Here is a 56010-nt window from a genome sequence, read left to right as displayed (position 1 = left end):
TTCTGCGGGGTGCGGGGGCTTCGGTGTCCGTGCCGCTGGCCGGGGCGCAGCGGGGGGCGCCGGCCGGGGTGCGGGACTGCGGGGTGGGCCGGGATTCCGGGCTTGTTGTCGGGGGGACGCCGGTCGGGCTTGCCCATGACCATCAGCGGGTCGAACATCACGACGACACCGGCCAGCAGGAGGAAGGCGAGCGGGCCGATCATCAGGGGGGCGAGCAGAGCCGCGGGCGACTCTCCGTCCAGGCTCCCGGACGAGGCGTGGACGTGGACCCTCAGGGCGGCCATGCCCGTGTAGTGCATGCCGCTGACGGCGAGTCCCATGACGAGGCTGGCGCCCACGCTCCACAGGAAGCCACGGACCTGCCCGGCCGCCCAGAGGGCGGCGGTGGCGGCCACCACGGCTATCACGACCGAGGCGGAAACGGTGAAGGTGTTGTACTCCAGCTTCCCGTTGAGGCGCATTCCGGCCATGCCCAGGTAGTGCATGGAGGCGATGCCGAGGCCCGTGATGGTGCCCCCGGTGAACAGTGCCGTCCCGCTCGCCCCCCGGTAGCCGACGATGAAGATCCCGATGCCGACCATGAGGATGGCGACACCCAGGCTTGCGAAGGTCATCCACATGTCGTAGTTGACCGGGGTCTCCTCGACGGTGAACCCCATCATCGCGACGAAGTGCATGGTCCATATCCCGGAGCCGATCGCGGCAGAGCCGAGCGCCAGCCACCCTGGTCGCCACGACCGGGCGACCAGCATCGATCTGGTGGTGCAGCGCAGGCCGAGCGCGCCACCCAGGCAGGCCATGAGGTAGGCCACCAGCGGGGTGACGAGTCCGTAGCTGAATCCGTCGACCGTGCCCTGCATGCGCGGCTGCCCTTCCGCCCTGTTGCGTTCTGGAATTCCCTGCAATGCTCCCCTGCCCCAGAACCGGCCGGCGGTCAGGGTTGTGGCAGAGAGTATGACTGGCTCCTGAAGGGTCGAACGATTTTCCGGCAAAGAAACACGGCCTTGCCCACTTGTGCGGCAGGAGTGTGCGGACTCGGGCAACTCCCTTCAATCTGTGTCCGTGCCGCACCTCTCTTCCGTCGGCCCTCCGCTGTCACTCGTGCCCCGTCCGCACGCTCGGAACCCGCGGGCCTGGCATTGTCAGTGGTGGGTCGTACGGTGGGGCGCATGGACAGCCATGGGCGGGACGGGCGGCAGGACCCGGAGAACCGGCGGCGGGTCGTGTGGGCGGTTGTCGGCACCGACATCGGCCCGCTGCTGCTGGCCGCGACACACGAGGGCCTGGTGAACGTGGCGTTCCATGCCACGGAGCCGGTGCGCGAGAAGACTGTCGAGCGGCTCGCTTCGCGGCTGGGCGCGGAACCCGTGGAGGCGCCGGAGGCTCCGCTCCTGGCCGAGGCGATACGCCAGTTCGCGGCGTACTTCGCGGGCGAGCGGCACGATTTCGAGCTGCCGCTCGACTGGTCCCTGATCTCCGGTTTCCACCGGCAGGTGCTGCGCGAACTCGCGTCGGGTGTCCCGTACGGCGCGGTTGTCGGGTACGGCGACCTGGCCGGCCGGGTCGGCCAGCCGGGCGCGGCCCAGGCGGTGGGCGCGGCGATGGGCGCCAATCCCCTGCCGGTCGTGGTGCCGTGCCATCGGGTCGTGGAGAGCGACGGCGGCCTCGGCGGGTTCGGGGGCGGTCTGGAGACCAAGCGGAAGCTGCTCGCACTCGAAGGGGTGCTGCCCGAGCCGCTGTTCTGAGGGGTTTGATCCGCGGGACCCGAGGGTTTCATCAGTTGGGAAGGTCCATCAGCACGAGGGGGCAGCCCGGTACGGAATGAGATTCCGTACCGGGAGCTGTGCGCAAGTAGGGGGAACCACCTCAGTGACCACGTTCTTCGCCCGCGTGGGCGGGGCGCCATGACCGCCGTCGAGCGGCACGTCGGTGTGCCTGTGACAGGTGACCAGCAGGCAGTGCTGCGGCGTCGGATCTCCGGCGTGCTGGTCGCGAGCCAGATTCTCGGCGGGCTCGGGGTGGCCACCGGCGTCGCGCTCGCTTCCGTACTGGCTCAGCGGATCAGCGGCACCGAGTCACTGTCCGGGCTCGCGCCCACCGCGATGGTGACGGGCACAGCGGTGGCCTCAATGCCCCTGGCGGCGCTGATGACCGCGCGCGGGCGGCGCCCCGGGCTGGTTCTGGGCTATCTCGTCGGTGCCCTGGGGGCGGGCGTCGTTGTGGTCGCGGCGGTCATCGACAGCTTTCCGCTGCTGTTGTGCGGCATGGCCGGCTTCGGTGCGGCCTCGTCGGCGAACCTGGGGGCGCGGTTCGCTGCGGCCGATCTCGCGGAGCCGGACCGGCGGGCCCGCGCCATCTCGAACGTCGTGTGGGCGGCCACCATAGGAGCGGTCCTTGGGCCGAACATCGCCGCGCCCGCGGGGCGCAGTGTGTCCGGACTCGGGATACCCGCGACCGCGGGCCCCTTCCTGTGGGCGTCCGGGATCTTCCTGGTCGCGGCGGTGACGGTGGCCGTCCTGCTGCGCCCCGATCCGCTGCTCACGGCCCGTGCACTCGCCCCGGTGGAGGAGCGGTCGGCCGAAGGCCGGTCCCTGCGCGCGGGCTTCGCCGCCGTCGCAGCCTCACCGCGTGCCCGGCTCGCGCTCGTGGCGGTGGCCGTGTGCCACACGGCCATGGTCTCGGTCATGTCGATGACCCCGGTCGCGCTCGGGCACCACGGCGCGAGCATCGATCTCATCGGGCTGGTCATCAGTGGTCACATCGCGGGCATGTACGCGTTCTCGCCACTCATGGGGCGGCTGTCCGACCGGTTCGGGCGGCTGTCCGGCATCGGACTCGCCGTGGGACTGCTGGCCTGCGCCGCTCTCCTCGCGGGCACCGCCGGCGGCAGTCACGGCCGTACCGCGGCGGGGCTCTTCGTCCTGGGGCTGGGCTGGTCGGCCGGGCTGGTGTCCGGGTCCGCCCTGCTCACGGACTCCGTGCCCGAGGCCGCGCGCGCTGCCGCACAAGGGCTGTCCGACCTCGTCATGAACACCTCGGCAGGCCTCGGCGGGGCAGCCGCCGGGCTCGCGATGGCCCAGGCCGGCTACGGGTGGCTCAATCTGGGCGCCGCGTGCCTGCTGATACCCGTGGGCGCGCTGGCCTTGTTCACACGCAGAGACCTGAAGCAGGTCCGGGGAATAGGCGGCTCGGCCTCGGCTGCCCACAGAACCACCGCTTCACCTCCGGACAGTGCCGGGTGACGACGTACCGCTACGCCGAGTTCGACCAGGGCGCGAGCCGCAAGTACGTCCTCGGTCCGCACGGGGCGCCGGCCTGCGCACGACCGGTCCGGCTCTACTGCGGTCCGGCCCTCGGTCTTCGGAAAGGGGTGTCCGCGCGCGGGCGCCCCCTTTTCTGCGCTCCTGCGCCCTACACGTAGTGCCGCGCCTCGAAGACGTTGCCGTCGGGGTCGCGGAAGTAGAAGCTGCGCCTCGCCATGCCGCGGGCGCCGTAGGAGTCGTACGAGAAGTCCGAGACAGGTACGTCTCGTTCCTCCAGGCGGGTCCGCAGGGCGTCGAAGGAGTCCGGGGACAGGGACAGGCACACGTGGTTGACGGGGTGGCCCGCACTGCCTGCGGACCCGGGCAGCATGTTCATGCGCTCCGCCAGGGAGAGGGGCGCGAGGTCGAAGATGGTTTCGTCGTTGAGGCGTACGGAGGGGAACGACACCGCCCCCGCGGCGAATTCGGTGATCCTCAGGGGCTCCATGCCGACCGCCTTCTCGTAGAAGTCAGCCGCGGAGAGCGGATCGCGTACCCAGAGGACGACATGGTCGAGACGCGTCGAGTTGTCCGTCATGCACCCCAGGCTGGTGGCCTCTTCCACAGGCCGCAAGGGTTTGACCACGCGCGCCGCCCGCCAGAGATGAGGGAAGACCGAACGACAGGAAGCAGGCACGTGATGCTGGTGGTGTCCGAAGAAGTGCGGGAAGCGGTCGACGCGCGTCGACCCGTGGTGGCCCTGGAGTCCACGATCATCGCGCACGGGCTGCCGCGCCCCCGCAATCTGCAGGTGGCGCTGGAACTCGAGGACGTCGTACGGCAGGAGGGCGCCGTCCCCGCCACGATCGCCGTGCTGGACGGGCGGCCTCATGTGGGCCTGGACAAGGAGCAGTTGGAACGGGTTGCGAACGAGGACGGGATCCGCAAGCTGGGTCACCGCGATCTGCCGCTCGCGGTCGCCACCGGGGCGAGCGGAGCGACCACGGTGTCGGCGACCGCGCTGCTGGCAGCCCGTGCCGGCGTACGGGTGTTCGCCACGGGTGGGCTCGGCGGAGTGCACCGGGAATGGACGGTGACCCAGGACGAGTCCGCCGATCTGGGACTGCTGGCACGCACCAGGATCACGGTCGTCTGCGCGGGCGTGAAGTCGATTCTGGATGTGCCGGCCACCCTGCAGCGGCTGGAGACCCTCGGGGTCGCCGTGGCCGGTTTCGGCACGGGCCACTTCCCCGGCTTCTACCTTTCGGATTCCGGGCATCCGGTGGACTGGACGCTCCACACGCCGGAGCAGGTCGCGGACGTGATGCGGGCCCAGGACGCGCTCGATTCCCCGGAGTCGGCGTTCATCGTCGCCAATCCGGTACCCGAGCAGCAGCAACTGGATCCCGGGCTTCACGCGCGCGTGCTTGCCGACGCGCTGCACGCGTGCGAGGAGGAGGGCGTGAGCGGACAGGCCGTGACACCGTTCCTGCTCGACTACCTGGTGCGGCACACCGACGGCGCCTCCCTGAGCGCCAATCTGGCAGCGGTCCGCGGCAACGTACGGCTCGCGGGGCGCATCGCGGCCGCCTGGGCCGGGGTGTGACCGAGCCGGGCGGGGCCCTGCTCGTCGTCGGGGACGTCATCACGGACATCGTCGCCCGGCACCGGGGCCCGCTCGCGTCGGGAACCGACACGACCGCCGAGATCCGGACCCTGCCGGGCGGTGCGGGTGCCAATGTGGCCTGCTGGGCGGCCCATTGGGGTTGCTCGGAGGTGCGGCTGCTCGGACGGGTGGGTACGGACTCGGCCGAGTGGCACGAGCGCGAGCTGACGGCCTGCGGGGTACTGCCCCGCCTCGTCGTCGATCCCGAGGCACCGACCGGGACGGTGATCTGCCTGGTGGACACGGACGCGGCGGCCGAGCGCACGCTCCTGACCCAGAGCGGTGCCTCGCTGCTGCTGGACCCCGCCGACTGGTCTGAGGCGCTGCTCGACGGTGTCGCACGTCTGCATCTCTCGGGCTATCTGCTGTTCTCGGCGCAGAGTCGGGCGTTCGTGGCGGTGGCTCAGGAGTCGGCACGCGCGCGTGGCGTACCAGTGAGCCTGGATCCGGCGTCGGCGGGATTCCTCGTCGAACTGGGCGTCGACCGCTTCCTCGATCTCGTGTCCGGGGTGGATGTGCTGCTGCCGAGCCGCGACGAGGCCTGTCTGCTCACCGGGTTGTCCGACCCGGCGGACGCGGCGGCCAAGCTGAGCCGCCACGTCCCGCTGGTGGTCGCCAAGCAGGGTGCCGAAGGCGCGCTCGTGGCCCGGTCGGGGGCCGTGTGTGCCCGCGTCCCGGCCGTGCCCGCGACACCCCGGGACACGACGGGCGCCGGTGACGCCTTCACCGGCGCCTTCCTCGCCGCTCTGTTGACGGGTGCCGGGCCCTTGGACGCGGCGGCTGAGGGGTGCCGGGCGGGCGCGCGGGCGGTGGAGCGGGTGGGCGGGAGGCCACCGGTTGCCGGTTGAGGGGCCCGTGAGCAGGGCTCTCGGCCACCGTCGCCCTCGGCTACTCCTTGCGTCCCCACGCCGAGATCATCGGTGCCGTCGCCAGGTCCATCCCGCCCGAGGCGACGTTGGCCAGGTGACGGTCGACGTCCTGATCCGAGGCATGGCCCCCGGCGACGAGCCGCTCCCGGATCTGACGGATCGTCGCGGACTCCAGCGCGGCGCAAGCCGGCGAGGTGAGGGGGAAGTACGCGTCGGCCTGTACGTTGCGCAGGCCCGCCTCGCGCAGCAGCCGCGGAAGTCTGCGGCCGTACGCCAGGTCGGCGCCGCTGTCCGCGAGCAGTTGGCGGAAGCTGTGCCGCAGCCGGTTGGCGAGTTGCTGCTCGGGTCCGTGCTCGTCGGGGCAGAGCAGGGGTTGCAGAGCGGGATCGGCGTCCTCGATCAAGAGCCGGCCGCCGTGACGCAGTGACTTGACCATCGAGCGCAACGCCCGTTCCCGGTCCGGCACATGGACGAGGACGAGCCTGGCGTGCACAAGGTCGAACCCCTCCCCCGGCGGCTCGTCGGCGCCGACGTCGTGGACGCGGACCTCGACCGGCGGACGGGCTGCCGCGGCGGCCCACGAGGTGTCCAGGTCGGTCGCGACGACCTTCCCGGTCGGGCCGACCTTCTTCGCCAGCCAGGAGACCACCGAGGTACCGCCGACGCCGACCTCCCAGCAACGCCAGCCGGGTCCGACGCCGAACCCTTCGAAGTGCCGGAAGGTCGTGGGATCGAAGAGGGCGGCAAGGGCGTCGAAGCGTTGTCCCGCCTCGGTCTGCCGGTTGTCGAGGAGATACCCGTCGGTTCGCGTCATGCCGCGATCATCCCAGTCATCCCCTTTGTTCGGCCGGGTCGACGCTCCCGCGCAGCCAAAAGCGAAACGGAACACTCCGTTCCCACAGGCCTCTCCGGCGTTCGCGTGCGGCTGCCAAACTGGCGAGCCAGGCGCATGGTGCGGACAGTGCGGCGCGAGGAGATCCACGCGAGGAGATCCAGATGTCCAGGTCAGGGAATCTGCGAAAGGTCACGGGCTTCGGCAGGGTCGGCGGCCTCCGCAAGGTGGCACGGCCGACACGGCGGCTCCCGCGCGTCGACCTGGGTCACCACGCCCGGTCACCGGGCTGGGCTCCGCGATTCCAGCACATGCCGGAGCTGCGCCGGCAGTCCGGCTACCCGCTGGTCGTCGGTCTGATATCCGTCGCCTGTCCGACGCTGTACCGGAGCTTCCGGCGCAGCGGCCGGCTCTGACGCGGCCTCCCCCGGCACACTCCTCGCCCGGCGCGGACGGCCGGACGAGGGTGCGACACGGAGCGGTGGGATCAGTGGGTGGTGGTCCTGGCGTAGACGCTCTCGGCCCAGGACGCGATCTGGTCGTCAGTGAGGTGCTGGGCCAGATCTGCCTCGCTGATCATGCCGACCAGGCGCTTGTTCTCGATCACCGGTAGCCGACGGATCTGGTGGTCCTTCATCTCTTCGAGCACTTCGCTGACATCGGCGCTCGCTTCGATCCAGCGCGGGGTGCCCTGGGCCATCTCGCCCGCGGTGACCTTCGCCGGATCGTGGCCCATGGCCACACAGCCGACGACGATGTCGCGGTCGGTGAGGATGCCGCAGAGGCGTTCGTTCTCGTCGCTGATGGGCAGGGCGCCCACGTTGAGCTCGCGCATCAGCTGGGCGGCCCGATCGAGGGTCTCGTGGGCGGGAATCCACTGGGCGCCGCGATGCATGATGTCTCCGGCGGTGGTCATGAAGTACCTCCCGGTGCCGGACGGCCGGCGCGGCGCGGAGGGCACCGCTAGTCCCGGCGCCCTACATTCTCGCCGCGCTCCTGGCGATGCGCACCCGGAAGTCCGCGCCTTTCGGGCGCCGCGTCCGGGGCCGGTCCGGGTCAGCCGTTCCATGCCGGGTGACCCGGGTCGTCCGCCCGTACCAGGACGTCGGCCGTGGCGGCGGGGTCCGTCTCGCTCTCGTAGCGCTCGAAGGCGGGCAGGGTCCAGTGCTCGGCGTCGGGGGTACGGCGGCGCAGGGCCGCCGGGGAGAGGAGGACGTGGACGGTCAGGTCGAACGGGAACCAGTGACGCAGCAGGAAGGGGCCGTGCAGCAACAGAAGTCCGCCGGGCGGGAGTTGGACGTAGGGACTGCGGGTGGAGCGGTCGGTGAGCGGGTCGCGGAGGTCGGGCAGGACACGGCCGTCCCCGCCGGGTTCGAGGGGGCCGAAGACCTCGCGCCAGAGGGCGCCGGTGTCGAACCAGCCGTTGTAGTAGGCCTCCACGTCCTCGTGGCCGTACTCCAGCCGCAGGGAGGCGGAGCGCAGGAAACCGGCGGTACCGATGGCGAGGGAGGGCCGACCACGTATGCGCAGTGCCTCGGCCACGCGTTCGGCGAGGTCTGCCGGGCGGGCCGCCGGGGCTCCGTCGAAGGCGATGCGCGGCCATGGGCTCCCGTCGTCCGGCTTCAGGTCGAGCACGCGTTCGACGAGATGGTCGCCGAGCCGGTCCCAGGTGATCGGTTCCAGTCGCACACGGCCCATGATGCCGGGTGGCTGTCCATGGTCAGGAGCGGAGCTCGTGGGTGCGGGTGGGGAAGGCGAGGAGATGAGTGTCGCCCAGGTGTGGGCGTCCAATGAGGCGGGGCCCGGCTGGGGGATTCCTGGCCGCCGGTGGGAATCAAACAGCTGTGACAAGCCGCGCGACTCCCCCGTTACGCGCCGGACTGCTCGTCGTGCAGCCGCTCAGGCGGCGGCACTGTGCCGAGTGCCGGCGGGACCCGTTGACGTTGCTCGTGCTGGAGGAGGGAGCGCCTCGGTGTCTCGACTGTGCCGATCTCGGGCATCTGGTGTTCCTGCCGAGGGGCAACACCGCGTTGACGCGAAGGGCGCGGGAGGAGAGCGGGCTGTCGGCGGTGGTCGTGAGGTTCAACCGGCGGCAGGGTCGGTACGAGCGGCAGGGCGTTCTGGTCGAGGAGGCGGGGCTCGCCCGGGCCGAGGAACGGTGCCTGGCGGACGCCGAAGCGCGGCGGCTGCGTCGGGTGCGGGACTCCCGACGGCGGGCCGCGGAGGATCTGCGGTTCTCGGAGGCGTTCGCGCGGGAGATCCGCCGGCTGCTGCCCGGGTGCCCGGCCCACCGGGCGGCGGCGATCGCCGCACATGCCTCGGTGCGTGCCAGTGGGCGTGTGGGGCGGAGTGCGGCGGGGCGTGCGTTGTCCGAGCGGGCGGTGATCTCGGCCGTTGTGGCGTCGGTACGGCACGTGGACACGGCGTACGACCAGCTGCTGATGAGCGGGGTCACGCGGCACGAGGCCCGGCGGCGGATCGCGGGCGCCGTCGAGTCGAGGCTTCGGGAATGGGGGCCGGAAGCGGGTGCGGAGGTACGGGATGCCCGGGCCGAGCCGGCGCGAGCGTCACCGCGGCCTCCGTGACCTGCTCGCACCCGGTGCCGCCGCCTTCCCCGGATGCTCGCACATGGCGCCGCGTCGTTCGGCCATGGGCGTTGTCAGTGGCAGGGGGTTCACTGGTGGGGACAGTCGCCTGAGCCACCGTCCCGCTCGGCGTGCACGGCCGAGGAGCCGTATCGTGGCCGAAGGAGAGTGCCGCCCCGATGACGCACGGCCCCGTCACACGTAGGCAGGGAAGACGGCAAGGACACGGCCATGGGCGATCCCAAGGGTTTTCTCACCACTCCACGCGAGGACTGGCCCCGCAGGCCCGTCGAGGAGCGGGTCCGTGACTGGGACGAGGTGTTTGTCCCGGGGGCACTGCTGCCCATCGTCAGCAGGCAGGCCGATCGCTGCATGGACTGCGGCATCCCGTTCTGCCACGACGCCTGTCCCCTGGGGAACCTGATCCCCGAGTGGAACGACCTGGTCTCCCGGGGCGACTGGCGAGCGGCGAGCGACCGACTGCACGCCACGAACAACTTCCCCGAGTTCACTGGGCGGTTGTGTCCGGCGCCGTGCGAGGCGGGATGTGTGCTGGCCATCAACCAGCCCGCGGTGACCATCAAGAACGTCGAGGTGGCGATCGCGGACCGGGCCTGGTCCGACGGCTTCGCGCCGCCGAGTCCGCCGGACCGGCTGTCCGGGCGCAGGGTCGCGGTGATCGGGTCGGGACCCACCGGGCTCGCCGCGGCCCAGCAGCTCACCCGGGCCGGGCACACCGTCGCCGTGTACGAGAAGGACGACCGGCTCGGCGGGCTGATGCGGTACGGCATCCCCGAGTTCAAGATGGAGAAGCACCATCTGGAGCGGCGCGTCGAGCAGATGCGGGCCGAGGGAACCAGGTTCCGTACGTCGACCGCCGTCGGACGGGATGTCGGGGCCGCCGAGCTGCGGGCGCGTTACGACGCCGTGGTGCTGGCCGTCGGGGCCACGGCGTGGCGTGATCTGCCACTGCCCGGACGGGAGTTGGCAGGTGTTCATCAGGCGATGGAGTATCTGCCGCTGGCCAACCGGGTGTGCCAGGGAGATGTGGAGGTGTCCCCCCTGTCCGCCGCCGGGAAGCATGTCGTCATCGTCGGCGGCGGTGACACGGGGGCGGACTGTCTGGGCACCGCGGTGCGTGAAGGGGCCGCTTCCGTCACCCAGTTGGACATCTACGCCCAGCCCGGCGCGGAGCGCGACGAGGACTCCGAGCCGTGGCCGACGTACCCGAAGATCTACCGTCTGTCGGCCGCGCACGAGGAAGCCCGGGACCTGGAGTCGGCGCCCGCGGCCGACGCCGACGCACGGCTCTTCGCGGCGTCCACTCTTCACTTCACGGGCGACGCGGGCGGGCACGTGCGTGCGCTGCACCTCGTCGAGGTGGACGCGCGGCGCCGGCCGCTGCCCGGATCCGGTCGGACGATCCCCGCCGACCTGGTGCTGCTCGCCCTCGGCTTCTCCGGGCCCGACCGGGAGGACGGCCTGGTCGACCAGCTCGGGCTCGCTCTCGATCCCCGCGGCACGATCGCCCGCGACGCGGACTTCGCGACGAATGTGCCGGGCGTGTTCGCGGCGGGGGACGCGGCCCGCGGGCAGTCGCTGATCGTGTGGGCGATAGCGGAGGGGCGGGCGGTGGCGGCGGCCGTGGACCGCTGCCTGACGGGCGCTACACAGCTGCCGGCGCCGATAGGGCCGTACGACCGGCCGATGGCCGTGTAGCTGCCCCCACCCTGCCCGACGCGGGTCAGCGCTCGTCCGTGCCCGCCACCTTGCGGGTCGCCAGGGCCACCCGGTTCCAGGTGTTGATCGTGAGGATCAGGGACAGGACCTGGGCGAGCTCCCGCTCGTCGAAGTGAGTCGCGGCCTCGCTGTAGACGTCGTCCGGGACACCGGCGTCGGCGACCAGGGTGACCGCCTCCGTGAGGGCCAGCGCCGCCTGCTCCCTCGGGGTGTAGAAGTGGCGGGCCTCGCGCCACACCGCGACCAGATGCAGCCGGTCCTCGCTCTCGCCCGCCTTGCGCGCGCCGTTGGTGTGCATGTGGAGGCAGTACGCGCAGTGGTTGAGGTGCGAGGCGCGGATCTGGATCAGTTCGACCAGCGCCGGATCGAGACCCTCGCGGGCCGCCGCGTCGAAGCCGACAAGTGCGCGGAAGACCTTGGGAGCCTTCTTCGCGAAGTTCAGGCGGGGGTTCTCGGCGCTCCCCGCGACGTGGGCGGTGGTGGGGTTCGCGGTGTCCGTGTTCGTTGTCATGACCAAGAATCTACGGGCCGAAAAGACCGTATGTAGGGTTCATTTTCATGGCAGAAAAATGGGTCAATTCCGCTGAGCGCGTCGGCGCCGACCTTCATCTGGAACTGGATCTGTCGGGGCCCGGCGGACGGCGGGCAGCGCTGATTCGCGCCCTGCGGGACGCCGTCCGCAGCGGCCGGCTCGCGCCCGGCACCCTGTTGCCGCCGTACCGCTCCCTCGCCGCCGATCTCGGCGTGGCCCGCAACACGGTGGCCGACGCGTACGCCGAACTCGTCGCCGAGGGCTGGCTGAGCGCCCGCCAGGGCTCGGGCACCCGGGTCGCCGATCGCGCCGAACCCGTCGGAGCAGCCGCCCGTGTCCCCGTGAAGGCACCTCCACGCGCGCGTGGGCCACGACACGACCTGCGCCAGGGCAAACCGGACGCGTCGGAGTTCCCGCGTTCCGCCTGGCTGGCCTCGTACCGGCGAGCGCTCCAGCAGGCGCCGAGCGAGGCGTTCGGGCCCGGTGATCCGGCGGGACGCGTCGAACTGCGGAAGGCGCTCGCCGAGTACCTGGCACGCGCGCGTGGCGTACGTACCGAGCCCGCGCGGATCGTCATCTGCTCGGGCTTCGCACACGCTCTGCGGCTCCTCTTCGGCGGAACGAGCGGCGGCGGGGGCACGGACGCCGTACTGCGCGGGCCGTTGGCCGTGGAGGCGTACGGACTCCCCTTCCACCGGGAGCTGCTGGCGGCGGCCGGAGTGCGGACCGTGCCGCTGCCCCTCGACGAGGACGGCGCACAGGTCGGCCCGCTCGGCAGGGAACGAGCCGTACTGCTCACGCCCGCGCACCAGTTCCCGACCGGCGGCCCACTGCACCGCGAGCGCCGCGCGGCCGTGATCGACTGGGCACGCGCGCGTGGCGGTCTGGTTCTGGAGGACGACTACGACGGGGAGTTCCGCTACGACCGCCGGCCCGTCGGCGCCGTACAAGGGCTGGACCCGGAGCGGGTGATCCACCTCGGCTCGGTCAGCAAGAGCCTGTCCCCCGCGCTGCGGCTGGGCTGGATGGTGCTTCCGGAACGGTACGTGGAACCCGTGCTCTCGGTGAAGGGCGAGCGCGAGGGGTGGGCGAGCGCGCTCGACCAGCTGGCGCTCGCGAACTTCCTCCGGTCCGGCTCGTACGACCGTCATGTGCGGCGGATGCGGCAGCGGTACCGGCGCCGCCGGGACCGACTGGTCGCCGCGCTCGCCGCGCATGCGCCGCATGTCGAGGTCACCGGTGTGGCAGCCGGGCTGCACGCGGTGCTGCGGCTGCCGCCCGGGACGGAGCGGTCGACGGTGAAGGCGGCGGCCTGGCGGGGAATCGCCCTCGACGGGCTCGCCGAGTTCCGGCATCCAGAGTTCCACGAACCGGAAAGGCCCCCGGAGAAGAGTGAGAGTTCGATCGCGCCCGACGGACTCGTCGTGGGGTACGCGGCCCCCTCCGAGCATGCCTACGAAGCGGCGTTGGAGGCGCTGTGCCAGGCACTTCCCCCGAGATGAAGTACAGCAGGGCGACGAGGGACAGTGCGACGGGCCGCCCGAAGTCCAGGACCTTCTTCGCGCCCTCGATGATGGCGTCCGGGTCGCGCACATCGGCCTGGAGGTACTCGGTGACGCCCTCCTCCGGTCCGCGCAGCAGGGCCGGCACGATGGGGTCGTTGTCGCAGTAGACGACCCGCGCGTCGGGCGCGATCTCCTGGGCGATCTGGTGGAGGTTCGGCGCGGTCGGGATGCCGGTGCCGACGTCCAGGAACTGCCGGACGCCGCGCCCGGCCAGCCAGCGTGTGGCGCGGTGCATGAAGGCACGGCTCACCTTCGCCATCACCGGCACGCGCGGGTCCAGGGCGAGCATCTGCCGGCCCGTCGCCTCGTCGACCGGGTAGTTGTCCCTGCCGCCCAGATATCAGTCGTACATCCGTGCTGGATGAGACCTGCTGGTGTCGATCTCAGTGGGTTGCTGCCCGGTCATGACGAACTCCGTAAGCCTCTTCGATGTCTGGCATGGCAAGTGATCAACTGAGCGTCAAATTAAGGGCATTGAATGCACACAACGGAATCAGGGGCACACAAACGGCCGGAATCGAACCAAAAGAACCTCAGGAGAGCAGGAAGTCGGCCTCCCCGGCCTTCGCGCCCTCGATGAAGGCGAGCATCTCGGCGGTGGTGTAGATCAGTGCCGGACCGTCGGGGTCGGTGGACTGACGGACGGCGATCCGGCCGTCGGCGAGCTTCATCGCCTCCAGGCAGTTGCCGCCGTTGCCGCCGCTCCACGGCTTGTGCCAGCCCTCGCTGCCCAGCTCACCGGCGGGCATGCCGTTGTAGATACGAGCACTCGCCCGCTCGGTGGCCCGTTCAGTGGTCAGCTCATTGATTCGCTCGTGGCGTATCCGGGCCTTGGACGTCATGCGATCCATGCAGAGATTCAGAGCTCCTTGCGGAGATCCCGGAGGATCTCCTTCGTGCGATGTGCTGCAGCGGACTGAGCCGCCATGCGGTCCATGACCTCCAGGTGGGTTGCCACCTCGGAGCGCGAATCCAGATAGATGGCGCCGGTCAGGTACTCGCTGTAGACCATGTCCGGGAGTTCCGGCATGGCAAAACGGAAAAGCACGAAGGGTCCGTACGTGCCCGGGTGCGGCCCCGAGGAGAAGGGGGCGACCTGGAGTGTCACGTTGGGCAGGTTCGTGGCTTCGAGCAGTCTGTCGATCTGCGCACGCATCACCTCCGGTCCGCCCACCGGGCGGCGCAGGACGGTCTCGTCCATCACGACCCACAGCCGGGGCGCACCCTCACGAGTGAGCAGCCCCTGGCGTTCCATGCGCAGCGCGACATGGCGCTCGATGTCCTCGGGTCTGGTCTGGCCGATGGCGCCCGATTTCAGGACACCAAGGGCGTATTCCTCGGTCTGCAGCAGGCCTGGGACGAAGTGGGGCTCGTACTGGCGAATGAGGCTCGCCGCGCCCTCCAGGCTGACGTGCATGGAGAACCAGCCGGGCAGCACGTCGTGGAACCGCTGCCACCACCCGGGCTGATTGGCCTCCTCGGCCAGCTGGACGAACCCCGCGGCCTCCTCGTCCGAGACGCCGTACGACTTCAGGAGGAGCTGGAGGTACGGGATCTTGAGGGCGACCTCGGCCATCTCCATGCGGCGGACGGTGGCGGGGGCGACCCGGAGGATGCGCGCGGCCTCCTCACGCCGCAGGCCCGCACGCTCCCGCAAGTCCAGCAGGCGCCGGCCGAGGACGACCTGTCCGACCGTCGGCGCGGACCGCGGTTCGCTCACGCTCCACCTCCATCGAGCACCGGCACACTCCGGTGAAGATTCCTGACAGCCCGGCGGCGCCAGCCGGGAATTTTGTTCGAAGATTTATTCGAAAACCTGCCGAAAGTCCCAACTGGCGCCGCTCCGAGTGCTGTTGCGAGCAGTGTGCCACGCCGTTCCACTCCGTCACACCGCACTCTGCAATTTTCAGAGTGACACTTGCCAAGTGTTCACGGCGGGGAGATAGTGGCAAGCGTGATTCCGTCCCCGCCCTTAGGAACAGACGCCGCCGCGGACCGCTCCGGTCACGGGGCCGCAGCCGTGCTGCGCCCCGGTACGGCGGCCGAGCGCCGGTTCCGCTTCGAGCTGGCCGCCCATCCGGGCTCGCCCGCGCAGGCCCGCCGCCTGACGCGCGCCCGGCTCACGGGCTGGTCGGTCTGCGAGGACACCTGCGACACCGCGGCCCTCGTCGTCACCGAGCTGGTCACCAACGCCATCGTGCACACCGCGAGCAGCCACATAGTCTGCGAGCTGCACGACGGCGACGAACTGGTGCGCATAGCCGTGCGTGACGAGGGGTGCGCGCCCGACGTGCCCCATCAGTCGCCGTACCGCCCGGATGACGAGCAGGGAAGGGGACTGCTCCTGGTCGAGGCCATGTGCAGGGCCTGGGGCGCCCAGGAACACGGCCCCGGCCTGCTGGTCTGGGCGGAACTGGCCCGGGCGGCCGACGCGGGCGCCGCCGCACACGACGGCACGGCGGCCCACGGCGACCTCGGCTGGGGTGCGCCGCCGCCCCGCCCCGGCACGGCGGGCGACCCGGAACCGGAGCCCGGCGACGACACACAGGCGCACCACGGGCAGCACGGGCGTCACAGGTTCCAGAGGAACGCCACAACGGGGACGGGGACAGAGGCCGAATGGGTGTAAGGGGCACGTCCACGGGGGGCCGGGTCATCAGCATGGACACGTTGCTGCGCGTGAAGCGCGGTCTACAGGGTCCGCCCCACCGTGGAACCCCCCTGCGCCTTCCGATACCGGACGGCATGACCGCCCCGCTGGGCTGCGACGCGGTGGCGGTGCCCGCCCGCTTCGGCCCCCAGGTGCTGCCCCGGCTGCCACGCCTGGGCTGCGTGTACGCCGACGCGGATAACTGGTGGTGGCTCGTCCCCGCCGACTCCGACTACGCCCTGGAGTGGCCGGCCCCGGCGCACTACGCCACGGGAGCGGTCGTCCTCGACGTTCCGCGCGTCCCGCCGCTCCTGCACCGGCCGCACGACACCCTCCCGTACACCCCGCCGATACCGCTCTACCTCGCCCTGTGCCAGGTGACGGGGACGACTCCCACCTGGTCGAGGCCGATCAGCGCCTGAGCCCGCCCCTGCTCGGGCCAGGGCATCGCCGACGTCACTCGCCTATGCCCCCGCCCCTGACGATCACCAGGAACGCGTCCGTCGCGAGGTCCATGACGACCTCCGCGGCCTGGCCCTCCAGGCGCCGCGCCTGAGCGAACTCCTCCGCCGGCCAGGAACCGCGCGGCCCGCCGGCGGGAAAGCGTTCGAGCACCTTTCGCCCGTTCACCCTGCACCTCCATGTAGCGCTGATCTCATAGAGTTAAACGCTCATCATGGGGAAAAGGCCTCGCCAAGTGACCGTACTGAGACGTTGTTGACACTCATTCACGAGCAGATGTGAGGATGATCTCATCCTGTTACATCCCCTACGCCGTCTTTGCCACCCTCTGTATCAGTCCTCGTACGCGTCGTGATGGCGCACGCGTCCGCTGCCCGTGGGCGCCGTCCCCAGAGGCCCGGCCGCGGTCCCGCAGGAAGCAGCTCACGCCAAACCGCTAGACGACCTCTCCCTCGCTCTCTGACGTCACCAGGAAGTCGCGGGGAAGTTGTCCGTGCGACGAGTGCCAGGGCACCGTCCACCCCATGCGCGCCTTGAACGGCAGGAGCCGGGTGTACGGCGCCCGGGACACGACCGCGAACGAGGCGTCGCGTGCATACAGGTGCGCCAGATGACCGACGCCGTCGAGGAACTCCGAGTAACCGGGGCAGCCCGCATCCCACTCGGGGGCGAACATGAAGTGGTGGACGACGAGCCGGCGGCGGCCCTCGAAGAGGTCCAGCAGCGTCGCCCTGCCGTCGCCGCCCTCGAACACGTACTTGTCGTCGACCTCGACCATGGGCAGCCCGCGCCGTTCGGCACCCAGCGCGTCACGCGCGTGACGACCTTCTCCTTGACCAGCAACGCCTCGCGTTCCGCCCGCCATTCGCCGCGCGAAACGATCCGCGGAAGTGTCATCGCCCCTCCAGGCCCCGTTGTGGAACGGTCCGTTCTCAGGGGTGGACCGGCGGGAAGCGCGGAACTCATCGCCGCTCAGGGCGCCCGCATCCGCAGCCCGGCGCGCTCGCGCCGTTCGCCGAGTTCGTCCAGGAGTTCGGCCAGGTGCTGGGTGTGCCGGCGGGTGAGGCGTCCGGTGTCGTCGCGGTGCACGGCACAGGCCGTCGCCGTGTCGACGAGTCGTTCGAGCGTGGCGGCGACCTCCTCCGTGCCCTCGGTGTGCCGTGCCAGGGCGGGCAGTTCGGCCGCGGAGTGCGCGATGGCCGTACGGGCCTCGGCGAGCGTCCGATAGGCCTCGCGGCGCAGCACCCATCGCGCCTGCCGGTCGTCGGAGCCGCTCATCACATGCTGGAGGTACGCCTGCGCGGCCTCGCCTGCGCGTGCCAGCCGCGCCCGTACGCCCCCGCCGCGCTGCCCGGGCATCGGCAGATGACCGACGACGAGTACGAGGGCACACGCGACCAGGGTTTCGAGGATCCGGCTCCAGGATGCCTGGGGCTCACCGCCCACCATCACCAGGGCGAGCACGAGCACCGTGACGACGGCGGTCTGGGCGGCGAAGTGCCGGGTGGCGACGGGAATCAACGCGCCGCTCACGGCGACGAGCGCGACAAGCCCCTCGGGCCGCGGCAGCACGGCGGCGAACCCGGCGAAGACGACGGCCCCGAGGACGGTCCCGGCCGCCCGGCACAGGACGCGCGAGGCGAGCGGACCGAGGTCGGGCTTGACGAGGAAGACGGCGGTGGCCGGAATCCAGTACCAGTGGGCGTGGTTCATCGCCTGTGCGACGGCCGCGCCGGCCCCGAAGCAGAGCGCGACCCGCAGCCCGTACTCGCGCCCGCCGGAATCGACGGCCGTACGGAGCTGGGCCGCGACGGTACGGCGCCGCGTGTGCAGGTCGTCCGTGTCACCGCCCCGGTCGAACGCGTCGGCGGCGTGCAGCAGCGCGTCATCGAGGGCGCGCAGCCCCGGCGCGGAGCGGGCGGGGGCGGGCAGTGGTCCGGTGTGCGTGTTGGTCCGTACGGCGGCGGCGAGGCGGCGGGGCCCTTCCGCCACGCGCGTGTGGAGGGCGTCCCCTGCCCAGGCGAGGGCGGTCGCGGCCTCGGCGAGGGACAGCGCGGCGGCGTACTGGGTGCGCAGCCGTCGCTCGTCCGCGGAACTGGCGTACTGGCGCAGACGGGGTCCGCCGAGGGCGTCCTGGGCGTGGTCGAGGGCGGCGGTGAGGGCGGCGCGCCGGGTGCCGGCCTCGTCCGTACCGGCGGCGTCGAGGAGTTGGGCGACGGCGTCGTACACGGCGGCGACCGCGGCACGTTCCCCGTCGAACCGGAAGTCACCGGCGCCGGAGCCGGGCGTGGGCAGCGCGAGCCGCAGGACGAGCAGCCAGCCGGCTCCCGCGACGAAGAACAGGGCCCGTTCCCAGCCCGGCTCGGGCAACGGCATCCCGGCTCCGATGGCGGCGGCGACGAGCAGTTGCGTACCGGCGCCGGACGCGACGGGCCCGATGGCGCTGATACCGCCCGCGAGGAGCCCGAGGGCGGTGAGGAGAAGGGTCAGCGGGACGGCTCCGAACTGCTGTCCGGCGTAGGTCCCGACGGCCAGCCCGAGCGCTCCGCCCGACGCGGGCACGCCGAGCCGCCTCACGGAGGAACGCCGGCTGCCCGGCCGGTCGTTGATCCCGGCGAGCATGGCACCGAGTGCGGCGACGACCCCGAGGGAGATGCGGTCCGCCAGCACGCCGGCCAGCAGCAACGGCCCGGCGGCCAGGGCACCCCGGATGACCGCGTTCCAGGGAACGGGCCCGCGTTGGGCGCGCAGCGCGTGGGCGAGCCAGGGCGGCAGGGCGAAACGCGGGCGCGTGCTGCTGGGGCGTGGCACAGGGCTCCTGTCGGGCGAGGGCGGGGCTTGCGATGCCTTCGGGCGACGTCGGCCGGGCTGTGGCCTCCACCGTAGATCGGAGCGATGGAGGAGATGGGACGCGAGTATTTCGGGGAGGTGACGGTCTGCGGGTAACCCGCGTTCTTTATGAACGCAACGGCGGTGAGGCGGTGATGCCGTCCGTCGACGCCCGCACGAGCGGCCCCTCCCTCCTCGTAGGCCGGCGTACGTCGGCTCCTGACCCGGGTACGGCTCGGGCGATTGTCAGTGGTGGGCGCTTCAATAGGAGATGTCGTCACAGAGTGTCACGGCACAGTTACGGGGGGAGGTAGCCGTGGTTTGTCATGCCGGCGATCAGAGCTACGAGGACAGCCAGCGGCATCAGGGCGGTCAGAGCCATGAAGAGGACGGACAGCGGTACGTCTCCCTGGCGGGACTGCGGGCCCGCGGGTGGACCGGCGGGATGGTGCAGCGGCTCCTTGGCACACCGGACCGCCTCAGCGTCAATCCGCGGCTCAGGGCGGCGCCGCAGGTCCGGTTGTACCGCGTCGAGCGGGTCGATGCGGCCGAGCGGACCGACGAGTTCCGGAGGGATGCGGAGTCCTCGGCGCGGCGGTCGGAAGCAGTGCGGAACGCCGTGCGGCGACGGCGGCTGGAGGTCCTGGAGCGGATCAGGACCGAGCCGATCGAGGTACCGCGTCTGGATCCGGGCAAGTTGGCGCTGCGGGCGGTGGAACACCGGGCACGACGGGAGACGGCGGCCAACTGCCCGATCGAGGTGACCGACGGCGATTCCGCACCGGACAACCACATCGGCCGCGCTTCTCTCACCCCTTGGAAGGTCGACTACCTACAGCATCGGATGAGCCACTACGACCAGCTCCTGGACGGTCTGCCGGGAGGTGAGCGGGACTCCGGCCGTGCCGAGGCCGAGAAACTGCTCCACCGGCGGATCTGCGCCGCCATCGCCGAGGCGTATCCACCACTTGAACAGGAGTGCGACAGGCGAACACATGACCAATGACCGGGTCCACCGCCAAGGTGAATCCCCCGGTGAGATGCCTTCCCGAGCCGGACGGGCGCACCACCCGTGTCCATACGCTCCGGCCATGGAAGATGATCTCGCCCTGCGCGTGCACGAACGACTGTCGGCCTGCCCCGGCCTTCGTCCGGTCGGGCCCGCCGAAGGACACCGGTTCGGGCTCTGGGACCTGGCCTCACTCGCCGAAGGCGCCCTCGGCGAGTGCACCGACCCGGACTCGCTCACACCCTCGCACGAGAAGCGGTTACGCATCCGGCTGGGGGCGTCCGGACGGGAGTACGAACACAACGACGATTACTGCAGGAGGTACTGGATCCGGGACCCCTTCAAGGACAGGGAAGGCGGGCGGCCGAGGGGGCCGCTCGGGACCGTCGCCGTCGACACCTGGCCGAGCGGCGTGGGGTCGCTGCGCGTCTCGTCGCTGTACGTCCATCCCGTGGCCCGGCGACGCGGCCTCGCCTCGTCGACGCTGGACACGGTGTACGAGGCGTGCCGCGCCGAGAGCCTCCACGGCTTCCGCCTCGACACGTGCTGGACCTGGCAGCGGAGCGTTCGCTACTACCTCAACCGCGGCCTGTGGGTGACGTCGTGGAAGCACGCGCTCGGACTGGCCCGGCTGTCGTATCTGCCTCGGTACGAAGTCACAGAGAACCAGGGCGAGTTGACGTTCCTGGCGGCGAATCCGGACTTGTGCGCGCCCGGAGTCATGGTCCCCCTGCTCGTCGCCGATGCCGTCGACGGCCGGTTGCGGCTGCGGGAGACCGAGCAGTACGCCCGGGTCCGCGACGAACTGAACGCCGTCCGGTACTACGCGCGGTCGACGCTGGCACTGCACCTCGCTGTGCGCGGACTGCCCTTGGTGAGAGGAAAGGAGCAGTGGGCCGAGGCGGTCGCGGGCCGCTGGTGCGACATCGGCGACCCGGAGGGACTGGCACGGAAGATCGAGGTCTTCGAGGGGGCGGCACGCGAGAAGGGCTGGCGACTGACGGGCCTGTACGGCCGGTCGACGCGCTCACGCCACGACTGACGCCCCAACGGCGACGCCGGAAACCACGGGCGCCCCGGTTTCCGCTGAACCCAGGTGCGTTCGGTACGGCACCTCTGACAGGCTCCGCCCCTGTGACCCTCACTCCCCCCGCCTCGAAAATCACTCTCCGCCGTGCGCTGCCCGACGATGCCGGCGCCGCGGCCGACGTACTGCTGCGGTCCAGAGCCGTCGCCCTGCCGACCGTCGCCTGGCCCCGACGGGACGACGAGGTACGCGACTACTTCCGGGACGTGGTGGTGCCGCACCGCGAGACCTGGGTCGCGGAGGCGGCGTACGGGGGTGAAATCGTCGGCGTGATGGTGCTCGACGGCAACGAGGTGTCCCAGCTGTACCTGCACCCGGAGTGGCGTGGACACGGCATCGGTGACCTCTTCGTCGCCCTCGCGCAAGAACGTGGCCCGAACGGACTGACCCTGTGGACCTTCGAGGTCAACAAGCCCGCCCACCGCTTCTACGAACGTCACGGCTTCGTCGCCGTCGAGCACACGGACGGCAGCGGAAACGAGGAGCGGGAGCCGGATGTGCGGTATGCCTGGCAGCCGTCCCCCTCGTAGAGGCGGCCTCGCAAGCCCGGCCCGGGCTCACGAGTGTGCGTTGCGGGCGAGTTCGAGGGCGCACATGGGCCGCCACTGCCCTGCCGCCGGATTGCCCCGGCAGGTTCCGTCGGACTCGCCGGGCCGTCTGATCCAGAGGCGGACGTCGAGCCGCGGCCGACCGGTGACCGTCGTGGGCGGTGCCCCCGGGCCCGGCGTCGGCGGATGGCACCAGTACGAGCCGGGTGCCGTTGCCGTTGCCGCTGGTGTCCTCGACGTAGCGCTTCCCCGGACTCTGCGGTCACCACCGACCGGCAGCGCGCGGCCCCGCCGAGCCGCCCCCGTTCCCAACTCTCGGGCACCGGCTTCGCACAACTCCGACGTCCGCACTGCTGGTGCTCCATAAGCCCCCAGGGTCGGCGAAGATGGGCCCATGACGAAGACCGAACCGTTCGGAGCGGTGCGCGAGCGGGTTTTGGCGGCCCTGCGGGAGGAGATCATCGCGGGTCGACTCGGCCCCGGCGACCGGCTGGTCGAGCGCGAGCCGGCCGAGCACTCGGCGGCGGCCCGGGCCCCCTTCCGCGCGCCAAACCGGGCCTTGGCCGCCGAGCGCTTCGTCCTCTTCGCGACCCCGCGACGCACGGCCGTACGCCGCCTCACCCCGGCCGACGTGGCCGAACTCTGCAAACCACGCAAGGCGTTGGAGGTCTACGCGTCCGGCCTCACCGCGTCCCGCGCCACCCCGGCGGACCTGGCGGAGCTCCTCGACCGGGCCGCCACGGCGACCGCGGCGGGCGACGCGGAGGCGATCACCGGCAGCAACACCCGCCTCCGCGACCGCATCCCGACCCGTCCGCCAACAACCCGCTGATCTCGGTCATGGAACCGGCCGACGGCCGGCTTCGCCCGCTCACCCGCGGCAACGAAAAGGGGCCCCAAATCCTCACCGAACACCGCGAGTTGCATGAGACGCTCGCATCCGGCAACCCGGCGCGGGCCCGCGCCCACGCCCTGACCCACGTCCCGGCCAACCACCGCTCGACGGTACTGCACCTCTTCGGGACGGAGAGCGAGCTGTGACCGCCCGTACGGTGATCGGCGCCGCCCGCACCCGCCCCTGCACTCTGATCGTCTGCCGTGGCTGCTGTTGCGGCGACCCGCGCAAGTACCCCAGCTACGACCACGACTGGCAGCTGGACCGGCTGCGTGCGGCAGCCTCGGCCTCCGCCGGGCGCCTCGCGGTCCGTACGACGGACTGCCTCGGCCCGTGCGACCAGGCGAACGTCATCGTCGTACAGCCGTCGGGCGAGGGCCGCGGACGCGGCGGCAAGACCGTGTGGATCGGCTGGTCGATGGGCGACGACTGCACCGACGAGATACTCCGCTGGGCGGAGGCGGGCGGCCCTGGCGTCGCCCCTCCCCCACCCACGTTGGAGCTCCAGTTCGTACAGTCCGCCGGCGAACGCACCCGCGCCCGCCGACGGTAGTCGGCTCAGCGGCGGACGGCGTACCGGTCCGTGGCCGCCACCAGCTCGTCCACCATGCCCGGCGCCCCCGCGTTGTGCCCCACCTCGTCGACGACGATCAACTCGCTTCCGGGCCAGGCGTGATGGAGCCGCCACACCGTGCCGAGCAGATTCCCGGGGTCGAGGCTGCCCTGGACGAGGGTGCCGGGAATGCTGTTGAGCCGGTGCGCGTCGCGCAGTACGACGCCTTCCGCGCCCTGGTTCCCCTCACCCAGGAAGTGGTCCTCGCCCCAGTAGTGGGTGACGGTCCGGGCAAAGCCCATGCGGAACACCGGGTCCTCGTAACGCGGTACGGACCGGGGCGGTGCCGGGATCATGGCCGTCTCCCAGTCGGTCCACGCCCGCGCGGCCCGCGCCCGTACCTCGGGGTCGGGCGACTCCAGCAGCCGGTTGTACGCGGCGGCCAGGTTTCCGTCCCGCTCGTCGTCGGGCACCTCGGCGCGGAACTTCTCGAACGCCTCGGGGAACAGATTCCCCAGTCCTCTGGTCAGCAGGGCAACTTCGGCGTCGGAACCGGTCGCGACCGCGGTGAGCACCAGCTCGGACACGACCTCCGGATGCGTCTGCGCGTACCGCAGCCCGAGCACCGACCCCCACGACACCCCCCACACCAGCCACCGCTCGATCCCCAAGTGCCGCCGCAGCAGCTCGCGATCGGCGATGATGTGACCCGTCGTGTTGACGCTCATGTCGGTCTCGTACGCGCTCGCGTGCGGTGTCGAACGCCCGCATCCGCGCTGGTCGAGCAGCACGATCCGGTACGCGGCCGGATCGAAGTACCGCCGGAAATCCGGACTCGCCCCCGACCCCGGCCCGCCGTGCAGCATCACCGCCGGCTTGCCCATCGGGTTGCCGCAGACTTCCCAGTGGACGCGGTTGCCGTCCCCGACATCGATCATGCCGTGGTCGTACGGTTCGATCTTCGGATACAGGCCCATCGGAACAACGTAACGTGCGTGCACCGGTCCGGCCGCACCAGTTTTCCCTGCCCACGAAGTCACTGCAGAGCCCTCACCGCTGATGGGGGAGGTCTGCTGCGGTCGCCGCGTCCCGCAGCACCTCCCGGAGCATCGCGGGCGTGAGGCGGCCGGTGAAGGTGTTGCGCTGGCTGACGTGGAAGCAGCCGAAAAGCCGCATCCCGCCGCCGAGCGTGACCCGCGCCCCGTGCGCGAAGGCGGGGCGCGGACGCGGCACGCTCCAGCCGGCCGCGTCGAGGGCGGGCAGCGTCGCCTGCCAGCCGAACGCCCCGAGCACCACCACGGCCCGCAGTGTCGGCCGGAGCAGCTCCAGTTCGTCCAGCAGCCACGGCCGGCAGGCGTTCCGCTCCTCGGGGGTGGGTTTGTTGGCGGGCGGGGCGCAGTGCACGGGCGAGGTGACGCGTACGCCGTACAGTTCGAGCCCGTCGTCGAGGGCCACCGAAGCGGCCTGCGATGCCAGCCCCACCTCGTGCAGCGCCGCGTACAGCACATCGCCGGACCGGTCTCCGGTGAACATCCGCCCGGTCCGGTTCCCGCCGTGGGCAGCGGGCGCCAGCCCGACGATCAGCAGCCGCGCATCCGCCGGCCCGAACCCCGGCACCGGCCGTCCCCAGTAGTCCCAGTCGGTGAAACCGGCCCGCTTGGTACGGGCGACCTCCTCCCGCCAGGCGACCAGCCGGGGGCAGAGCCGGCATCCGGCGATCCGTTCGTCGAGCCCGGTCAGCCCGGCCGGATCACTGGTGTCCATGAGCCCACGGTAGAACGGTGGACGAGAGCCGCCCTCGGAATCGCCCGGAACCATGCCCGGGAATCGGGACCGGGACCGGAAGAACGCGCTCGGTCCGCGCGACCTCCGGTACTAAAGTCGAGGGCATGGCATCTGGCAGGGCTTCCGAGGACGCGGACACCGAAGGCAGCGCGCACACCGAAGACGGCACCGCACCGGCCTCCCCGGCGGTGGCCTCGGCCGACGCCGCCCGTCCGGCGAGCGGCGAGACCGTCCGCATCGACAGCTGGATCTGGTCCGTGCGTCTCGTGAAGACCCGCTCCATGGGCGCGACCGCCTGCCGCGGCGGCCACGTACGCGTCAACGGCGAGCGAGTGAAGCCCGCGTACGCCGTGCGCGTCGGCGACGAGGTACGCCTCCGGCACGCCGGTAACGAGCGGATCGTCGTGGTGAAGCGCCTGATCCGCAAGCGGGTCGGAGCCCCGGTGGCCATCCAGTGTTACGTCGACAACAGCCCTCCGCCGCCACCCCGCGAGGCCGTCGCCCCGGCCGGCATCCGCGACCGCGGCACCGGCCGTCCGACCAAACGCGACCGCCGCGAGATGGAACGCCTACGAGGCCTCACCGGCCCGACCGGTCCCGACGACACCGCGTAAGGGCCCGCCCTCGTGAGGCCCGCAGGTACGCGACACCGCGTGGCCCCGCGTGTACGGCAGGCACGACGTACGGCCGGGTCCCCCACGACCCGCCGTACACCGACCCCGTCACGCCCGTCGCCGCACCAGCCGCAGCAGCTCCGCGTTGTGCCCTCGGCGGGCCCAGGCTACGAGGGTGAGCGGCACGATGAGGATCAGCGGTGTCGCCGCGTACTGCCCGTCGAAGACAGCGACCTGCACGACGAACGCGCCCACCATCAGGGCACCCAGCGCCATCGCGGCCACCGACTGCAGCACCGGAACCAACAGTGCGACGGCTCCCGCCAGTTCGAGCAGCCCGGTGGTGTACATGCCGGCGCTGCCCCAGCCCATTTCGTCGAAGGACTCGGCGGCCGACGGGTGCGCGATCAGCTTGGGCAGTGCGCTCGCGAACCCGTAGAAGAGGGCGAGTACCACCTGAAGCGCCCGCAGCGCGATCCAGGCGCGCCACCCACGCGCGGAGACGGGCCCGGCGGAAGTGACGGGGGTGGTGGAGCCGGCGGAAGTGAGGGATGTGACGGGAGCGGTGCTCTCGGGCATGGAGGTCCCCTGTGTGAAGCGGTTCGCGTTTCTGTCACAGAGGTGGACCTGCCGCCGGCCCGGAACTCATCGCCGCCCGGCGGGACTTCTCAGACCACGCCAAGCGCCTGGTGCGGCCCGCTGGGAAGCTCCACCTTGACCGTGTCGCCGGGGCACACCTCGCCTCCTTCCGTCACGACGCTCATGATTCCGGCCCTTCGGACGACGTTCCCGGCGTCGTCCCGTCCAGCCACCTGTTTCAGCAGGCCGTCCTGGAAGCGGTCGATCTGCCGGCAGGGATTGCGCAGACCGGTCACCGTCAGCACCGCGTCGTCGCCGATGTGCAGCAGGGTGCCGACCGGAAGCGCGAGCAGATCGACACCCCGGGTCGTGATGTTCTCGCCGAGTTCTCCGGGCGCCACCTCGAACCCCTCCTCACCGACCTCGGCGAAGAGCTCCTCGTGTATGAGGTGGACCTGGCGCAGATTCGGCCGCGTGGGGTCCTGCGCCATGCGCGAGCGATGCTTGACGGTCGTCCCGGCGTGCACGTCCCCCTCCACACCGAGCCCGGTGAGCAGTCTGACGCTGTCCTGGTTCGGCTTGCTGAACGAGTACCCTGCGTTGCTGCTGACCGCCACGACTGTGCCACTCATCCCTCGAAATCCCCTCGCTCGCGCAATCCGGTTCGCTACACGTTTCCCCTACCCACTCACCGCCCTCACCCAGACCCCGTCCTCCGTCAGATACCGTTCCACCCGCAACCCGGCTTCGCCCAGAGCCTCCTCGAACTGCTCCCGTGTCAACGGCCGGGCCAGGAAGGTCTGGGTCCATATCGCGTCCTGAAACTCATACTCCGCGCGCACCGAGTTGACGCCGTCTCCGACCGGCTCCGACGACACCAGCCGGATCGTGAACCCGGCCGGGTCGACCCGCTCACGCGGCACGTTCACGTGGTAGTCGGCGCCTTCTCGCTGGATCAGCACGTGGCCACCCTCCGCGACATGCCGGGCGCAGGTGCGCAGCAGCCCCTGCCGCACCTCGGTGTCCCCGGCGTGCACAAGGAACGACGCGAGCATCACCACGTCGAAGGTCTCGCCCAGGTCGAGGTCCTCGATCGGGCTGCATATCGTGCGCGCTCCCCGGACGCGCTCCAGCATCTCGGCCGACTCGTCCACCGCCGTGACCGTGAAACCGCGCTCCAGGAGCGGGTGGGTCATACGTCCGACGCCGCTGCCGAGCTCCAGGATGTGCGCACCTCCGGGCACCGCCGCGGCGATGATGTCCGGCTCGTCCCCGATCGACAGCCGCGAGTAGAGCTCGACCGCGCAGCCGTCCGGGGTGATCGCACCGGGGCCGGTGCCTTCATACCCTTCACGCATTTCCCGTCTCATGCCCGCACAACGGCCCGTGCCCGCACGGCCGTTCCCGCCCTCAGCCTGTTCACCCGTTCGAGTCAAATCGTCGGCAGGGGGAACCATCCGTGGCCGATGTACCAGTGGCCTCCGGCCCTCAGGTGGTCCCCGACGGCCCGCTCCACCGTGGTCCGCCGGGGCAGCCCGGCCACCGGCAGGTCCGGATTCCCGAACACGAACTGGACCGGTTCGGTGTCGACGGGTTCGCCCGCCTGCTCCGCGATCCGGAAGCGTTCCTGGAAGCGGACGATGTTGGAGTCCGCGCCCAGATACCGCTTCAGCTGCGGATCCAGCAGCCAGGAGTGACAGACCCCGGCCGAGTACCGCTCCCCCGGAAAGCGCCGCGCGAAAAGGTCCAGGGCCAGTGCGAGGGACCGGTCGCAGGCAGCCGGGGACAGCGGCCCGTGAAAGTCGGGTACGTGCAGGCTGAGACACATCGCGTCGGCGCCCGGGGCCGCACCGGTCGCGGCGAGCAGCCCCGCCGTCCGCTCCCCCACACGCGCCCGCTGGAACTGCAGCCGCCCCAGCTGGAACAGTTCGCCGTGAAAGTGCAGCGCGAGCCATCCCGGGGCCTGTACACCGCCCCGGCCGTACCTCCTGCGGTACACCGCCATGTTCCGCCCGAGGTCGGCGAGGGTACGGCGGGTCACCTCGGGCGGGATCCCGAGGGCGTGGTGGTGGGCGCGTACGTACGGAAGCGCCGCGACGAACACGTACACGGCGAAGTACCGGCCCGGCGTCCCCGGCTCCTCTCCCGCCCGTCCGTCCACCTGCCCGGTGAACAGCTCCGCGATCCGTTCGCCGGGCCAGGGCGCCGCCCCGCCGATCCTGCCCATGTCCCGGACCAGTCCCTCGACGCACTCCTCCAGAAGCCGCGTCGCGCCGGGGTCGCGGGTCAGCAGCCGTCGCAGTGCGACCAGTTCGTTGATGTCCTCGTGGGGTACGGCCAGGTCGAGCAGGATCTCGGGAAGGTCGTCGGCATCCGGCAGCACGGTGTGGCTCTCCCCCGTCGTCTCAGCGGCCGGCGGTCCCGGCCCACGGCCTTTGGTGAACGTCCGGAGCGAAGAGTACGTTGCAGGAAGGAGTAGTGGTCCCGATGCGTACAGGCAGTGAGCCGAGAACAGCTCGCAGTGCCCTGCGGGCGCGTCTCTGGCTGAGCGTGTGGGGGCTTGTCTGGGCGATCGCGGGGACGGCGGCGTTCGCGCTGGCCGGGCGCCCCGGGTGGGCGGCTGCCTGCGGCGTTCTGTGGCTGGTCGCCACGGTCGACCTGTCCCTGATCCTCCGGCACATCCGCCAGGGCCCGCACTACCAGCCGGGCGCGGACATCCCGCCGTACCGGCCGCCGAAACAGCACAGCCCCTGATAAGCCGCGCGCGGGTGCGCACCCGTTGTGGACTCGGGCCACAGCCCTCGAACCTTCAGGACTGCGAGTCGAAGCGTGCCGCTTCCAGATAGCGCGGGTTCGGGTCGAGTGCCGCCGCCAGCCGGAAGTGGCGCTTTGCCTGGTCGGGGCGACTCTGACGCTCGTAGGTGCGAGCGAGCGCGTAGTGCGCGAACGCGTTGTCCGGCTCACGCTCCAGGACGATGGTGAACTCCAGCTCGGCGGGACGCAGTTGGGCGGCGGCGAAGAAGGCACGCGCGCGCAGCAGCCGGGCGGCCGTGTTCTCGGGGTGTGCGGCGATCACGGGGTCGAGCAGTTTGACCGCGCCGCGGGGATCACGCGCGGCGAGCAGTCGCTCGGCCGCGCGGAAGTCGATGACATGCGTCTCCGGAGTCCGTCCGGTCCATCCGCTGGTCTCGGGCACGGCAGAGTCCTTCCCTCACTACGGCGGGTCAACGCCCGGACCCGACACCGCTATTCCTGAGACGGCCGCGCTCTGCGTACAAGATCCGCCCATACATTTGTTACGCGCAGTTCCAGCTCCGCCAGAGGTACGTCGTTGTCGATGACGACGTCCGCGATCTCCAGGCGCTCCTCACGGGTGGCCTGAGCCGCCATGCGCGCGCGTGCGTCGTGTTCCGTCATGCCGCGCAGCCGGACCAGCCGGTCGAGCTGGGTCTCCGGGCTCGCGTCGACGACGATCACCAGGTCGTACAGCGACCTGAGGCCGTTCTCCGCGAGCAGCGGTACGTCGTGGATCACGACGGCCTCCTCGGCCGCGGCGGCTTCCAGGGCGCGGGACCGGGCGCCCACCAAGGGGTGCACGATCGAGTTCAGTACGGCGAGCTTCTCCGGGGCGGCGAAGACGATCGAGCCCAGCTTGGGCCGGTCCAGGCCGCCGTCCTCGGCGAGCACCTCCGTACCGAACGCGTCGACCACCGCCGCGAGGCCTTCCGTCCCCGGTGCGACGACCTCGCGCGCGATGCGGTCCGCGTCGATCAGGACGGCGCCCCGCGCGACGAGCAGGCGCGACACCTCGCTCTTACCGGCCCCGATGCCTCCGGTCAGGCCCACTGTCAGCATGCCGGGAAGCTTAGGGCCTGCCACTGACAGCGGCTGCGACAGGGCGCCCGCGAAGGCTCGGCTCGGGGGGGGGCTCAGCCCTCGCCCTCCCGCTCCGCCAGGAACCGTTCGAACTCCTGCCCGATCTCGTCGGCGGACGGGATGTCGACCGGCTCGGCGAGCATGTTGCCCCGGCTGTCGGCGCCCGCGGCCGCGTCGTACTGGTGCTCAAGTCCCTGGACCAGGGCCACGAGGTCCTCGTCGCCCTCCTGGATCTGGCGGTCGATCTCCGTCTGGGTGCGATGGGCGTCCGTGCGCAGCGCGTGCGCGATACCGGGCAGGACCAGGCCGGTGGCCGCCGTGATGGCCTCCAGGACGGTCAGGGCGGCATCCGGGTACGGGGAGCGGGCGATGTAGTGCGGGACGTGCGCGGCGACACCCAGGACGTCTTGGCCGGCCTCCATGAGGCGGTACTCGACGAGCGACTCGGCGCTGCCGGGGACCTGCGCCTCCTCGAACGGGCTGCGGTGGCCCGGCACCAGTTCGTTGCGGTTGCCGTGTGGGGTGAGGCCCACGGGGCGGGTGTGCGGGACGCCCATGGGGATGCCGTGGAAGTTCACGGACAGGCGGACGCCGAGGCGCTCGATAATCTGCTGGACGGCCGCGGCGAAGCGCTCCCACTCGACGTCCGGCTCGGGTCCGGACAGCAGCAGGAAGGGCGCCCCGGTGGCGTCCTGGACGAGCCGCACATCAAGCGTGGGCACCTCGTAGTCGGTCCAGCGGTCGCGCTTGAACGTCAGCAGCGGGCGACGCGCGCGATAGTCCACGAGCCGGTCGTGATCGAAGCGAGCCACCACCTGGTGGGGCAGCGTGTCGAGCAGCCGGTCGACGATCTGGTCTCCGGTCTCGCCCGCGTCGATGTATCCGTCGAAGTGGTAGAGCATGACAAGACCGGCCGATTCCTGTGCCAGCGCCATGTCGACGACGGCCAGGCCCTTCGGCTCCCATGCGTACAAACCCTGCGGATCAAGCACTGTGACCGCTCCTCCTCGTGTTCGTACTGCACAACGTGGCACGGTGCGCGGGCATTCCCGCCGGCACACCGCTCACAGGTACGACTTACCCGTCCGTGACGCGTATGACCGTCAGGTGGACAGCATGCGCGCATGGAGCAACGGCCGATTCCGGCCCGTCAGTTACCCGGGTGTCGGATATCCCCGTATCTCCTGAGGGGTGCGGCGCGGCGCCGGCATGAGGCTCCGCCGCGTGGGCGCGCCGGGGCCACGAACGACGTGCAGTCGAGCGACGACCGGCAGCGCACAAAGCTGAGGGCCCGCACCTCGTAAGGTGCGGGCCCTCAACTATTGGCCAAGCCTCAGCGGCAGTGATCAGCTCTGGCCGCCGGCCAGCTTCTCACGAAGTGCCGCAAGGGCCTCGTCCGACGCCAGGGCGCCGGACGTGTCGTCCGACTCCGAGGAGTACGAGCCGCCGCCACCGGAGGCGGCCGGAGCCGCACCCGCCGGGCTGGTGCCCTCGGCCTCGGCCTGAGCGTCGGCCTCACGGGACTTGATGACCTGAGCCTGGTGCTGCTCGAAGCGCTGCTGCGCCTCGGCGTACTGGTTCTCCCACACCTCGCGCTGGGATTCGAAGCCCTCGAGCCAGTCGTTGGTCTCGGGGTCGAAGCCCTCGGGGTAGATGTAGTTGCCCTGGTCGTCGTACGACGCGGCCATGCCGTACAGCGTCGGGTCGAACTCGACCGAGGCCGGGTCGGAACCGAAGGACTCGTTGGCCTGCTTCAGCGAGAGGCTGATGCGGCGGCGCTCGAGGTCGATGTCGATGACCTTGACGAAGATCTCGTCGTTGACCTGGACGACCTGCTCCGGGATCTCCACGTGGCGCTCGGCCAGCTCGGAGATGTGGACCAGACCCTCGATGCCCTCGTCCACGCGGACGAACGCACCGAACGGAACGAGCTTCGTGACCTTACCCGGGACGACCTGACCGATCTGGTGGGTCCGGGCGAACTGCTGCCACGGGTCTTCCTGCGTCGCCTTCAGCGACAGGGAGACACGCTCGCGGTCCATGTCGACGTCGAGGACCTCGACGGTGACTTCCTGGCCGACCTCGACAACCTCGGAGGGGTGGTCGATGTGCTTCCAGGAGAGCTCGGAGACGTGCACGAGACCGTCGACGCCACCCAGGTCCACGAAGGCACCGAAGTTGACGATCGAGGAGACGACGCCGGAGCGGACCTGACCCTTCTGCAGGGTCGTGAGGAACGTCTGGCGCACCTCGGACTGGGTCTGCTCGAGCCAGGCGCGGCGGGACAGGACCACGTTGTTGCGGTTCTTGTCCAGCTCGATGATCTTCGCCTCGAGCTCCTTGCCCACGTAGGGCTGAAGGTCGCGGACACGACGCATCTCGACGAGGGAGGCCGGCAGGAAGCCACGGAGGCCGATGTCGAGGATGAGACCACCCTTGACAACCTCGATGACGGTACCGGTGACGATGCCGTCCTCTTCCTTGATCTTCTCGATGGTGCCCCAGGCGCGCTCGTACTGGGCGCGCTTCTTCGAGAGGATCAGGCGGCCTTCTTTGTCCTCCTTCTGGAGAACAAGGGCTTCGATCTCGTCGCCGACCTTGACGACCTCGTTCGGGTCGACGTCGTGCTTGATCGAGAGCTCGCGGCTCGGGATGACACCTTCGGTCTTGTAACCGATGTCGAGGAGAACCTCGTCCCGGTCAACCTTGACGATGACGCCATCGACGATGTCACCATCGTTGAAGTACTTGATCGTCTCGTCGATAGCGGCGAGGAATGCTTCCTCGTCACCGATGTCGTTGACCGCAACCTGCGGAGTGGTGGCGGTGATCTCGGTGCTGCTCGTCATGTGGGAAAGGGCTCCGGTACGGACAGAGAGTCGTAGGTACTGCTTACGCCGGGAGCCCGTTTCGCTCTGCAGAAGGCCGGACAGCCAAGGAAGCGCCACATCCAGGACCCGGAGATCCGGTGGCGCCTCGACAACCGAGGGGACATACATACAGATGCGAGCGCAACCTGCTACGTCTGAGGTGCGCAGGCCCGCAGCGCAACTTGTAGCATACGGGGGCAGCCGGGCAGGGTCAATGCGCGAAGGCGCACACCCGGGGCGGATCGCCGCATAACCGGCACAAGACGTGTCCCAGGAGGCCACGAGGGCGCGGTGACGCCCCATTGGTGACGACCGCCGGGACAGGTCGGACGGAAGAGCCCGCAGACTAATACGAGGGAGCCGATCATCCAAGAGCCCGAATCGTCCGAGCCTGAGGCCACGCGGCGTTCCGCCGGAGTCACCGAGAGCTCCCGGGCCAACCGGGGCTGGTGGGACCGGAACGCGGACGACTACCAGAACGAGCACGGCACCTTCCTCGGCGACGACCGGTTCGTCTGGTGCCCCGAGGGCCTCGACGAGGTGGAGGCCGAACTCCTCGGCCCGGCCGAGGACCTCAAGGGCAAGGACGTCCTGGAGATCGGCGCCGGCGCGGCCCAGTGCTCACGCTGGCTGGCCGCCCAGGGCGCCCGACCGGTGGCCCTGGACCTCTCCCACCGTCAGCTCCAGCACGCTCTGCGGATCGGCGGCAGTGTCCCGCTGGTGGAGGCCGACGCCGGTGCCCTGCCCTTCGCGGACGGCTCCTTCGACCTGGTGTGCTCGGCGTACGGGGCCATGCCCTTCGTCGCCGATCCGGTGCTGGTACTGCGCGAGGTGCGGCGGGTGCTGCGCCCGGGCGGGCGCTTCGTCTTCTCGGTGACGCACCCGGTCCGCTGGGCGTTTCCGGACGAGCCCGGCCCGGAGGGCCTGTCCGTCTCGGGTTCGTACTTCGACCGCACGCCGTACGTCGAGCAGGACGACGACGGCAACGCCGTGTACGTCGAGCACCACAGGACGATCGGCGACCGTGTCCGGGACGTCGTGGCGGGCGGCTTCCACCTGAAGGACCTGGTCGAGCCGGAGTGGCCGGCCTGGAACACGTCCGAGTGGGGCGGCTGGTCCCCACTGCGCGGCAACCTCATCCCGGGGACGGCGATCTTCGTGTGCGAGCGCGACTGAGGCAGCCCGCTCCGCCAACGCCCTCCACGCACGCGTGGAGGGCGTTTTCCGTGGACGTACGACACTGGGGGACGTGATCCGTTACGACGCTCTGGACGTCCTGCCCGTACGCGGTGCCCTGCCCGGTCTGACCGACGCCCTGGACGCGCACGGCACCGCCGTCCTCGTGGCTCCGCCCGGTACCGGCAAGACGACGCTGGTGCCGCTGGCACTGGCGGGGCTGCTGGAGGACGGCGGGCCGGCGCGGCGGGTCGTGGTCGCCGAGCCGAGGCGGATCGCCGCGCGGGCGGCGGCGCGGCGGATGGCGTGGCTGCTGGGCGAGCGGGTCGGCGCGAGCGTGGGGTACACCGTGCGCGGGGAGCGGGTGGTCGGTCCACGCACGCGTGTGGAGGTCGTCACGACCGGTGTGCTGCTGCAACGGCTGCAGCGGGACCAGGAGTTGCCGGGCGTCGACGTGGTCGTGCTGGACGAGTGCCACGAACGGCACCTGGACGCGGACACGGCGGCGGCGTTCCTGGTCGACGTACGGGCGGCGTTGCGCCCCGGGTTGCGGCTGGTGGCCGCGTCGGCGACGACCGACGCCGAGGGCTGGGCCGGACTGCTGGGCGGCGCGCCGGTGGTCGAGGCGGCGGGCGTGTCGTATCCGGTGGAGGTGGTGTGGGCGCCGCCGGTACGTCCCGTACGGCCGCCGCACGGTATGCGCGTCGACCCGGCACTGCTGACGCATGTGGCGTCGGTGGTGCGGCGGGCGCTGGTCGAACGTGCGGGTGACGTCCTGTGTTTCCTGCCCGGCGTGGGGGAGATCGCGCGCGTGACGGGCCAGTTGCGGGACCTGGGACCCGCGGTGGAGGTGCTCCAGGTGCACGGGCGGGCGCCGGCGGCTGTGCAGGACGCGGTGCTGTCGGGCGGGACGGGGCGCCGGGTGGTGCTGGCGACCTCGGTTGCGGAGTCGTCGCTGACGGTTCCGGGTGTGCGGGTGGTCGTCGACTCGGGGCTGACCCGGGAGCCGAGGGTGGACCACGCGCGCGGGCTGAGCGCGCTGGCGACGGTACGGGCATCCCAGGCGGCGGGGCGGCAGCGGGCGGGGCGTGCCGGGCGTGAGGCACCGGGGGCGGTGTACCGCTGCTGGGCTGAGGCCGAGGACGCCCGTCTGACGCGCTTTCCGTCCCCCGAGATCAAGGTGGCCGATCTGACGGCGTTCGCCCTTCAGGCGGCCTGCTGGGGCGACCCCGATGCCTCCGGGCTGGCCCTGCTGGACCCGCCGCCGGGCGGTGCGATGGCGGCGGCGCGGACCGTACTGACGGCGATCGGGGCGGTGGACGCCGCCGGGCGGGCCACGGACCGGGGCGTCCGTATGTCCCGTCTCGGCCTGCATCCCAGGCTGGCCCGGGCCCTGTTGGACGCAGCCCCCCAGGTGGGCGCGGCCCGGGCCGCCGAGGTGGTCGCACTGCTGAGCGAGGAGCCGCCGCGGGAGTACGGCGACGACCTCGCGGCGGCCTGGCGTACGGCCCGGCGCGGGAACGACGCGTATGCGGCCCGCTGGCGGACGGAGGCCCGTCGGCTGCGCTCGGCTGCGCCGGACCCCACACCCGCACCCCGCGTCCCCGCCGACGGCTCCGCCCCGGCCGCCGGGGACGACCGCGCCGTCGGGCTCGTCGCCGCGCTCGCCTTTCCCGAGCGGGTCGCCCGGGCTCAGGGGGGCTCCTATCTGATGGTGTCCGGCACCCGGGCCGAGGCCGGTGACGGTTCGGCGCTGCGGGGCGCGCTCTGGATCGCGGTCGCCGTGGCGGACCGGCCGGTCGGGGCCGGGCACGCGCGCGTGCGGCTCGCCGCCACCGTCGACGAGGACATCGCGCGGTCGGCGGCCGACGCCCTGTACGCCACGGGCGAGGAGGTCCACTGGGCCGGCGGGGACGTTGTCGCCCGGCGGGTCGAGCGGCTCGGGGCGGTGGAACTGGCGGTGCGTACGCTGCGCGACCCCGACCCGGTACTCGTACGCGATGCCCTTCTTGAGGGGCTGCGGGAGGACGGGCTCGGCCTGTTGCGGTGGTCCGCGGATGCCGGGACGCTTCGGCAACGGCTCGCCTTTCTTCATCTGCAGCTGGGTGATCCATGGCCCGACGTCTCCGAAAGCGCCCTTCACGCGCGCGTGGACGAGTGGCTGGAGCCCGAGCTGAGCCGGGCGCGACGGCGGGCCGACCTGGGGCGGATCGAGGCCGCGCAGGCGCTCAACCGGCTTCTGCCGTGGGCCTCCGGGGAGGCCGGCCGTCTCGACGGGCTCGCGCCCGAGCGGTTGGCGGTGCCGAGCGGGTCCAGAATCCGGATCGATTACTCCGATCCCGAACGGCCCGTGCTCGCCGTGAAGTTGCAGGAGATGTTCGGGCTGCAGGAGTCGCCCGCCGTGGCCGGTGTGCCCGTTCTCGTGCATCTGCTGTCGCCCGCCGGGCGGCCCGCCGCCGTCACCGCCGACCTCGCCTCCTTCTGGAAGGACGGCTACAAGGGCGTACGCGCCGAGCTGCGCGGGCGGTATCCGAAGCATCCGTGGCCCGAGGACCCGGCGACCGCCGAGCCGACCCGGTACACGAACGCGCGGCTCAGGCGGTGACCGGCTCGGGGACCGAGGCCTCCATGGGTGCGGGGTCGGCCGGCCTGCGGCCGCGCGCCTCCAGGTAGAGGGCGAGGGCCAGCAGGAGCACGCCCAGGAACAGGAAGCCCCAGGGCAGGTAGGACGTCATCAGCAGGACCAGTCCGCGCTGTGACTTGACGAGGTCGACCGTCGACTGGATGTAGTCCTCGCGCATTTTCACGTGCCCGGAGAAGGCCGTCACCTTTTCGCGCCCGCCCAGGAGACTGCCTCCGCGCAGTTCCTCCTGGTGGATCTCCTCGCCGTAGACGGGCGCACCGGTGACCGGCTCCACCCAGAACCTGCGGACCGTGGTGTACCAGCGGGTCGTACCGGTCGCGGCGACCGTCTCGGCCGTGACGCCCTTGACCGGCAGGTCCTTGGGGAAGGGGACCTTCGTCCACGGGATGGTCTGCTCGAAGTAGTAGACCGACACGCCGCGGAAGTCCTGCGTGCCCTTGTAGTGGATCGGGGCAGTCACACGTGCCTGCGCGTCGAAGTACTCGTAGTCCCGCTTCTCCGTCAGGAAGGGCCACTTGAACTCGATGCCCTGCCGTTTCACCGGATCGCCGTCGACCATCTCGCCGGTGGCGTGGACCGGTTCCTGGGTGTGCGCGTCGAAGATGTAGCGCTCGGGGATCTTCGAGACCATCTTCCCGTCGGGCCCCTGGACATAGGAGAGGCCGTCCCAGACGACCACGTCCCGCCCCGCCGTCCTCTCGATCTTCTCCGAGGCCTCGACGTTGCCCTTGAGGGTCTGCACGATGGTGACCTTGGGGACCTTCACGGCTTGGAACGAGTCGTAGTCGAGAAGGGTCGCGTCCTTCGCCTCCAGGACCATGGCCGTGTACTGGTTCGCCGGGACCTTGGCGAGGCGCGGGAAGGCGTACCAGCGCAGCAGCGGGGACAGCGCCGCGAAGAACACGGCGAGGGCGAGCAGGACCAGGCCGGACCTTCGGCGCATCTCGGCCTCCCTCCCTGAGAGGTGCGGCGGCTACGGGTGTGACGGGACCGTGGTCAGCAGCGGCTTCGGGGACGTCGTACCCGTCGGTGCGCCCATGGCTGTGATCGCGAGGACGAAGGCGAGCGCGACGGCGAGACCGGCCGCGGCGGCGATCAGGGCACGCATACGGGGCCTCCCCGGCTGCCGACGATGAGCTGATGGGATGTCAGGTCGGGGCACCGTAGCAACGGGCGTGCGAGATGAGAACAACTCGCACACGCGAAAGCGGCACCCCTCGCCGTGAACGGGGTGCCGCTTTCGTGCGGATGAACGTGTACGACTGAACGTGTACGACGGTTACGCGCTCGGGGAGGCGGAAGCCGACGGGCTGGCGGCCTCCGTCGGAGTCGCCGATTCCGTCGGAGTCGCCGATTCCGTCGGGGTGGGTGCCGCCGTCACCGTCAGCTCGACCGTGAGGGTGGCACCGCCGGTGGTGGTGATGCGGAGCAGGAAGGTGCCGGTGGTGTCGTCCGCGTACAGCTTCGGCAGCTTGAGCAGGCCGTTCGCGTCCGTTTCGAGGCCCGTGAGGGTGCGGACCGTCTTGCTGTCCGCGTCCTTGAAGTAGGGGCCCTTGTCGTTCACGGTCGCGTCGTCGGCCGCTGTGACCAGGGTCGCGGTGGCCGCGACGCCGTCCGCGACGGCGCCGTCGTACGTGGCCTTCAGTTCGACCTGGTCGGCGAACTCGCCGCCCGCCACGCAGGTCAGCGCGGTGGTGCCGGTGCGGGCGAGAGTGTCGGCGGCGCGGGCGGTGACGGTGGCCGAGTAGTCGAGGCCGCCGATCGTACGGCCGACGACGATCGCGCGGACCGTGAAGTCGCCCGTCTTCTCGCCGGCCTTGAGCGTGGGAGCGACGGCGACTCCGGTGCTGTCGGTGGCGACCGTGGCGACGCTCTCACCGCCGGCGAAGGTCGTGTCGGTGTCGCCGACGATCGTGAAGCGGATCCTGACCTTGGCGACCGCCTTGCCGGCCGCGGTCTCCGCGCGCGTGCTGATCTTCTTGGTGAACGCGTCGCCCGCCATCGCGGTGAGCTTGGCGGTACCCGCGTCCTCCAAATGGTGCACCGTGTCGGTGGGTGTGGGTGTGGGTGTGGGTGTCGGCACCGGTGCCGGGGTCGGCACAGTGGGCTTGGCCGGCTTCACCGGGGGCGGGGTGGTGGTCCCCGGCGTGTCGTCCGGACTGGGACTCGGTGTCGGTGTCGTCGCGACCGGCGACGGCGTGGTGCCGGTCCCGGAGTTGGGGTCGCTGCGGCTCTCGGGCAGCGTGCCCGTGCCGTCCGGGACCTCGTGCGTGCCCTTGCGGTAGTACTCCAGCCACGACAGGACGAGGTTCAGATAGTCCGTCGAGTGGTTGTAGCTGAGGATCGCGCGGTTGAGGTCGGCCTGCGTCGACAGGTCCCAGCCGAACCGGCACAGGTAGTGGCCGGCGGCGAGGGCCGCGTCGTAGATGTTGTTGGGGTCTTCCTTGCCGTCGCCGTTGCCGTCGCGGCCCGCCCACGCCCAGGTGGACGGGATGAACTGCATGGGCCCGACGGCCTGGTCGTAGCTGCTGTTGCCGTCGTACGCGCCGTTGTCGGTGTCCCTGATGAGCGCGAAGCCGTTGCCGTCGAGCTGCGGGCCGAGGATCGGGCTGGTCGTGGTGCCGTTCGCGTCGACCCTGCCGCCGCGGGCCTGCCCCGACTCGACCTTGCCGATGGCGGCGAGGAGCTGCCAGGGCAGATTGCAGCCGGGCTTGGCCGTGCCCAGCGCCGTCTCGGCCTTCTTGTAGGCGTCGAGGACGGTCGCGGGTATACCGGCTTCGGCCTCGCCGCGCGAGACCGGCGTGCCTATGGTCGACGACTGCGACGGGCTCGGACTGGGGTTCGGACTGTTCAGCGGCGGAAGGTCCGTGTAATACGGCGAGTTGCCGGTCGCGCTGTCACCGGCCGTGGTCTCCGACGTGGGCTGGGAGTCACTGGCGGCCTGTCTGCCCTGGTCGTCGACCGTCACCCCCGGAGCCTGGGACGCGGACAGAGCCGCGACCGCAGCCGCGGCCACAGCGGTGGTCGCCGCTCCCTTGCGGAGCCTCCTGCCGATGTACGCCGCCATACAGAGAACCCTCCCGTAGGCGACAAGTCGCCCTGTTCTGCCTGCTTTTATCCCGTTTTCGCCGAGACCCGATCAATACCGACCCGCCCCGACCATGACAACCAGCCCTGCAAACCGGCCATTTCGCCCGATTTCACGCCTTCTTTGTGCGTTACACCTTCGGTGCGCTTGCCTGTTCGGCCACGCTCCCCAGCAAGCCGACCCAGGCGACCCTACGACAACTTGTGTTGCGCGGACACCCGTTCGTGCCCGATATTCACCAATTGGCCAACTGTGAATCTGTCGCGTTCCGCGGACCCGGGTGGCCCACACACGGTTTTCACGCGTCCCTTCCACCGCCCCTTCTCTCGCCCGCCGCAGCCTGCGGGCGTCCCGCATACTGGACGCCGGTGATCACCGGGGCGGTTCGCCCTCGCCGATATCCGCTCCAGGGAGCCCACTTGCCGTTCACTCTCAGCCATGCGGCGGCCGTACTGCCCGCCGTACGCGCCGACGGAACCGGCCGCGGCCGACTGGTACCGGCGGCACTCTTCGCCGGCTCCTTCTCCCCCGATCTGACCTACTTCGCGGCGAGCGTCCTGCCCGAGGCGATGGAGTTCGGTGCCGTCACCCACTCCTTCCCGGGCGTCTTCACGATCGACGTGATCGTCGCCTGGGCGCTGGTCGCCCTCTGGCTGTTTCTGCGCGAGCCGCTGGTGGCCCTGCTGCCACGCGCCCGGCAGAGCCGAACGGCGGCCCTGCTGCGCTGCGGAACCCCACGCGCGCGGGCGACACCGTCCCTGATGCTCCAGTGGTACGCGTCAGCCGCCCTCGGCGCCCTGACCCATGTCGTCTGGGACGCGTTCACGCACCACGACCGGTGGGGGGTGCGGCTGCTCCCCGTCCTGGACAGCGAGCTGCGGGGCTCACCTCTGTACTGGTACCTGCAGTACGGCGGTTCGGCGCTGGCAGCGGTGGCCGTCGCCGGGTTCGTGTACTACGCGCTACAGAGGATCCGCGCGGGGGAGCCAACCGGCGTACCGCTGCTGTCCGTTCGGGACCGGTGGCTGGCCTGCGCCGTGATCGGCGGCTGCGCGGCGGTGGGGGCGGTACAGCGGGTCCTGCGCTGGTGGGCGCACTGGGGTTCGACGGCAAAGCCGTGGGAGGTCATCCCGACGTTGTGCTTCGGAATCGGTGCGGGACTGCTGCCGGGACTGCTCCTGTACGCGGCCGGGATCAGGGTCTGGCGCTCCGGGGAGCGGGCGGGCACACAGGCCCTGCAGGACCATCATCGCCTCCGTATGGAAGGTCACGCAGAAGGTCGCGCCGTGGACCGTACGGGAGGCCGTGCGGAAGGTGGTCCAGAGGAGAAGGCGGAGAATCACGCGGGAGGGCGGGCCGGAGGGCGCGCGGGTTCTCGCTGACCGCCGCGTAGCGGCCTACGCAGCCACCCGCGCCCCCAGACGGTCCAGAGGCGCCAGGCCTGGGCGCGGCCGGACAGCGGAAAGCCGGAGCGCGGGTCCAGGTGGGCACGGCGGGTGCGGGGGCGCGGTGCGAGTGCACGCCGGAGCGCGTCCGCACGGCAGCCGAGGGGGACAGTGGCTGGGCTGCCGCCCGGAATGCGGGCGGTGCTCGCATCGGCCGCGTATGCCGGTGCCGGAGAGGGCCGCATGGGGGCCGTCCGGCGGGTGAGCGTGCGTATACCCATGCCCGCATCCTGGCGGGCGGCCTCCGGGGAGGCGTGTTCGCGGGGGCCACGCGAGTGACGGGCCCTCCGGGGGTCGGGCGGGGGCGTGCGCGGGTCGGATGCCGGGGCGGCGCCGACGGGCCGCACCGGGCCCGGCACGGGCCGAAGCCCACCAGACTCGGCGCAGGCCCAGAAGCCGAACCGGACTCGACGCGGGCCCAGAAGCCGCACCGGACGCCGTACGCGTCCAGGGGCTGCACCAGACCCGATACCGGCCCGAAGCCCGGACCAAGCCCGGCAACGCGAGGCAAGCCCGGCCCGGACCCAGAAGCCGCACCGAGCCCACCGCGTACAGAAGACGCACCAGATTCGAGGCAGGACCAGAGACTGCACTGGACCCGGCACGGGCCCAGAAGCCGCACCCCGGCCGGTGCCTGGCGGGGGCGTCCAGGGCGACACAGACGGGGCCGGTTGCCTCTGCGGTCTCGGCGCGCCCGCCCGGCTCGGAATCGCACACCTGCGCCGCAGGCCTCGCCCCGCCCCGTCGGCACCCTCGCGCCTGTCACCGGAGAGGCGACGCTCCCCGGCAGGGCGGAGGCCGCGTCAGGCCTAACCCGCCCGCAGGCTCCGTCCGGAAGGCAGGGCGGGGCGGGGCGAGCCAGGGGCGGCCACCCGGCCCCCTGTACCAAAGGGGCGCGGAGCCGTGCCGACATGCGGCTCCGCCGCGCGGGCGCGACCGGCCACCGCCTCACGGTCAACGGACCGCACACCCAACTGCCTGACCAGCGGAGCGTCAGTGCGCCGCCGACTCCCAGTCGAGCCCCGAGCCCACCGACACGTCCAGCGGGGCCCGGAGGGTCACCGCGCCCGCCATCTCCCGGCGGACCAGTTCCTCCGTTGCCTCGCGCTCGCCCGGGGCGATCTCCAGGACGATTTCGTCGTGGACCTGGAGCAGCATGCGGGACTTGAGCTCCGCCTTCTCCAGTGCCCGGCCCACGTTCAGCATGGCGATCTTGACGATGTCCGCCGCCGTGCCCTGGATCGGGGCGTTCAGGGCCATGCGTTCGGCCATCTCGCGGCGCTGGCGGTTGTCACTGTTGAGGTCGGGGAGGTAGCGGCGGCGGCCGAAGAGGGTCTCGGTGTAGCCCGTCGCCCGCGCCTCGTCGACGACCCGGCGCAGATAGTCCCTTACCCCGCCGAAGCGTTCGAAGTACGTGTCCATCAGGCCGCGCGCCTCGCCCGCGTCGATGTTCAGCTGCCCGGACAGGCCGAAGGCCGACAGACCGTACGCCAGGCCGTACGACATCGCCTTGATCTTGCGGCGCATCTCCGCGTCCACGGCGGACCGGTCGACCGCGAACACCTGGGAGGCGACCGTGGTGTGCAGGTCCTCGCCGGACGTGAACGCCTCCAGCAGTCCCTCGTCCTCCGAGAGGTGGGCCATCACCCGGAGTTCGATCTGGCTGTAGTCCGCGGTCATCAGGGACTCGAAGCCCTCGCCGACCACGAAGCCGCGGCGGATCGCCCGGCCCTCGTCCGTACGGACCGGAATGTTCTGGAGGTTGGGGTCCGTGGAGGACAGCCGGCCCGTCGCCGCCACCGTCTGGTTGAACGTCGTGTGGATACGGCCGTCCGACGCGATCGTCTTGATCAGGCCCTCGACGGTGACGCGCAGCTTCGCCTGCTCGCGGTGGCGGAGCATGATGACCGGCAGTTCGTTGTCCGTCTGATTCGCCAGCCACGCCAGGGCGTCCGCGTCCGTCGTGTAGCCGGTCTTCGTCTTCTTCGTCTTCGGGAGGCCCAGCTCCCCGAAGAGGACCTCCTGGAGCTGCTTGGGCGAGCCGAGGTTGAACTCGTGACCGACCGCCGCGTGCGCCTCCTTCACCGCCTGCTGCACCGCGCCGGCGAACATCTGCTCCATGGCTTCCAGGTGGGCCCGGTCCGCCGCGATGCCGTGCCGCTCCATGCGGGCCAGCAGCGCCGAGGTCGGCAGCTCCACGTCATGCAGCAGATCCGCCGAACCGACCTCCTGGAGGCGCTCGCCGAACGCCTCACCCAGGTCGACGATCGTGCGGGCCTGCACCATCAGGGACTCGGCCTCCGCGCCGTCGTCCGCACCGAAGGCCAGCTGGCCGTCCGCCGTCGCCGCGGGCGCCAGCTCACGGCCGAGGTACTCCAGCGACAGCGCGTCCAGGTCGAAGGAACGGCGGCCCGGCTTGACCAGATACGCGGCGAGTGCCGTGTCCATGCTCACCCCGGCCACGGTCCAGCCGTGCTCCGCGAAGACCCGCATCGCGCCCTTGGCGCTGTGGAAAACCTTGGGCCGGTCCGCACCCGCCAGCCAGGCCGCGAACGCGTTCTCGTCGGCCTCGTCCAGCTCCGCCGGGTCGAACCAGACCGCCGCTCCCCCGGGCGCGGCGAGCGCGATCTCGGCGACCGAGCCACTGCCGAGCGCCCAGGTGCCGACCGTGGCGACACCAAGGACCGTCGTGCCGTGCTCGGCGAGCCAGGGGGCCAGCTCACCCGCGCCGAGCACCGCCCCGTCCACCTCGACACCGCCCTCGGCGACCGGTCCGGCCTCGGCCTCCTCAGCGCCCGGATCGACGGCCAGCAGCCGCTCGCGCAGCGAGGGATTCCGGATCTCCAGGGTGTCGAGGACCATCGCGACCGCCGTACGGTCATACGCCGCCCGCGCCAAGTCCGTGACCGTCTTCGGGAGTTCGACGTCCCGCACCATCTCCGTGAGCCGGCGGTTGAGCTTGACGGCCTCCAGGTGGTCGCGCAGGTTCTGCCCGGCCTTGCCCTTGACCTCCTCGACCCGCTCGACCAGGTCCGCGAACGACCCGAACTGGTTGATCCACTTCGCCGCCGTCTTCTCACCGACCCCCGGAATACCCGGCAGATTGTCGGACGGGTCACCGCGCAGCGCCGCGAAGTCCGGGTACTGCGCCGGGGTCAACCCGTACTTCTCGAAGACCTTCTCCGGAGTGAACCGGGTCAGCTCCGAGACGCCCTTCGTCGGATACAGCACCGTCGTGTTCTCGGTGACCAGCTGGAAGGAGTCCCGGTCACCCGTGACGATCAGCACCTCGAAGCCCTCGGCCTCGGCCTGCGTGGCCAGCGTGGCGATGACGTCGTCGGCCTCGAAACCATCGACCGCGAACCGCTCCGCGTGCATCGCGTCCAGCAGTTCGCCGATCAGCTCGACCTGCCCCTTGAACTCGTCCGGGGTCTTCGACCGGTTCGCCTTGTACTCCGTGAACTCCGCGGAGCGCCAAGTCTTGCGGGACACGTCGAACGCCACCGCGAAGTGCGTGGGCGCCTCGTCGCGCAGCGTGTTGGCGAGCATCGACGCGAAGCCGTAGATCGCGTTCGTCGGCTGACCCGTCGCGGTCGTGAAATTCTCCGCGGGCAGCGCGAAGAACGCGCGGTACGCCAGCGAGTGCCCGTCCATGAGCATCAGCCGGGGGCGGCCCGTGCCGGAGGTCTTCTCGGTCTTCTTCGATGCTGTTTCTGCCACGCCCCCGATCCTGCCACGTGCCACTGACAACGCGGGACGCCTGAGCCGTCCAGGACCTGCTACGCCGTTGTCACTGCCCCGTGCGAGGATCGCAGAGGTGGCACACCCGCAGGTGAACCATGCGCACGCCCACCACGTGCAAGCGGAGAGACACGCGCAAGCGAAGGGGCTCAGCAATGGCCAGCAAGCCGCCCAAGAGTGATCCGGTCCAGGACGCGCCGCAGGTCGCCGAGCCGAAACATGCCGTGGCCGGACTGCCCGCCATCGGCCACACGCTGCGCATCGCCCAGCAGCAGATGGGCGTCCGCCGTACCGCGCTCACCCTGCTGCGTGTCAACCAGAAGGACGGCTTCGACTGTCCGGGCTGTGCCTGGCCGGATCCGGACCACCGGCACACGGCGGAGTTCTGCGAGAACGGCGCGAAGGCCGTCGCCGAGGAAGCCACCCTGCGCCGTGTCACCCCGGAGTTCTTCGCCGCCCACACCGTGACCGACCTGGCCGGCCGCAGCGGCTACTGGCTGGGCCAGCAGGGCCGCCTCACCCACCCCATGTACCTGCCCGAGGGCGCCGACCGCTACGAACCGGTCTCCTGGGACCGCGCCTTCGACATCGTCGCCGGGGAACTGAAGGCACTCGGCTCACCGGACGAGGCGCTGTTCTACACCTCGGGCCGCACCAGCAACGAGGCGGCCTTCCTCTACCAGCTGTTCGCCCGCGAACTGGGCACCAACAACCTCCCCGACTGCTCCAACATGTGCCACGAGTCGTCGGGCTCCGCACTCTCCGAGACCATCGGCATCGGCAAGGGCAGCGTCCACCTGGAGGACCTCTACAAGGCCGATCTGATCATCGTCGCCGGCCAGAACCCCGGCACCAACCACCCCCGGATGCTCTCCGCCCTGGAGAAGGCCAAGGCGAACGGCGCGCGGATCATCAGCGTCAACCCGCTCCCCGAGGCGGGCCTCGAACGCTTCAAGAACCCGCAGACCCCCCAGGGCATGCTCAAGGGCGCCGCCCTCAACGACCTGTTCCTGCAGATCCGCATCGGCGGCGACCAGGCCCTCTTCCGTCTCCTCAACAAGCTCATCCTGGACACACAGGGCGCGGTCGACGAGCCCTTCGTCCGCGGACACACCCACGGCTACGAGGAGTTCGCCGAGGCGGCCCGCGCCGCAGACTGGGACGAGACCCTCACCGCGACGGGCCTCACGCGCGCGGAGATCGAAAAAGCCCTCGGCATGGTCCTGGCCTCCGAGCGCACCATCGTGTGCTGGGCGATGGGCCTGACCCAGCACAAGCACTCCGTGCCCACCATCCGCGAAGTGGTCAACTTCCTTCTCCTGCGCGGAAACATCGGCCGCCCGGGCGCCGGCGTGTGCCCGGTGCGCGGCCACTCGAACGTGCAGGGCGACCGCACCATGGGCATCTTCGAACGCCCCGCCCCCGCCTTCCTGGACGCCCTGGAGAAGGAGTTCGGCTTCGTCCCGCCCCGCGAACACGGTTACGACGTCGTACGGGCCATCCGCGCCCTGCGCGACGGCGACGCGAAGGTCTTCTTCGCCATGGGCGGCAACTTCGTCTCCGCCTCCCCCGACACCGAGGTCACCGAGGCGGCCATGCGCCGCGCCCGCCTGACCGTGCACGTGTCGACGAAGCTGAACCGCTCGCACGCCGTCACGGGCGCGCGTGCCCTGATCCTGCCGACGCTCGGCCGCACCGAGCGTGACCTCCAGGACAGCGGCGAGCAGTTCGTGACGGTCGAGGACTCCATGGGCATGGTGCACGCCTCCCGGGGCCGCCTCGACCCGGCGAGCACGCATCTCCTCTCCGAGCCGGCCATCGTCTGCCGCCTGGCCCGGCGCGTCCTGGGCGAGGAGTCCCGCACGCCCTGGGAGGAGTTCGAGAAGGACTACGCCACGGTCCGCGACCGCATCGCACGCGTGATCCCGGGCTTCGAGAACTTCAACGCGCGCGTGACCGATCCTGCTGGTCGCCCTGCGGGCTTCGCCCTCCCGCACGCCCCGCGCGACGAACGCCGCTTCCCGACGGCGACCGGGAAGGCGAACTTCACCGCGGCGCCCGTCGAGTTCCCGGAGCTCCCCGAAGGCCGCCTGCTGCTGCAGACCCTCCGCTCGCACGACCAGTACAACACCACGATCTACGGCCTGGACGACCGCTACCGAGGCATCAGGAACGGCCGCCGTGTCGTCCTGGTGAACCCCGAGGACGCGCGGACCCTCGGGGTCGCCGACGCGTCGTACGTCGATCTCGTGAGCGAGTGGAAGGACGGCGTCGAGCGGCGGGCGCCCGGCTTCCGGATCGTGTTCTACCCGACGGCGCGGGGATGCGCGGCGGCCTACTACCCGGAGACCAACGTCCTGGTCCCGCTGGACGCCACCGCGGACACCAGCAACACCCCGGCCAGCAAGTCCGTGGTCGTGCGTCTGGAACAATCGGCGACCGACTGAGCGTTTGCTCAGCAGCTGGAGGTAGGCGTGCGGACGCCGTACCGACCACGACGAACGGAGCCGGGCCCATGGGTGAGCAGCAACACGTGAAGTTCCCGCAAAAGGTCATCGACGAGTACACGGCACTCGGGGTCGACGTGGTCGCCATGTTCTCCGCGGGACACCTGGGCAACCGGATGGGCGTCCAGATCGTGGAGGCGTCCGCCGACCGTGTCGTCGGCACGATGCCCGTCGAGGGCAACACACAGCCGTACGGGCTGCTCCACGGGGGCGCGTCCGCGGTGCTGGCCGAGACGCTCGGGTCGGTCGGGGCGATGCTGCACGGGGGCAGCACGAAGATCGCCGTCGGCGTGGACCTGAACTGCACCCATCATCGCGGGGCCCGCTCCGGCCTGGTCACCGGCGTGGCCACGCCGGTGCACCGGGGGCGGACCACGGCGACGTACGAGATCGTGATCACGGACGAGGCCGACAAGCGCGTGTGCACGGCGCGTTTGACGTGCCTGCTGCGGGACGCGGCCGCGACTGGCTGAGGGAGAGGTCTCGCCCCCGCCGCCCCGACCCGTCCCACCCCTGCGGGCTGCGCCCCCAGTCCCCTCCTACGGCCCTGAACGAGCCCTGTCCTCAAACGCCGGACAGGCTGGATGGTGCCGGGGACGCTGGAGAGGCTCCGCCTGGGCCGTCGGGACGGCGGGGGTGGGCGGGCGGGACAGAAACCGGGGTTGAACAGGCCATGTCCCCAAACGCCGGACAGGCTGGGGGTACCGGCCGGCGCTGGAGAGGGCTCTCCTGGGACCGTAAGGATGGTGGGGGTGGACGGGAGGAGCTCGCGCTGAAGGAACCCTGTCCAAACCCTGTCCTCAAACGCCGGACGCGCCAAGACACCTGGCCCCGCACCGAACGGATACGGCAAACGGACGGGCGGGGGAAACACGGCCGGCCCCGACCTCCCGCCCCACCGCCAAAGGCCCCCGTTGCCCACCCCCCAACCCCCCACTACCGTTCCCCCATGAGGCTGCGACCATGACCGGCATCGGGCCCGTCGAACCCGTCAACTCACCGGACGGGCAAGAGACTTACGAAGTCATCGGTGCCGACACACCACGCTTCACGGACCGTTGGCAAGCGCTGCCGCCGCGCGTCCGCAGAGCTGTTGTCGGTACCGCCGCGCTCGCCGCCACGACGGCAGCAGTCATCGTCGTGCTGCCCCCGGTACCGTCCGCACCCACCAACACCCTCACGCCCATGCCCTGGCCCGCGAACGTCACCACCTTCCGGTACACGGGACTCGCCGCGACCTTCGACTCCGCGCCCGCCAGCGGCCTGTTCCGGTTCGCGGTGACTGTCCACAGCGGGCCTCCCGTCACCCTGCGCGTCACCGGCGCCGCCTTCGACGGTCTCACCGCTCGCATCTCACCCGACGAGAGCTCCACCATCCACGCCGGGACCACCCGTCGGATCACCGTTCAGATATCCGTGGTCGACTGCTCGGGCTTACCCCTCGACGCGGGCATGCCCTTCCTCGACGTAACGCTGCGTAACACGCGCGCAATGCAGCATCACAGTTTCATCTTCGGCGGCGCCTACCCTCAGGACCTCTCCGAGCTTCTCCACGCCGCCTGCGGCCCGGTGCCCTCAAGGCCAAGCCCACGGGCAACCGGAAGTGCAAATTCTCAAAATGCGGACCGCGTACAACACCCCCCAATACGGGCGGAACCGCCTTCATCCCGAGGATCATCAACCAGCACGTCATAACAAGAAAGTCACAAGCCAGCCCACGTAACGCCTGCACGCTCAGACCAGGCTTAGAGTCACGGCCAGTCACCGCGTCATCGGCTCGAAGTCGTTTCGGCCCAGCGCTCGACTCAGTCGCTTCCACGGGGAAGGGACGCGCCACGAAAGGACTGATCGTGCGTCAACGTTCGCTCATCGCCATTACCGCCACATTGGCGGCAGGAGCTCTCACCCTCACCGCCTGCGGCTCACGCGACGACGACGGTGGTTCGGACTCCGGCAGCGGTGGCACCACCGTGACCATAGGTGTCGACGCCCCGCTGACCGGTGACCTCTCCGCACTGGGCCTCGGCATCAAGAACTCCGTCGACCTCGCCGCCAAGCAGGCCAACGAGCAGAAGTACGTCGACGGCATCACCTTCAAGATCGAAGCCCTCGACGACCAGGCACTGCCCTCCTCGGGCCAGCAGAACGCCACCAAGCTGGTCGCGGACAAGGAGGTGCTCGGCGTAGTCGGACCGCTGAACTCCTCCGTCGCCGAGTCCATGCAGAAGATCTTCGACGACGCCAAGCTCGTCGAGGTCTCCCCCGCCAACACCAACCCGGCCCTCACCCAGGGCACGGACTGGAACGGCGGCACGAAGACCCGCCCGTACAAGTCGTACTTCCGCACGTCGACCACGGACGCCATCCAGGGCCCGTTCGCCGCGCAGTACGTCTACAACGACTCCAAGAAGAAAAAGGTCTTCGTCATCGACGACAAGAAGACCTACGGCGCCGGCCTGGCCGCCACCTTCACCGAGGAGTTCAAGAAGCTCGGCGGCACGGTGGTCGGCACCCAGCACATCGACCCCGAGACCAAGGACTTCTCCGCGGTCGCCACCCAGGTGAAGAGCTCCGGCGCGGACGTCGTCTACTACGGCGGCGAATACCCGCAGGCCGGCCCGCTCAGCAAGCAGATCAAGGCCGCTGGCGCCAAGATCCCGCTCGTCGGCGGCGACGGCATCTACAGCGGCGAATTCATCAAGCTGGCCGGCGACAGCGCCACCGGCGACCTCGCCACCTCCGTCGGCGCGCCGGTCGAGGAACTCGCCTCCGCCAAGGAGTTCGTCGCCAACTACAAGGCCGAGGGCTACAAGGAGGCCTTCGAGGCGTACGGCGGCTACTCCTACGACTCCGCCTGGGCGATCATCGAGGCCGTGAAGAAGGTCGTCGAGGACAACGACGGCAAGCTCCCGGACGACGCCCGCGCCAAGGTCACCGAGGCCATGCAGAACGTCTCCTTCGACGGTGTGACCGGCAAGGTCGCCTTCGACGAGTACGGTGACGCCACCAACAAGCAGCTCACCGTCTACGCGATCGAGAACGGTGCCTGGAGCTCCGTGAAGTCCGGTACCTACACAGGCTGACCCACCCGCACCACGGAAGAGCCGCGCGGGGCGCCGCACCACAGGCGCCCCGCGCGCACTCACATCCGGCCACATCCGTCGAACATCCGACATCCGAACGTCTCGGAGGACATGCGGTGAACGAACTGCCGCAGCAGCTGGTCAACGGCCTGCTACTGGGATCCATGTACGGGCTCGTCGCCATCGGCTACACAATGGTCTACGGCATCGTCCAGCTCATCAACTTCGCCCACGGCGAGATCTTCATGACCGGAGCCTTCGGCGCTCTCACGGTCTACCTGTACATCCTGCCCGACGGCACCACCATGTGGCTGGCGCTGCCCCTCATGCTCATCGGCGCCATCCTCGTCTCCACCACGATCGCCGTGGGAGCCGAACGGTTCGCCTACCGCCCGCTGCGCGGCGCACCACGCCTCGCCCCCCTCATCACCGCCATCGGCCTCTCCCTCGCCCTCCAGCAGGCGGTATGGGCCTGGTACCCGAACGCCAAGTCCGCCATCACCTTCCCCAACATCCCCGGCGGACCCTTCGAGATCGGCAGCGTCACCATCCAGACCGGCGACGTCTTCCTCTTCACCGCCGCCCCCATCAGCATGGCAATCCTTGCTTACTTCGTGATGAAGACCCGAACCGGACGCGGAATGCAGGCCACCGCCCAGGACCCGGACACCGCCAAGCTCATGGGCATCAACACCGACCAGATCATCGTGGTCGCCTTCGCCCTCGGTGCCGCCTTCGCCGCCGTCGGAGGCCTGGCCTACGGCCTCAAGTACGGCCAGATCGACTTCCGCATGGGCTTCATCCTCGGCCTCAAGGCCTTCACCGCCGCAGTCCTCGGCGGCATCGGCAACATCTACGGAGCCATGATCGGCGGCCTCGTCCTCGGCCTCGCAGAAACCATGGCCACCGCCTACATCGCCGACGTCCCCGGCATGGCGCAGCTCGGCGGCCAGTCCTGGGCCAACGTCTGGGCCTTCGTACTCCTCATCCTCGTGCTCCTGTTCAGGCCACAGGGCCTGCTCGGCGAGCGCGTGGCGGACAGGGCGTGACACCGATGACCACACAGACCACCACACCCGAGACGCCCAGCACCCCGACCCCGGGAACCGACAAGGGCCTCGTCGCCATCCCCCCCATCATCGGTCGCGCACTCGCCACCGGCGGCGGCGCCCTCACCGTCGTCTCCGCCTTCCTCGCCTGGACCTGGACCTCCGAATTCCCCGGTGACCTCACCGTCTACGGCTACCCGGGCGGACTCCAGGTCCTCGTCCTCATCGGCGGCCTCCTCACCACCCTGTTCGGCCTCGCCTCGTACGGCGTCAAGGGCCTCGGCTGGCTGGTACCCGCCGGCGCCTCCAGCGCCCTCAAACTCGCCGCACTCGGCACCTTCGCCACCGCCTGGTACACGGTCATCGCGATCACCCTCCAGCTCGGCGGCCTCGTCAACCTCGAACCCGGCGGCTACATCGCCGCCATCGCCACCCTCGGTTCCCTCCTCGGCGCACTCGCCCTGCCGTTCCAGCGGCCGGAACCCGACATCGCCGACCCCGAGGACACCCCCCGCGAGCGGCTCCTCCTCGACGTACGCAACACCGTCAGCGTCTTCAAGGCCGCGTTCGTCTCCGGCACCCCCACCCCGGCACCGAAGCTGCCCTCATACGCCGAGATCCTGATCATCGTCGCGGTACTCGGCCTCGGCCTGACCATCTTCACCTACGGCATCGGCACCGAGTACGACGAACTCTTCGTCGGCTTCCTGATCACCACCGGCTTCGGCTTCGCCGCCGTCGCCAAGGCCGGACTCATCAGCAGGGTCTCCGCCGTCACCGCGAAACACCGCAACGTGACGATGCTCGGCGCGTTCCTCGCCGCCGCGGCCTTCCCCTTCACCCAGTCCGACGACCAGTACGCGACAATCGGCGTCTACATCCTGATCTTCGCCACCGTCGCCCTCGGCCTGAACATCGTCGTCGGCCTCGCCGGCCTCCTCGACCTCGGATACGTCGCCTTCCTCGGCGTCGGCGCCTACACCGCGGCCATGGTCTCCGGCTCCCCCTCCTCCCCGTTCGACATCCAACTCCCGTTCTGGGCCTCCGCCCTGCTCGGCGCCGCCGTCGCCATGGTCTTCGGCGTCCTCATCGGCGCCCCGACCCTGCGGCTCCGCGGCGACTACCTCGCCATCGTGACCCTCGGCTTCGGTGAGATCTTCCGCATCGCCGTCCTCAACATGGACGGCACCTCGGGCCCGGACATCACCAACGGCTCCAACGGCATCGCGTCGATCCCGAACCTCAACATCCTCGGCTTCGACTTCGGCGCGGAACACACCTTCGCCGGCTTCACCATCGCCCGCTTCGCCAACTACTTCCTGCTGATGCTTCTCATCACGCTGATCGTCGTGGTCGTCTTCCGCCGCAGCAGCGACTCCCGTATCGGCCGCGCCTGGATCGCCATCCGGGAGGACGAGACCGCCGCTCTCGCCATGGGCATCAACGGTTTCCGCGTCAAGCTCATCGCCTTCGCCCTCGGCGCGGCCCTCGCCGGCCTCGCCGGTACGGTCCAGGCACACGTCACCTACACCGTGACCCCCGAGCAGTACACGTTCGCCGCCGTGGTCCCCCCGAACTCGGCGTTCCTGCTCGCAGCGGTCGTCCTCGGCGGCATGGGCACCATCAGCGGACCCCTCGTCGGCGCCGCACTGCTCTACCTCATCCCGGCCAAACTGCAGTTCCTCGACGACTACCAGCTCCTCGCCTTCGGACTCGCACTCGTCCTGCTCATGCGCTTCCGCCCCGAGGGCCTCATCCCGAACCGGCGCCGCCAGCTCGAATTCCACGAAGACGCGGAAGCGCCCACAGTCCTCAGCAAGGCAGGGGCCTGATCACCATGACTACCGACACCACCCCGGCCGCCGCCTCCGGCGCCACCGCCCCCAGCGAGGTCGTACTCGACGCCCGCGGCGTCACCATGCGCTTCGGCGGCCTCACCGCCGTACGCAACGTGGACCTCACCGTCAACAGCGGCGAGATCGTCGGACTCATCGGCCCCAACGGCGCCGGCAAGACGACCTTCTTCAACTGCCTCACCGGCCTCTACATCCCCACCGAGGGAGAAGTCCGCTACAAAGGCACCGTCCTGCCGCCCAAGTCCTTCAAGGTCACCGCGGCCGGCGTCGCACGCACGTTCCAGAACATCCGTCTCTTCGCCAACATGACGGTCCTCGAAAACGTACTCGTCGGCCGCCACACCCGCACCAAAGAAGGCCTCTGGTCCGCACTCCTGCGCGGCCCCGGCTTCAAGAAGGCCGAGAAGGCATCCGAAGAACGCGCCATGGAACTCCTCGAGTTCATCGGCCTCGCCCACAAGCGCGACCACCTCTCCAGGAACCTCCCCTACGGCGAACAGCGCAAGCTCGAGATCGCACGAGCCCTGGCCAGCGAACCCGGCCTGCTCCTCCTCGACGAGCCCACCGCAGGCATGAACCCGCAGGAAACCCGCGCCACCGAAGAACTCGTCTTCGCCATCCGCGACCAGGGCATCGCCGTACTCGTCATCGAGCACGACATGCGGTTCATCTTCAACCTCTGCGACCGCGTCGCCGTCCTCGTCCAGGGCGAAAAACTCGTCGAAGGCGACAGCGCGACCGTGCAGGGCGACGAGCGCGTCATCGCCGCCTACCTCGGAGAACCCTTCGAAGGCGCCCCCGGCGCCGAGGAGGTCACCGAAGTCGAGGCAGCCGAGGCACACGCCGAGACCACCAAGGACGCCGCGCCCGGCAAGGAGACCGACCGATGACCGCACTCCTGGAAGTCGAGGACCTCCGGGTCGCCTACGGCAAGATCGAAGCCGTCAAGGGCATCTCCTTCAAGGTCGAAGCCGGCCAGGTGGTCACCCTCATCGGCACCAACGGCGCCGGCAAGACCACCACACTGCGCACCCTCTCGGGCCTCCTCAAGCCCGTCGGAGGCCAGATCAAGTTCGACGGCAAATCACTGAAGAAGACCCCCGCCCACCAGATCGTCTCCCTCGGTCTCGCCCACTCCCCCGAGGGGCGGCACATCTTCCCCCGCATGACCATCGAGGACAACCTCCGGCTCGGCGCCTTCCTCCGCAACGACAAAGCGGGCATCGAGAAGGACATCCAGCGCGCCTACGACCTCTTCGCCATCCTCGGAGAACGCCGCAAGCAGGCCGCAGGCACCTTGTCGGGCGGTGAACAGCAGATGCTGGCCATGGGCCGCGCGCTCATGTCCCAGCCCAAGCTGCTGATGCTCGACGAACCCTCCATGGGCCTCTCGCCGATCATGATGCAGAAGATCATGGCCACCATCGCCGAACTCAAGGCCTCCGGCACGACCATCCTCCTCGTCGAGCAGAACGCCCAGGCGGCGCTCTCCCTCGCCGACCAGGGACACGTCATGGAGATCGGCAAGATCGTGCTCTCCGGCACCGGGCAGGACCTGCTGCACGACGAATCCGTGCGGAAGGCCTACCTGGGCGAGGACTGAGCCCGCCCCGGAAGAGGTACTACGAAGAGGCCCGCACCCCCTTGTCAGGGGCGCGGGCCTCTTACGCTGTCCGGGCCGGCGACTAGCCCTTCGCCGCCTTCTTCTCCTCGGCGTCCGCGATGACCGCCTCGGCGACCTGTTGCATGGACATACGCCGGTCCATCGACGTCTTCTGGATCCACCGGAACGCGGCGGGCTCGGTCAGCCCGTACTCCGTCTGAAGGACCGACTTGGCACGGTCGACGAGCTTGCGGGTCTCCAGTCGCAGAGTGAGATCCGCGATCTCCTTCTCCAGCGTCCGCAGCTCGTTGAACCGCGACACCGCCATCTCGATCGCCGGCACGACATCGCTCTTGCTGAACGGCTTCACGAGGTACGCCATGGCTCCGGCGTCCCGGGCCCGCTCGACGAGGTCGCGCTGCGAGAAGGCGGTCAGCATCAGCACCGGGGCGATGGACTCCGCGGCGATCTTCTCGGCCGCCGAGATGCCGTCGAGCTTGGGCATCTTCACATCGAGGATGACGAGGTCGGGGCGGTGCTCACGGGCTAGCTCCACGGCCTCCTCACCGTCACCGGCCTCACCGACGACGGAGTAGCCCTCCTCTTCGAGCATCTCCTTGAGATCGAGCCGGATGAGCGCCTCGTCCTCGGCAATGACGACACGGGTCGTCAGCGGAGGCACGTGCGACTTGTCGTCGTCGGGCGCGTCTGCGGGCTGGGGCGACTCGGGGGCGGTCACGGGGGCTCCTTGTTACGGGCCGGGCACTGCTGCTGCTTTGCAGCCTACCTAGCGGCGGGGATCTGCGGTGACCCGGTACACTCGCGTCAGCGCCTGGCCGGGTTGGTGGAATGGCATACACGGAGGTCTCAAACACCTCTGCCTGAGAGGGCTTGCGGGTTCGAATCCCGCACCCGGCACGCTCGGAAGCGGATGCTCACGTTCGCGTGAACATCCGCTTTTTGCTGTGTGTCGTCGTGTCCCTCCCCTCGTAGCGTGGAGTCCGTGATTGCAGGGGAAGTTGGGGTTCAT

General features: G+C 70.5%; 50 protein-coding genes, 1 tRNA gene and 5 pseudogenes (1 of these 56 only partly in view). 28 read left to right on the top strand and 28 right to left on the bottom strand.

Going from position 1 to position 56010, the window contains the following annotated elements:
- Positions 1 to 860, bottom strand: the 5' portion of a protein-coding gene (locus RB628_RS22020) for an MHYT domain-containing protein (RefSeq protein WP_318322221.1). Its footprint begins 7 nt before the window's first position; only the first 860 of its 867 coding nucleotides appear in the window; its start codon is at positions 858 to 860; its stop codon lies off the left edge, out of view.
- A gap of 309 nt (positions 861 to 1169) precedes the next feature.
- Here RB628_RS22020 and RB628_RS22015 point away from each other — a divergent pair, with 309 nt between their 5' ends.
- Both RB628_RS22015 and RB628_RS22010 read left to right on the top strand, forming a co-directional pair.
- Complete coding sequence (locus RB628_RS22015) at positions 1170 to 1745, top strand: methylated-DNA--[protein]-cysteine S-methyltransferase (RefSeq protein WP_318322220.1); 576 nt, start codon at positions 1170 to 1172, stop codon at positions 1743 to 1745.
- Between the two features lie 159 nt (positions 1746 to 1904).
- Complete coding sequence (locus tag RB628_RS22010; RefSeq protein ID WP_318322219.1) at positions 1905 to 3242, top strand: MFS transporter; 1338 nt, start codon at positions 1905 to 1907, stop codon at positions 3240 to 3242.
- Between the two features lie 169 nt (positions 3243 to 3411).
- Here the strand turns inward: RB628_RS22010 and RB628_RS22005 are convergent, their stop codons facing one another.
- Entirely contained in the window at positions 3412 to 3840 is a 429-nt protein-coding gene (locus tag RB628_RS22005; RefSeq protein WP_318322218.1) for a VOC family protein, read from the bottom strand.
- 102 nt (positions 3841 to 3942) lie between these two features.
- Between RB628_RS22005 and RB628_RS22000 the strand changes: the two genes are divergently transcribed.
- Positions 3943 to 4848: a pseudouridine-5'-phosphate glycosidase gene (locus tag RB628_RS22000; protein WP_318322226.1), complete on the top strand. Its 906-nt coding sequence runs from the start codon at positions 3943 to 3945 to the stop codon at positions 4846 to 4848.
- Complete coding sequence (locus RB628_RS21995) at positions 4845 to 5756, top strand: sugar kinase (RefSeq protein WP_318322217.1); 912 nt, start codon at positions 4845 to 4847, stop codon at positions 5754 to 5756. The genes RB628_RS22000 and RB628_RS21995 overlap by 4 nt, the downstream gene beginning before the upstream one ends.
- Before the next feature lie 40 nt (positions 5757 to 5796).
- On the opposite strand, the gene RB628_RS21990 is transcribed toward RB628_RS21995, so the two are convergent.
- Positions 5797 to 6591 (bottom strand): methyltransferase domain-containing protein, encoded by a 795-nt coding sequence (locus RB628_RS21990; protein ID WP_318322216.1) that lies wholly within the window; start codon positions 6589 to 6591, stop codon positions 5797 to 5799.
- Positions 6592 to 6773: 182 nt separating this feature from the next.
- On the opposite strand from RB628_RS21990, the pseudogene RB628_RS21985 reads away from it, so the two are divergent.
- Positions 6774 to 6896, top strand: a pseudogene (locus RB628_RS21985) (magnesium transporter CorA); the annotation flags it as partial.
- Between the two features lie 200 nt (positions 6897 to 7096).
- Here RB628_RS21985 and RB628_RS21980 read toward each other — a convergent pair.
- The gene (locus RB628_RS21980) at positions 7097 to 7525 is read right to left on the bottom strand and encodes a CBS domain-containing protein (protein WP_318322215.1); all 429 of its coding nucleotides are present in this window, start codon (positions 7523 to 7525) and stop codon (positions 7097 to 7099) included.
- Positions 7526 to 7665: 140 nt separating this feature from the next.
- Positions 7666 to 8307, bottom strand: coding sequence for a uridine kinase (locus RB628_RS21975; protein ID WP_318322214.1), 642 nt, complete (start codon positions 8305 to 8307; stop codon positions 7666 to 7668).
- A gap of 146 nt (positions 8308 to 8453) precedes the next feature.
- Here RB628_RS21975 and RB628_RS21970 point away from each other — a divergent pair, with 146 nt between their 5' ends.
- Together RB628_RS21970 and RB628_RS21965 are read left to right on the top strand one after the other, a co-directional pair.
- Entirely contained in the window at positions 8454 to 9194 is a 741-nt protein-coding gene (locus RB628_RS21970; protein WP_318322213.1) for a DUF2293 domain-containing protein, read from the top strand.
- Positions 9195 to 9425: 231 nt separating this feature from the next.
- Complete coding sequence (locus RB628_RS21965; protein ID WP_318322212.1) at positions 9426 to 10913, top strand: glutamate synthase subunit beta; 1488 nt, start codon at positions 9426 to 9428, stop codon at positions 10911 to 10913.
- A gap of 25 nt (positions 10914 to 10938) precedes the next feature.
- On the opposite strand, the gene RB628_RS21960 is transcribed toward RB628_RS21965, so the two are convergent.
- Positions 10939 to 11445, bottom strand: coding sequence for a carboxymuconolactone decarboxylase family protein (locus RB628_RS21960; RefSeq protein ID WP_318322211.1), 507 nt, complete (start codon positions 11443 to 11445; stop codon positions 10939 to 10941).
- Positions 11446 to 11492: 47 nt separating this feature from the next.
- Between RB628_RS21960 and RB628_RS21955 the strand changes: the two genes are divergently transcribed.
- Positions 11493 to 12968, top strand: coding sequence for a PLP-dependent aminotransferase family protein (locus tag RB628_RS21955; RefSeq protein WP_318322210.1), 1476 nt, complete (start codon positions 11493 to 11495; stop codon positions 12966 to 12968).
- Here RB628_RS21955 and RB628_RS21950 read toward each other — a convergent pair.
- From RB628_RS21950 to RB628_RS21940, 3 genes and pseudogenes are all read right to left on the bottom strand, one after another.
- A pseudogene (locus RB628_RS21950) lies at positions 12955 to 13437 on the bottom strand (SAM-dependent methyltransferase); the annotation flags it as partial. The gene RB628_RS21955 and the pseudogene RB628_RS21950 overlap by 14 nt on opposite strands.
- 127 nt (positions 13438 to 13564) lie before the next feature.
- Positions 13565 to 13780, bottom strand: a complete 216-nt coding sequence (locus RB628_RS21945; RefSeq protein ID WP_055525969.1) for a DUF397 domain-containing protein — start codon at positions 13778 to 13780, stop codon at positions 13565 to 13567.
- 110 nt (positions 13781 to 13890) lie between these two features.
- Positions 13891 to 14751: a helix-turn-helix transcriptional regulator gene (locus RB628_RS21940; protein ID WP_318322209.1), complete on the bottom strand. Its 861-nt coding sequence runs from the start codon at positions 14749 to 14751 to the stop codon at positions 13891 to 13893.
- A gap of 225 nt (positions 14752 to 14976) precedes the next feature.
- Here RB628_RS21940 and RB628_RS21935 point away from each other — a divergent pair, with 225 nt between their 5' ends.
- Positions 14977 to 15660 (top strand): ATP-binding protein, encoded by a 684-nt coding sequence (locus tag RB628_RS21935; protein WP_318322208.1) that lies wholly within the window; start codon positions 14977 to 14979, stop codon positions 15658 to 15660.
- On the top strand, positions 15651 to 16103 hold the full coding sequence (locus RB628_RS21930; RefSeq protein ID WP_318322207.1) for a hypothetical protein: 453 nt from the start codon (positions 15651 to 15653) through the stop codon (positions 16101 to 16103). The genes RB628_RS21935 and RB628_RS21930 overlap by 10 nt, the downstream gene beginning before the upstream one ends.
- Before the next feature lie 34 nt (positions 16104 to 16137).
- Here RB628_RS21930 and RB628_RS21925 read toward each other — a convergent pair whose 3' ends face one another.
- The 3 genes and pseudogenes from RB628_RS21925 to RB628_RS21915 all read right to left on the bottom strand — a co-directional run bounded on the left by RB628_RS21925 (position 16138) and on the right by RB628_RS21915 (position 18954).
- A complete protein-coding gene (locus RB628_RS21925; protein ID WP_318322206.1) occupies positions 16138 to 16311 on the bottom strand; it encodes a hypothetical protein in 174 nt (57 codons plus the stop codon).
- 165 nt (positions 16312 to 16476) lie between these two features.
- Positions 16477 to 17040 (bottom strand): annotated as a pseudogene (locus RB628_RS21920) (DUF899 family protein).
- Between the two features lie 75 nt (positions 17041 to 17115).
- Positions 17116 to 18954 (bottom strand): FUSC family protein, encoded by a 1839-nt coding sequence (locus RB628_RS21915; protein WP_318322205.1) that lies wholly within the window; start codon positions 18952 to 18954, stop codon positions 17116 to 17118.
- A gap of 334 nt (positions 18955 to 19288) precedes the next feature.
- Here RB628_RS21915 and RB628_RS21910 point away from each other — a divergent pair, with 334 nt between their 5' ends.
- The 3 genes from RB628_RS21910 (at position 19289) to RB628_RS21900 (ending at position 21598) form a co-directional block, all read left to right on the top strand.
- The gene (locus RB628_RS21910) at positions 19289 to 19978 is read left to right on the top strand and encodes a hypothetical protein (RefSeq protein WP_318322204.1); all 690 of its coding nucleotides are present in this window, start codon (positions 19289 to 19291) and stop codon (positions 19976 to 19978) included.
- An 85-nt stretch (positions 19979 to 20063) separates the two neighbouring features.
- Positions 20064 to 21023, top strand: a complete 960-nt coding sequence (locus tag RB628_RS21905; protein WP_318322203.1) for a GNAT family N-acetyltransferase — start codon at positions 20064 to 20066, stop codon at positions 21021 to 21023.
- Positions 21024 to 21115: 92 nt separating this feature from the next.
- The gene (locus tag RB628_RS21900) at positions 21116 to 21598 is read left to right on the top strand and encodes a GNAT family N-acetyltransferase (RefSeq protein WP_318322202.1); all 483 of its coding nucleotides are present in this window, start codon (positions 21116 to 21118) and stop codon (positions 21596 to 21598) included.
- A 27-nt stretch (positions 21599 to 21625) separates the two neighbouring features.
- On the opposite strand, the pseudogene RB628_RS21895 reads toward RB628_RS21900, so the two are convergent.
- Positions 21626 to 21866 (bottom strand): annotated as a pseudogene (locus RB628_RS21895) (glycoside hydrolase family 6 protein); the annotation flags it as partial.
- A 144-nt stretch (positions 21867 to 22010) separates the two neighbouring features.
- Between RB628_RS21895 and RB628_RS21890 the strand changes: the two are divergent.
- Positions 22011 to 22657: pseudogene (locus RB628_RS21890) on the top strand (GntR family transcriptional regulator).
- The gene (locus tag RB628_RS21885; protein WP_318322201.1) at positions 22654 to 23064 is read left to right on the top strand and encodes a (2Fe-2S) ferredoxin domain-containing protein; all 411 of its coding nucleotides are present in this window, start codon (positions 22654 to 22656) and stop codon (positions 23062 to 23064) included. Before RB628_RS21890 ends, RB628_RS21885 begins: the two are co-directional and overlap by 4 nt.
- Before the next feature lie 5 nt (positions 23065 to 23069).
- Here RB628_RS21885 and pip read toward each other — a convergent pair whose 3' ends face one another.
- Both pip and RB628_RS21875 read right to left on the bottom strand, forming a co-directional pair.
- The gene (pip, locus tag RB628_RS21880) at positions 23070 to 24041 is read right to left on the bottom strand and encodes a prolyl aminopeptidase (protein ID WP_318322200.1); all 972 of its coding nucleotides are present in this window, start codon (positions 24039 to 24041) and stop codon (positions 23070 to 23072) included.
- A gap of 73 nt (positions 24042 to 24114) precedes the next feature.
- Positions 24115 to 24828, bottom strand: coding sequence for a uracil-DNA glycosylase (locus RB628_RS21875; RefSeq protein ID WP_318322199.1), 714 nt, complete (start codon positions 24826 to 24828; stop codon positions 24115 to 24117).
- A 125-nt stretch (positions 24829 to 24953) separates the two neighbouring features.
- Between RB628_RS21875 and RB628_RS21870 the strand changes: the two genes are divergently transcribed.
- Positions 24954 to 25463: an RNA-binding S4 domain-containing protein gene (locus tag RB628_RS21870; protein WP_318322198.1), complete on the top strand. Its 510-nt coding sequence runs from the start codon at positions 24954 to 24956 to the stop codon at positions 25461 to 25463.
- A gap of 108 nt (positions 25464 to 25571) precedes the next feature.
- On the opposite strand, the gene RB628_RS21865 is transcribed toward RB628_RS21870, so the two are convergent.
- From RB628_RS21865 to RB628_RS21850, 4 genes are all read right to left on the bottom strand, one after another.
- Complete coding sequence (locus RB628_RS21865; RefSeq protein ID WP_318322197.1) at positions 25572 to 26042, bottom strand: DoxX family protein; 471 nt, start codon at positions 26040 to 26042, stop codon at positions 25572 to 25574.
- 89 nt (positions 26043 to 26131) lie between these two features.
- Positions 26132 to 26674 carry an MOSC domain-containing protein gene (locus RB628_RS21860; protein ID WP_318322196.1) on the bottom strand — a complete coding sequence of 181 codons (543 nt, stop codon included), beginning with the start codon at positions 26672 to 26674 and terminating at the stop codon, positions 26132 to 26134.
- 48 nt (positions 26675 to 26722) lie between these two features.
- On the bottom strand, positions 26723 to 27400 hold the full coding sequence (locus tag RB628_RS21855; RefSeq protein ID WP_318322195.1) for a class I SAM-dependent methyltransferase: 678 nt from the start codon (positions 27398 to 27400) through the stop codon (positions 26723 to 26725).
- A gap of 74 nt (positions 27401 to 27474) precedes the next feature.
- On the bottom strand, positions 27475 to 28425 hold the full coding sequence (locus RB628_RS21850; RefSeq protein ID WP_318322194.1) for an acyltransferase domain-containing protein: 951 nt from the start codon (positions 28423 to 28425) through the stop codon (positions 27475 to 27477).
- A 104-nt stretch (positions 28426 to 28529) separates the two neighbouring features.
- On the opposite strand from RB628_RS21850, the gene RB628_RS21845 reads away from it, so the two are divergent.
- Positions 28530 to 28796 (top strand): DUF6343 family protein, encoded by a 267-nt coding sequence (locus RB628_RS21845; protein ID WP_318322193.1) that lies wholly within the window; start codon positions 28530 to 28532, stop codon positions 28794 to 28796.
- 55 nt (positions 28797 to 28851) lie between these two features.
- On the opposite strand, the gene RB628_RS21840 is transcribed toward RB628_RS21845, so the two are convergent.
- From RB628_RS21840 to rpsA, 4 genes are all read right to left on the bottom strand, one after another.
- The gene (locus tag RB628_RS21840) at positions 28852 to 29238 is read right to left on the bottom strand and encodes a tetratricopeptide repeat protein (RefSeq protein ID WP_318322192.1); all 387 of its coding nucleotides are present in this window, start codon (positions 29236 to 29238) and stop codon (positions 28852 to 28854) included.
- Between the two features lie 50 nt (positions 29239 to 29288).
- Positions 29289 to 29897, bottom strand: coding sequence for a dephospho-CoA kinase (coaE, locus tag RB628_RS21835; protein WP_318322191.1), 609 nt, complete (start codon positions 29895 to 29897; stop codon positions 29289 to 29291).
- A 74-nt stretch (positions 29898 to 29971) separates the two neighbouring features.
- Positions 29972 to 30910, bottom strand: coding sequence for a PAC2 family protein (locus RB628_RS21830; RefSeq protein ID WP_318322190.1), 939 nt, complete (start codon positions 30908 to 30910; stop codon positions 29972 to 29974).
- A gap of 354 nt (positions 30911 to 31264) precedes the next feature.
- A complete protein-coding gene (rpsA, locus tag RB628_RS21825) occupies positions 31265 to 32767 on the bottom strand; it encodes a 30S ribosomal protein S1 (protein ID WP_318322189.1) in 1503 nt (500 codons plus the stop codon).
- 384 nt (positions 32768 to 33151) lie between these two features.
- On the opposite strand from rpsA, the gene RB628_RS21820 reads away from it, so the two are divergent.
- Together RB628_RS21820 and hrpB are read left to right on the top strand one after the other, a co-directional pair.
- Entirely contained in the window at positions 33152 to 33964 is an 813-nt protein-coding gene (locus RB628_RS21820) for a class I SAM-dependent methyltransferase (protein ID WP_318322225.1), read from the top strand.
- Between the two features lie 73 nt (positions 33965 to 34037).
- Positions 34038 to 36569, top strand: a complete 2532-nt coding sequence (gene hrpB, locus RB628_RS21815) for an ATP-dependent helicase HrpB (RefSeq protein ID WP_318322188.1) — start codon at positions 34038 to 34040, stop codon at positions 36567 to 36569.
- Here the strand turns inward: hrpB and RB628_RS21810 are convergent.
- The 3 genes from RB628_RS21810 to RB628_RS21800 form a co-directional block, all read right to left on the bottom strand.
- Entirely contained in the window at positions 36559 to 37551 is a 993-nt protein-coding gene (locus RB628_RS21810; protein ID WP_318322187.1) for a DUF3068 domain-containing protein, read from the bottom strand. The two genes, hrpB and RB628_RS21810, sit on opposite strands and share 11 nt — an antisense overlap.
- A 30-nt stretch (positions 37552 to 37581) precedes the next feature.
- Positions 37582 to 37716 carry an SPW_0924 family protein gene (locus RB628_RS21805; protein WP_318322186.1) on the bottom strand — a complete coding sequence of 45 codons (135 nt, stop codon included), beginning with the start codon at positions 37714 to 37716 and terminating at the stop codon, positions 37582 to 37584.
- A gap of 171 nt (positions 37717 to 37887) precedes the next feature.
- Entirely contained in the window at positions 37888 to 39675 is a 1788-nt protein-coding gene (locus RB628_RS21800; protein WP_318322185.1) for a lytic transglycosylase domain-containing protein, read from the bottom strand.
- A 440-nt stretch (positions 39676 to 40115) separates the two neighbouring features.
- Between RB628_RS21800 and RB628_RS21795 the strand changes: the two genes are divergently transcribed.
- On the top strand, positions 40116 to 41078 hold the full coding sequence (locus RB628_RS21795; protein ID WP_318322184.1) for a DUF4184 family protein: 963 nt from the start codon (positions 40116 to 40118) through the stop codon (positions 41076 to 41078).
- A gap of 1056 nt (positions 41079 to 42134) precedes the next feature.
- Here the strand turns inward: RB628_RS21795 and polA are convergent.
- Positions 42135 to 44861 carry a DNA polymerase I gene (polA, locus tag RB628_RS21790; protein WP_318322183.1) on the bottom strand — a complete coding sequence of 909 codons (2727 nt, stop codon included), beginning with the start codon at positions 44859 to 44861 and terminating at the stop codon, positions 42135 to 42137.
- Between the two features lie 176 nt (positions 44862 to 45037).
- Here polA and RB628_RS21785 point away from each other — a divergent pair, with 176 nt between their 5' ends.
- The 7 genes from RB628_RS21785 (at position 45038) to RB628_RS21755 (ending at position 54980) form a co-directional block, all read left to right on the top strand.
- The gene (locus RB628_RS21785; RefSeq protein ID WP_318322182.1) at positions 45038 to 47329 is read left to right on the top strand and encodes an FdhF/YdeP family oxidoreductase; all 2292 of its coding nucleotides are present in this window, start codon (positions 45038 to 45040) and stop codon (positions 47327 to 47329) included.
- A 68-nt stretch (positions 47330 to 47397) separates the two neighbouring features.
- Positions 47398 to 47862, top strand: coding sequence for a hotdog fold thioesterase (locus RB628_RS21780; RefSeq protein ID WP_318322181.1), 465 nt, complete (start codon positions 47398 to 47400; stop codon positions 47860 to 47862).
- A 1377-nt stretch (positions 47863 to 49239) separates the two neighbouring features.
- Entirely contained in the window at positions 49240 to 50472 is a 1233-nt protein-coding gene (locus tag RB628_RS21775) for a branched-chain amino acid ABC transporter substrate-binding protein (protein ID WP_318322180.1), read from the top strand.
- Positions 50473 to 50588: 116 nt separating this feature from the next.
- Positions 50589 to 51521, top strand: coding sequence for a branched-chain amino acid ABC transporter permease (locus tag RB628_RS21770; RefSeq protein ID WP_318322179.1), 933 nt, complete (start codon positions 50589 to 50591; stop codon positions 51519 to 51521).
- A gap of 5 nt (positions 51522 to 51526) precedes the next feature.
- Positions 51527 to 53353 carry an ABC transporter permease subunit gene (locus RB628_RS21765; RefSeq protein WP_318322178.1) on the top strand — a complete coding sequence of 609 codons (1827 nt, stop codon included), beginning with the start codon at positions 51527 to 51529 and terminating at the stop codon, positions 53351 to 53353.
- A 5-nt stretch (positions 53354 to 53358) separates the two neighbouring features.
- A complete protein-coding gene (locus RB628_RS21760) occupies positions 53359 to 54267 on the top strand; it encodes an ABC transporter ATP-binding protein (RefSeq protein WP_318322177.1) in 909 nt (302 codons plus the stop codon).
- A complete protein-coding gene (locus RB628_RS21755; protein ID WP_318322176.1) occupies positions 54264 to 54980 on the top strand; it encodes an ABC transporter ATP-binding protein in 717 nt (238 codons plus the stop codon). The genes RB628_RS21760 and RB628_RS21755 overlap by 4 nt, the downstream gene beginning before the upstream one ends.
- 82 nt (positions 54981 to 55062) lie before the next feature.
- Here RB628_RS21755 and RB628_RS21750 read toward each other — a convergent pair whose 3' ends face one another.
- Complete coding sequence (locus RB628_RS21750) at positions 55063 to 55719, bottom strand: ANTAR domain-containing response regulator (protein WP_318322175.1); 657 nt, start codon at positions 55717 to 55719, stop codon at positions 55063 to 55065.
- Positions 55720 to 55815: 96 nt separating this feature from the next.
- Between RB628_RS21750 and RB628_RS21745 the strand changes: the two genes are divergently transcribed.
- Positions 55816 to 55898 (top strand) — tRNA-Leu (locus RB628_RS21745).
- Positions 55899 to 56010: the final 112 nt, after the last annotated feature.

Origin of the sequence: Streptomyces sp. ADMS (genome assembly GCF_033441795.1) — a bacterium.
Taxonomy (GTDB): domain Bacteria; phylum Actinomycetota; class Actinomycetes; order Streptomycetales; family Streptomycetaceae; genus Streptomyces.
The sequence above is the reverse complement of the archived record's forward strand: the minus strand, read 5'-3'. Positions and strand labels throughout refer to the sequence as shown.

What these genes read in the sequence shown, in the direction of transcription:
- RB628_RS22015 (WP_318322220.1), top strand. Translation starts at nt 1,170, where the DNA reads ATGGACAGCCATGGGCGGGACGGGCGGCAGGACCCGGAGAACCGGCGG.
- RB628_RS22010 (WP_318322219.1), top strand. Translation starts at nt 1,905, where the DNA reads ATGACCGCCGTCGAGCGGCACGTCGGTGTGCCTGTGACAGGTGACCAG.
- RB628_RS22005 (WP_318322218.1), bottom strand. Translation starts at nt 3,840, where the DNA reads ATGACGGACAACTCGACGCGTCTCGACCATGTCGTCCTCTGGGTACGC.
- RB628_RS22000 (WP_318322226.1), top strand. Translation starts at nt 3,943, where the DNA reads ATGCTGGTGGTGTCCGAAGAAGTGCGGGAAGCGGTCGACGCGCGTCGA.
- RB628_RS21990 (WP_318322216.1), bottom strand. Translation starts at nt 6,591, where the DNA reads ATGACGCGAACCGACGGGTATCTCCTCGACAACCGGCAGACCGAGGCG.
- RB628_RS21980 (WP_318322215.1), bottom strand. Translation starts at nt 7,525, where the DNA reads ATGACCACCGCCGGAGACATCATGCATCGCGGCGCCCAGTGGATTCCC.
- RB628_RS21975 (WP_318322214.1), bottom strand. Translation starts at nt 8,307, where the DNA reads ATGGGCCGTGTGCGACTGGAACCGATCACCTGGGACCGGCTCGGCGAC.
- RB628_RS21965 (WP_318322212.1), top strand. Translation starts at nt 9,426, where the DNA reads ATGGGCGATCCCAAGGGTTTTCTCACCACTCCACGCGAGGACTGGCCC.
- RB628_RS21960 (WP_318322211.1), bottom strand. Translation starts at nt 11,445, where the DNA reads ATGACAACGAACACGGACACCGCGAACCCCACCACCGCCCACGTCGCG.
- RB628_RS21955 (WP_318322210.1), top strand. Translation starts at nt 11,493, where the DNA reads ATGGCAGAAAAATGGGTCAATTCCGCTGAGCGCGTCGGCGCCGACCTT.
- RB628_RS21945 (WP_055525969.1), bottom strand. Translation starts at nt 13,780, where the DNA reads ATGCCCGCCGGTGAGCTGGGCAGCGAGGGCTGGCACAAGCCGTGGAGC.
- RB628_RS21930 (WP_318322207.1), top strand. Translation starts at nt 15,651, where the DNA reads ATGGGTGTAAGGGGCACGTCCACGGGGGGCCGGGTCATCAGCATGGAC.
- RB628_RS21905 (WP_318322203.1), top strand. Translation starts at nt 20,064, where the DNA reads ATGGAAGATGATCTCGCCCTGCGCGTGCACGAACGACTGTCGGCCTGC.
- pip (WP_318322200.1), bottom strand. Translation starts at nt 24,041, where the DNA reads ATGGGCCTGTATCCGAAGATCGAACCGTACGACCACGGCATGATCGAT.
- RB628_RS21875 (WP_318322199.1), bottom strand. Translation starts at nt 24,828, where the DNA reads ATGGACACCAGTGATCCGGCCGGGCTGACCGGGCTCGACGAACGGATC.
- RB628_RS21870 (WP_318322198.1), top strand. Translation starts at nt 24,954, where the DNA reads ATGGCATCTGGCAGGGCTTCCGAGGACGCGGACACCGAAGGCAGCGCG.
- RB628_RS21865 (WP_318322197.1), bottom strand. Translation starts at nt 26,042, where the DNA reads ATGCCCGAGAGCACCGCTCCCGTCACATCCCTCACTTCCGCCGGCTCC.
- RB628_RS21860 (WP_318322196.1), bottom strand. Translation starts at nt 26,674, where the DNA reads ATGAGTGGCACAGTCGTGGCGGTCAGCAGCAACGCAGGGTACTCGTTC.
- RB628_RS21855 (WP_318322195.1), bottom strand. Translation starts at nt 27,400, where the DNA reads ATGCGTGAAGGGTATGAAGGCACCGGCCCCGGTGCGATCACCCCGGAC.
- RB628_RS21845 (WP_318322193.1), top strand. Translation starts at nt 28,530, where the DNA reads ATGCGTACAGGCAGTGAGCCGAGAACAGCTCGCAGTGCCCTGCGGGCG.
- coaE (WP_318322191.1), bottom strand. Translation starts at nt 29,897, where the DNA reads ATGCTGACAGTGGGCCTGACCGGAGGCATCGGGGCCGGTAAGAGCGAG.
- rpsA (WP_318322189.1), bottom strand. Translation starts at nt 32,767, where the DNA reads ATGACGAGCAGCACCGAGATCACCGCCACCACTCCGCAGGTTGCGGTC.
- RB628_RS21810 (WP_318322187.1), bottom strand. Translation starts at nt 37,551, where the DNA reads ATGCGCCGAAGGTCCGGCCTGGTCCTGCTCGCCCTCGCCGTGTTCTTC.
- RB628_RS21805 (WP_318322186.1), bottom strand. Translation starts at nt 37,716, where the DNA reads ATGCGTGCCCTGATCGCCGCCGCGGCCGGTCTCGCCGTCGCGCTCGCC.
- RB628_RS21800 (WP_318322185.1), bottom strand. Translation starts at nt 39,675, where the DNA reads ATGGCGGCGTACATCGGCAGGAGGCTCCGCAAGGGAGCGGCGACCACC.
- RB628_RS21785 (WP_318322182.1), top strand. Translation starts at nt 45,038, where the DNA reads ATGGCCAGCAAGCCGCCCAAGAGTGATCCGGTCCAGGACGCGCCGCAG.
- RB628_RS21780 (WP_318322181.1), top strand. Translation starts at nt 47,398, where the DNA reads ATGGGTGAGCAGCAACACGTGAAGTTCCCGCAAAAGGTCATCGACGAG.
- RB628_RS21765 (WP_318322178.1), top strand. Translation starts at nt 51,527, where the DNA reads ATGACCACACAGACCACCACACCCGAGACGCCCAGCACCCCGACCCCG.
- RB628_RS21760 (WP_318322177.1), top strand. Translation starts at nt 53,359, where the DNA reads ATGACTACCGACACCACCCCGGCCGCCGCCTCCGGCGCCACCGCCCCC.
- RB628_RS21755 (WP_318322176.1), top strand. Translation starts at nt 54,264, where the DNA reads ATGACCGCACTCCTGGAAGTCGAGGACCTCCGGGTCGCCTACGGCAAG.